At 54.4% G+C, this 57,671-nt stretch carries 47 protein-coding genes and 1 pseudogene (1 of these 48 running past the window's edge); 5 read left to right on the top strand and 43 right to left on the bottom strand.

The window, feature by feature from the left end; genetic code table 11:
* The 17 genes from helD to cymR form a co-directional block, all read right to left on the bottom strand.
* Window positions 1-687 carry the 5' portion of an RNA polymerase recycling motor HelD gene (helD, locus tag PRECH8_RS10970; RefSeq protein WP_200967141.1) on the bottom strand. It extends 1,734 nt beyond the left edge of the window, so only the first 687 of its 2,421 coding nucleotides appear in the window; the start codon lies at window positions 685-687; the stop codon falls past the left edge of the window.
* Between the two features lie 77 nt (window positions 688-764).
* The gene (locus PRECH8_RS10965; RefSeq protein WP_200967140.1) at window positions 765-1,601 is read right to left on the bottom strand and encodes an HAD family hydrolase; all 837 of its coding nucleotides are present in this window, start codon (window positions 1,599-1,601) and stop codon (window positions 765-767) included.
* Between the two features lie 155 nt (window positions 1,602-1,756).
* Window positions 1,757-3,535 carry a peptidoglycan D,D-transpeptidase FtsI family protein gene (locus tag PRECH8_RS10960; protein WP_200967139.1) on the bottom strand — a complete coding sequence of 593 codons (1,779 nt, stop codon included), beginning with the start codon at window positions 3,533-3,535 and terminating at the stop codon, window positions 1,757-1,759.
* Between the two features lie 77 nt (window positions 3,536-3,612).
* Window positions 3,613-5,763, bottom strand: coding sequence for a methyl-accepting chemotaxis protein (locus PRECH8_RS10955; protein ID WP_200967138.1), 2,151 nt, complete (start codon window positions 5,761-5,763; stop codon window positions 3,613-3,615).
* A 257-nt stretch (window positions 5,764-6,020) separates the two neighbouring features.
* Entirely contained in the window at window positions 6,021-7,301 is a 1,281-nt protein-coding gene (locus PRECH8_RS10950; RefSeq protein ID WP_200967137.1) for a peptidase U32 family protein, read from the bottom strand.
* Between the two features lie 47 nt (window positions 7,302-7,348).
* Window positions 7,349-8,305: a peptidase U32 family protein gene (locus PRECH8_RS10945; RefSeq protein ID WP_242457549.1), complete on the bottom strand. Its 957-nt coding sequence runs from the start codon at window positions 8,303-8,305 to the stop codon at window positions 7,349-7,351.
* A gap of 5 nt (window positions 8,306-8,310) precedes the next feature.
* A complete protein-coding gene (locus tag PRECH8_RS10940; RefSeq protein WP_242457548.1) occupies window positions 8,311-8,985 on the bottom strand; it encodes an O-methyltransferase in 675 nt (224 codons plus the stop codon).
* Entirely contained in the window at window positions 8,982-10,325 is a 1,344-nt protein-coding gene (gene mltG / locus PRECH8_RS10935; RefSeq protein WP_242457547.1) for an endolytic transglycosylase MltG, read from the bottom strand. The genes PRECH8_RS10940 and mltG overlap by 4 nt, the downstream gene beginning before the upstream one ends.
* 202 nt (window positions 10,326-10,527) lie before the next feature.
* Complete coding sequence (locus PRECH8_RS10930; protein ID WP_200967136.1) at window positions 10,528-10,842, bottom strand: DUF1292 domain-containing protein; 315 nt, start codon at window positions 10,840-10,842, stop codon at window positions 10,528-10,530.
* A 5-nt stretch (window positions 10,843-10,847) separates the two neighbouring features.
* Window positions 10,848-11,264 (bottom strand): Holliday junction resolvase RuvX, encoded by a 417-nt coding sequence (ruvX, locus tag PRECH8_RS10925; protein ID WP_200967135.1) that lies wholly within the window; start codon window positions 11,262-11,264, stop codon window positions 10,848-10,850.
* Window positions 11,265-11,287: 23 nt separating this feature from the next.
* Complete coding sequence (locus tag PRECH8_RS10920) at window positions 11,288-11,548, bottom strand: IreB family regulatory phosphoprotein (RefSeq protein WP_200967158.1); 261 nt, start codon at window positions 11,546-11,548, stop codon at window positions 11,288-11,290.
* A 158-nt stretch (window positions 11,549-11,706) separates the two neighbouring features.
* Entirely contained in the window at window positions 11,707-14,334 is a 2,628-nt protein-coding gene (gene alaS / locus PRECH8_RS10915) for an alanine--tRNA ligase (RefSeq protein WP_200967134.1), read from the bottom strand.
* 266 nt (window positions 14,335-14,600) lie between these two features.
* On the bottom strand, window positions 14,601-15,674 hold the full coding sequence (locus PRECH8_RS10910; RefSeq protein ID WP_200967133.1) for an AI-2E family transporter: 1,074 nt from the start codon (window positions 15,672-15,674) through the stop codon (window positions 14,601-14,603).
* A gap of 235 nt (window positions 15,675-15,909) precedes the next feature.
* On the bottom strand, window positions 15,910-16,140 hold the full coding sequence (locus PRECH8_RS10905; RefSeq protein ID WP_200967132.1) for a YrzR-like zinc ribbon domain: 231 nt from the start codon (window positions 16,138-16,140) through the stop codon (window positions 15,910-15,912).
* A gap of 46 nt (window positions 16,141-16,186) precedes the next feature.
* Window positions 16,187-16,699, bottom strand: coding sequence for a PRC-barrel domain-containing protein (locus PRECH8_RS10900; protein WP_200967131.1), 513 nt, complete (start codon window positions 16,697-16,699; stop codon window positions 16,187-16,189).
* An 87-nt stretch (window positions 16,700-16,786) separates the two neighbouring features.
* Window positions 16,787-17,956 carry a cysteine desulfurase family protein gene (locus tag PRECH8_RS10895; protein ID WP_200967130.1) on the bottom strand — a complete coding sequence of 390 codons (1,170 nt, stop codon included), beginning with the start codon at window positions 17,954-17,956 and terminating at the stop codon, window positions 16,787-16,789.
* A 21-nt stretch (window positions 17,957-17,977) separates the two neighbouring features.
* Window positions 17,978-18,400 (bottom strand): cysteine metabolism transcriptional regulator CymR, encoded by a 423-nt coding sequence (gene cymR, locus PRECH8_RS10890; protein WP_200967157.1) that lies wholly within the window; start codon window positions 18,398-18,400, stop codon window positions 17,978-17,980.
* Window positions 18,401-18,731: 331 nt separating this feature from the next.
* Between cymR and mnmA the strand changes: the two genes are divergently transcribed.
* Entirely contained in the window at window positions 18,732-19,826 is a 1,095-nt protein-coding gene (gene mnmA, locus PRECH8_RS10885) for a tRNA 2-thiouridine(34) synthase MnmA (protein WP_200967129.1), read from the top strand.
* 375 nt (window positions 19,827-20,201) lie between these two features.
* Here mnmA and PRECH8_RS10880 read toward each other — a convergent pair whose 3' ends face one another.
* From PRECH8_RS10880 to PRECH8_RS10855, 6 genes are all read right to left on the bottom strand, one after another.
* Window positions 20,202-20,813: an ABC transporter ATP-binding protein gene (locus PRECH8_RS10880; protein ID WP_200967128.1), complete on the bottom strand. Its 612-nt coding sequence runs from the start codon at window positions 20,811-20,813 to the stop codon at window positions 20,202-20,204.
* Complete coding sequence (locus PRECH8_RS10875; protein ID WP_200967127.1) at window positions 20,803-21,729, bottom strand: ABC transporter ATP-binding protein; 927 nt, start codon at window positions 21,727-21,729, stop codon at window positions 20,803-20,805. The genes PRECH8_RS10880 and PRECH8_RS10875 overlap by 11 nt, the downstream gene beginning before the upstream one ends.
* 147 nt (window positions 21,730-21,876) lie before the next feature.
* Window positions 21,877-22,701 carry an ABC transporter permease gene (locus PRECH8_RS10870; RefSeq protein WP_242457546.1) on the bottom strand — a complete coding sequence of 275 codons (825 nt, stop codon included), beginning with the start codon at window positions 22,699-22,701 and terminating at the stop codon, window positions 21,877-21,879.
* A gap of 44 nt (window positions 22,702-22,745) precedes the next feature.
* Window positions 22,746-23,708, bottom strand: a complete 963-nt coding sequence (locus tag PRECH8_RS10865) for an ABC transporter permease (protein ID WP_200967156.1) — start codon at window positions 23,706-23,708, stop codon at window positions 22,746-22,748.
* A gap of 95 nt (window positions 23,709-23,803) precedes the next feature.
* Complete coding sequence (locus tag PRECH8_RS10860; RefSeq protein ID WP_371871207.1) at window positions 23,804-25,408, bottom strand: ABC transporter substrate-binding protein; 1,605 nt, start codon at window positions 25,406-25,408, stop codon at window positions 23,804-23,806.
* 163 nt (window positions 25,409-25,571) lie between these two features.
* A complete protein-coding gene (locus PRECH8_RS10855) occupies window positions 25,572-26,309 on the bottom strand; it encodes a hypothetical protein (protein WP_200967125.1) in 738 nt (245 codons plus the stop codon).
* Window positions 26,310-26,604: 295 nt separating this feature from the next.
* On the opposite strand from PRECH8_RS10855, the gene PRECH8_RS10850 reads away from it, so the two are divergent.
* On the top strand, window positions 26,605-27,528 hold the full coding sequence (locus tag PRECH8_RS10850; RefSeq protein WP_242457545.1) for a DUF5808 domain-containing protein: 924 nt from the start codon (window positions 26,605-26,607) through the stop codon (window positions 27,526-27,528).
* A gap of 53 nt (window positions 27,529-27,581) precedes the next feature.
* On the opposite strand, the gene PRECH8_RS10845 is transcribed toward PRECH8_RS10850, so the two are convergent.
* The 5 genes from PRECH8_RS10845 to PRECH8_RS10825 all read right to left on the bottom strand — a co-directional run bounded on the left by PRECH8_RS10845 (window position 27,582) and on the right by PRECH8_RS10825 (window position 35,848).
* Window positions 27,582-28,892 (bottom strand): replication-associated recombination protein A, encoded by a 1,311-nt coding sequence (locus tag PRECH8_RS10845; RefSeq protein ID WP_200967123.1) that lies wholly within the window; start codon window positions 28,890-28,892, stop codon window positions 27,582-27,584.
* A gap of 248 nt (window positions 28,893-29,140) precedes the next feature.
* The gene (locus PRECH8_RS10840) at window positions 29,141-29,908 is read right to left on the bottom strand and encodes a tRNA threonylcarbamoyladenosine dehydratase (protein ID WP_200967122.1); all 768 of its coding nucleotides are present in this window, start codon (window positions 29,906-29,908) and stop codon (window positions 29,141-29,143) included.
* A 105-nt stretch (window positions 29,909-30,013) separates the two neighbouring features.
* On the bottom strand, window positions 30,014-31,792 hold the full coding sequence (aspS, locus tag PRECH8_RS10835) for an aspartate--tRNA ligase (protein WP_200967121.1): 1,779 nt from the start codon (window positions 31,790-31,792) through the stop codon (window positions 30,014-30,016).
* A 215-nt stretch (window positions 31,793-32,007) separates the two neighbouring features.
* Entirely contained in the window at window positions 32,008-33,267 is a 1,260-nt protein-coding gene (gene hisS / locus PRECH8_RS10830) for a histidine--tRNA ligase (RefSeq protein WP_200967120.1), read from the bottom strand.
* 1,039 nt (window positions 33,268-34,306) lie between these two features.
* Window positions 34,307-35,848, bottom strand: a complete 1,542-nt coding sequence (locus PRECH8_RS10825) for a coproporphyrinogen III oxidase (RefSeq protein WP_200967119.1) — start codon at window positions 35,846-35,848, stop codon at window positions 34,307-34,309.
* Between the two features lie 245 nt (window positions 35,849-36,093).
* Between PRECH8_RS10825 and PRECH8_RS10820 the strand changes: the two genes are divergently transcribed.
* A complete protein-coding gene (locus PRECH8_RS10820) occupies window positions 36,094-36,564 on the top strand; it encodes a C40 family peptidase (protein ID WP_200967118.1) in 471 nt (156 codons plus the stop codon).
* 373 nt (window positions 36,565-36,937) lie between these two features.
* Here the strand turns inward: PRECH8_RS10820 and dtd are convergent, their stop codons facing one another.
* The 6 genes from dtd to PRECH8_RS14715 all read right to left on the bottom strand — a co-directional run bounded on the left by dtd (window position 36,938) and on the right by PRECH8_RS14715 (window position 45,975).
* A complete protein-coding gene (gene dtd / locus PRECH8_RS10815; protein WP_200967117.1) occupies window positions 36,938-37,390 on the bottom strand; it encodes a D-aminoacyl-tRNA deacylase in 453 nt (150 codons plus the stop codon).
* Window positions 37,391-37,605: 215 nt separating this feature from the next.
* A complete protein-coding gene (locus tag PRECH8_RS10810) occupies window positions 37,606-39,777 on the bottom strand; it encodes a RelA/SpoT family protein (protein WP_200967153.1) in 2,172 nt (723 codons plus the stop codon).
* 157 nt (window positions 39,778-39,934) lie between these two features.
* Entirely contained in the window at window positions 39,935-40,450 is a 516-nt protein-coding gene (locus PRECH8_RS10805; protein ID WP_200967116.1) for an adenine phosphoribosyltransferase, read from the bottom strand.
* A 99-nt stretch (window positions 40,451-40,549) separates the two neighbouring features.
* Entirely contained in the window at window positions 40,550-42,958 is a 2,409-nt protein-coding gene (gene recJ, locus PRECH8_RS10800) for a single-stranded-DNA-specific exonuclease RecJ (protein ID WP_200967115.1), read from the bottom strand.
* 247 nt (window positions 42,959-43,205) lie between these two features.
* Window positions 43,206-45,398 carry a protein translocase subunit SecD gene (secD, locus tag PRECH8_RS10795; protein ID WP_200967114.1) on the bottom strand — a complete coding sequence of 731 codons (2,193 nt, stop codon included), beginning with the start codon at window positions 45,396-45,398 and terminating at the stop codon, window positions 43,206-43,208.
* Window positions 45,399-45,486: 88 nt separating this feature from the next.
* Window positions 45,487-45,975, bottom strand: a complete 489-nt coding sequence (locus PRECH8_RS14715) for a post-transcriptional regulator (protein WP_308808487.1) — start codon at window positions 45,973-45,975, stop codon at window positions 45,487-45,489.
* A 202-nt stretch (window positions 45,976-46,177) separates the two neighbouring features.
* Here PRECH8_RS14715 and spoVB point away from each other — a divergent pair, with 202 nt between their 5' ends.
* A complete protein-coding gene (gene spoVB, locus PRECH8_RS10785; RefSeq protein WP_242457544.1) occupies window positions 46,178-47,761 on the top strand; it encodes a stage V sporulation protein B in 1,584 nt (527 codons plus the stop codon).
* A 41-nt stretch (window positions 47,762-47,802) separates the two neighbouring features.
* On the opposite strand, the gene PRECH8_RS10780 is transcribed toward spoVB, so the two are convergent.
* On the bottom strand, window positions 47,803-48,495 hold the full coding sequence (locus PRECH8_RS10780; protein WP_200967151.1) for a DUF421 domain-containing protein: 693 nt from the start codon (window positions 48,493-48,495) through the stop codon (window positions 47,803-47,805).
* 238 nt (window positions 48,496-48,733) lie between these two features.
* On the opposite strand from PRECH8_RS10780, the gene PRECH8_RS10775 reads away from it, so the two are divergent.
* Window positions 48,734-49,123: a TIGR04086 family membrane protein gene (locus PRECH8_RS10775; RefSeq protein ID WP_200967112.1), complete on the top strand. Its 390-nt coding sequence runs from the start codon at window positions 48,734-48,736 to the stop codon at window positions 49,121-49,123.
* A gap of 143 nt (window positions 49,124-49,266) precedes the next feature.
* Here the strand turns inward: PRECH8_RS10775 and yajC are convergent, their stop codons facing one another.
* From yajC to PRECH8_RS10735, 8 genes and pseudogenes are all read right to left on the bottom strand, one after another.
* On the bottom strand, window positions 49,267-49,641 hold the full coding sequence (yajC, locus tag PRECH8_RS10770; RefSeq protein WP_200967111.1) for a preprotein translocase subunit YajC: 375 nt from the start codon (window positions 49,639-49,641) through the stop codon (window positions 49,267-49,269).
* A 27-nt stretch (window positions 49,642-49,668) separates the two neighbouring features.
* Window positions 49,669-50,808 carry a tRNA guanosine(34) transglycosylase Tgt gene (gene tgt / locus PRECH8_RS10765; RefSeq protein ID WP_200967110.1) on the bottom strand — a complete coding sequence of 380 codons (1,140 nt, stop codon included), beginning with the start codon at window positions 50,806-50,808 and terminating at the stop codon, window positions 49,669-49,671.
* A gap of 24 nt (window positions 50,809-50,832) precedes the next feature.
* Complete coding sequence (gene queA / locus PRECH8_RS10760) at window positions 50,833-51,879, bottom strand: tRNA preQ1(34) S-adenosylmethionine ribosyltransferase-isomerase QueA (RefSeq protein ID WP_200967109.1); 1,047 nt, start codon at window positions 51,877-51,879, stop codon at window positions 50,833-50,835.
* A gap of 5 nt (window positions 51,880-51,884) precedes the next feature.
* The gene (locus PRECH8_RS10755) at window positions 51,885-53,999 is read right to left on the bottom strand and encodes a SpoIID/LytB domain-containing protein (RefSeq protein WP_200967108.1); all 2,115 of its coding nucleotides are present in this window, start codon (window positions 53,997-53,999) and stop codon (window positions 51,885-51,887) included.
* Window positions 54,000-54,160: 161 nt separating this feature from the next.
* Window positions 54,161-55,169: pseudogene (gene ruvB / locus PRECH8_RS10750) on the bottom strand (Holliday junction branch migration DNA helicase RuvB).
* 211 nt (window positions 55,170-55,380) lie between these two features.
* Window positions 55,381-55,992 carry a Holliday junction branch migration protein RuvA gene (gene ruvA / locus PRECH8_RS10745; RefSeq protein WP_200967107.1) on the bottom strand — a complete coding sequence of 204 codons (612 nt, stop codon included), beginning with the start codon at window positions 55,990-55,992 and terminating at the stop codon, window positions 55,381-55,383.
* Window positions 55,989-56,492, bottom strand: a complete 504-nt coding sequence (gene ruvC / locus PRECH8_RS10740; RefSeq protein ID WP_200967106.1) for a crossover junction endodeoxyribonuclease RuvC — start codon at window positions 56,490-56,492, stop codon at window positions 55,989-55,991. The genes ruvA and ruvC overlap by 4 nt, the downstream gene beginning before the upstream one ends.
* A 99-nt stretch (window positions 56,493-56,591) precedes the next feature.
* Window positions 56,592-57,434, bottom strand: a complete 843-nt coding sequence (locus PRECH8_RS10735) for a BofC C-terminal domain-containing protein (protein ID WP_200967105.1) — start codon at window positions 57,432-57,434, stop codon at window positions 56,592-56,594.
* Window positions 57,435-57,671: the final 237 nt, after the last annotated feature.

Here is a 57,671-nt window from a genome sequence, read left to right as displayed (position 1 = left end):
ATGCTTCTCGTCACGGATGACGCGGTTCTGCTCCCGCTGGATCGTAGCGACGATGCTCTTCATCTGCGCGCTTGCCCCCTGTGACAGCGCTTGCTGCAGCAAGGAGTCGCCGATCGTCACATCGGTATCGAACATGTTGATAAGCTTGCCGTTCTTGATGACGTATTGGCGCTTAAGCGTCATCTCGCCGCTGATCTCGCCCTCGGGCGTTTCATAACCCGCTTTGCCCGGGGCATGATCGTAAAACAGACTGGAGATCGGCGCCCGCCAGTCGTAGATCAAGAAAGTTTCTCCGTCATTCTCCACCAAGGAAGCCAGACCGATGTAGATCGGCTCCGCCTCTCCCTGCCCGTCTTCTCGAAAATCCACACGCCCAAAATAAGGCGAATCGGCTAATCGTGTTAACGTCGCCAGCTGCCGTTCCGCCTCACGTTCACTTCGTTCTTGTTCAGCAAGCACGCGTGCTTCCTGCTGAATACTGGTATAGGTCTCGATCGTTTCGGTTTCATTCGTTAAGTTCACCGTAATGTTGTCCCAGAAGTTGCGCTTAATCTCTTCTGTATCCTGCCGCCGTGCATGCACCAAGGCCTCCACCTGCGTTAACTGCTCGCGAATCCTGTCCGTAACATATTGCAGACGCCTCGTCTCGCGGTTAAGCTCCTCAAGGTTGTGCTCAGGATTGGTCATCTGATCCACACTCCTTCTTCCCGTTATGAGCAGCAGATCTCCTCTGTTGATCCGTTCCTGCTGTGTTCACTGCCTTGTCACTGCAACGTTTTCAAGATCTCCAGTGCTTCCCGCATGCTGCCGACTACAGCATCAGCATCATCTTCTCTGCCGGTTCCGAACCAATCGATAAAGATCGTCTTGCAGCCCAGCTGACGGGGTTCATAGATATCATTCAGCCAATTATCGCCGATGCTGATCATCTCATCATAAGAACAATCGTAACGCTCCGCGAGTCGTCGGAAATGATCCTGCGATTCCATCGGTTTCATTCCCATGAATATCTTAAGATCAAACACCTCGGATAGGCCCAATTTCCCAAGGATTGCTTCTCCGTCGGGCTGCGGGCTGTTCGTGAGCAGGACCAGTTTCCTCTGACGCGACAGCCGCGTCAGTTCCTCAGCTAATCCCGGCACGGGCTGCATGATAAAATCCGGTCCCATCATCCAGCGGCGGACCTCTTCAAATTGTTCATAAGTAAGCTGCGGCGGGATCCCCATATGCCTGGCGATCACAGGGGGAATCCACCATTGGTCGCCGATGCTGACCATATCCGTTAGATCCAGGGTAATCGGCTCGGGATATAACTCCGCGATCGAGTCTTCACTAAGCGGCGTACCGTCCCAATGATAGGCTTCAAGCACTTCGCCGTCCACCTGCACCAGCAAGAGGTCGCGGATCGCATCATAGACGCGTCCGATCTTCACCGCATGCTGGTTATCCAGGGCAGCACGATACTGCGCCGCGAAGAGCGACTGCTGATCAGGCGGCAACAGCTGCTCGATTAACTTGGCATAGTAGTCAAAATGATGGGTGTCCTCATACAGTGTTCCGTCCAGATCAAACACGATCACCTTCGCTGTTTGGAAGTTCATTGGTCGCTGCTCCTCTCCTATTCTCTCTATTCCTGCGCAAATCCGTCCTTATTCCAACCGATCCCATCCATAATCCTTCCATATGCAGAAATTATATCGTGTTCACACACCCGGTGCAAACGCGGCGCTTGCGGCCTCCTCTCAATGATCCTCTGTCATCCATGTTCCCGTACGATATTCATCACTTCAGCGAAGAGAGCGGCGGCTTCATTGCGGCTTGCGGCAGGCTGATCATAGACAACCACCGCCGCGGCAACCTTCGGTGCGTGAACGGGACCATAACCGACGAACCAATGATGGACGCCCTGCTCCTGCCGCCCCAGCTCCGCCGTCCCTGTCTTGCCGGCAAGGCTCCAGGCGTGACCAGCCAGCATCCGCGCAGTGCCTGTGTGTACCGTTTCCTGCATCATTGCCAGCAGCGCCTTCGCCGTGCGCTTCGACAGCGGGGGCGAACCGGCGCGCTGGATGGAGAAGCTCATCATCAGCGAGCCGTCGTTAAACCGCACCTCGCGCACGATACGCGGCGAACTCAAGCGTCCGCCCTGCAGCAGGGTGACGATCATATTCGCAGCCTGCAGCGGCGTAAGACGCACATCCCGCTGGCCGATGGCACTTTGGATCAGGACGCCTTCATCAATGGGGGAAGCTGCGAAGAACTGCCCCGGCTCCTCCCCGTCAAATTGTCGGAACAAACCTGCATAACCGCGCACCTTCCCTTCCCAGCCGATCCTTCTTCCAAGACCCAAGCGTTCGGCAGCCGTCCGGATTCTCTCCGGCGTCAACCGCTTTGCGATGTCAGCGAAGGCGATGTTGCAGGACTGGGCAAAGGCTTCCTGCAAGGTCAATTTCCCGTGTCCGCCGCGTTTCCAGCAGGAGAATCCATACTTCCCATACTCCCCCAGACAGGTGAAGCGCTCATGGGGGCTGACCACCCCATATTCCAAAGCCGCCGCCGCGACCGCGATCTTGAAGATCGATCCGGGGATCTGCTGCTTAAGGGAGGCGTTCTCCCAGTACCCCGCCTCCAGATCGATCTGCTCCGGGTGAAAGCTTGGCCGGTTCGCCATGACCAGCACATCGGCAGTCGAGGGGTCCAGGAGAACGACAGAGGCGCGCTTCACTCCCCGCTCGTCCAGCAGCTGCTCAATCCGCGCCTGCAATTCCAAATCCAAGGTCGTGACAATTCGCACCGGATAGAAGCGGGAATTCGTATTGACGATGCGGAGATTCAGCCCTGCAAGGGGGCGGTTTCGAGCGTCGGTGAAGATGCCGAGACGCGCCGTCCCTCTGCTTCTTAGGACATGTTCGAAGCTGCGTTCCAGCCCGCTCGCACCGATCTTGAGATCCTCGCGCAGCACGCCTGCTGCAATCTCGTCGCCATAAATCTCCCTGGCTCGGGATGGATGCTGGGAGAGATAGCCGATCAGCTGTGAGGCATAGAACGGTTCTACATAACGCCTGACATAGGGCACCGCATAAATCCCCGCCTGCGGACCATAAAACTCCACTTGCTTTGCTTGTTCTGCCGTAAGGGCAACGGGGCGTCTCTCCCTCCGCCACAGGGTGATATGCACGGTTTCTTGGAGCAGGTCATGCCACTCCGCCCTGTGCATTCCCAGCAGTTTTCGCAGGTTCTCCGCTTCCTGGACATGCTGCTTCGACCATGCGGCGGCAAGCCTCGGTTCGACCGCCAACGCGAGGCTGACAAATCCCGTCAGCGGTCGTCCAAAGCGATCCAAGATGCGGCCTCTGCCCTCATCCAAGACAACGCCTTGCATGCGCTGCTCCACGGCAGCAGCTGCTAGATCAGCCCGCTTAGGAACATATCTCCCTATATGGAACAGCTGGAGAAACATCAATTGTAAGATGAGCAGTGCGAAGCCCAGCAAGAACGCCATGAGAATATTGAGGATCCGACGTATTCGCTGCACCATAGACAAGAAGACTCCCTTACTGGATATTCATACGGATAGTATGAACATCCTGGGAGTCTTCCACGCTTACATCACACTTAAAACTTAAATTTCTTCAGGGATTCAGACAATGCCTGTGACAGCTGCTCCAAGTTATTAGCCAAGCGCACAAGCGATTCGCTGGTATGGAGCTGCGATGCACTAGAGGAAGCAACCTCTTCGGAGATGGCCGAGGACTCTTCCGAAACGGCGCTGACGCTGGCCATCGTATCGGAGAGCACTTGCTGTACCTTCTCCAGCTGTTCGATCGCTTCGGTCACCTCATCGGCTTGCTGTACAAGGCCGATCATGCGATCCCTGACATCGTTGAAGATCTTATCGGCATCTATTACTGCGTCGATCTGCTCTTGGAAGAGCGGATACGCTTCTTGCATGACGGTTACTGTTTCGTCGATGCCGGTTTGGATATGTTCGATCATATCGGCGACGACATCGATGGACTTGCGAGATTCATCCGCCAATTTGCGAATCTCGCCTGCGATGACCATGAACCCGCGGCCGGCGGCGCCGGAGCGCGAAGCCTCGATCGACGCATTAAGCGCGAGAATATTCGTCTGCTGCGTGATCTGCGTCAGCATCACGAGGAGGTTGCGGATGGAAGCCGTGCTTTCCTTTAATTGATCTACCTTCTCCACCATTCGGCGGGTCATCTCTTCCGTCGATTGCGTCTTCTCCGTCAACTGTCCCATGTAGCCGGTTCCCTGCTCACTGACGCGGTGTACGTCTGCGGCTACTTCGCTCATCATGCGGTTCGCTTCGACGACCTGCGCCAGCTGTTTGCTCAGGTCGATCACCAGCTCATTGCCGCGCTCTGCTTCCATAGCCAACGTAGAAGCGCCGTTAGCGATCTGTTCCGTCGCCTCCGAGATCTCGCGGGCAGCATGCGCGGTATCCTTCGATGCAACGGTCAGCTCTTGCGCGGTGTTCAGAACTTCTGCAGCGGAGTCGTTCGTCTGGCTGACCAGCTGGCTGATCTGCTCCATCATATCGTTGAAGCTCTCGCCGACTTGTCCAATCTCATCGCGATTTTTGAAGTTCGTACGAACGTTCAGGTTTCCCTTCGCACCTTCGTTCATCAAGCGCTGCAGCCTGCGCAGCGGATTGCCCATCGACCTCGAGACGACGATACTGAGGAGGATAGCAAGGGCTGCCGCGACGATCATGATGATCGTGTTCGCTTGGCTGATCACCTGAGTATCAGCGGTCAATTCCGCAATCGGTGCAGCACCGACTACATACCAGTCTACCATATCGGAATAATGCTTAACGACGATATGGGTCTCTCCGTTCTCAGCTTCCGCTGTGCCCCGATTCTCGCTGGGCAATGGAAGTTCGGCCTCTGAACCGATCACTGCCAGATCATGGCCGTGCAGCAGCTTGTTCTGCCCGTCGGTGATGTACACCTTCGAAGAATCGCTGAGCTTGATGTCATCGACGAGATCATTGATCAAGCTCTGGTCGATCTCTATGAAAACAACATAACGCTGGTTATAGCTGCTTCGGAACATCTTCCCGACCGCGAAGGAAGCTTTGCCGGGGTGAACGCCGAGATAGCCGCCCATCTTCGTATGTAACCATAACGAACCGTCTGCTTCGACGATCTGCTGGAACCATTCCGCTTCTCTATCGAAGTCAGCGGAGTTAAGCGTGGTGTTACCGGTGTTATAAAGCCCATGATCCGGATTCACACCGATGATCGCTATGGTGTTGATCTTCGTATCAGAACCATAAGCAACCTGATTCAAGGCATCACTGATCATGCGCTGCGCATTCAACCTCGCATAGGCTTCACGGTTCCGTTCCGTTGCTTCGAAGAGATACTGATGCAGGTTGAGATTCGTGATGAATTGGTTCATTGTGAACTCATAAGTCGTAAACGTTGCATCGATCTTCTCGCTGGTCTGCTGAATCGTCTCATAGGCCGCTTGGCTGGAGTTCTCCTCGATGATTCGCTTCGTCACGGATAAGGAGATCGAACCCGCAATAAGCACGGGAATCAGCACGCTGCAGAAGATGATCACGAATAATTTTCTGCCGACGGTGAGCTGGAACCCCGTCCTATGCCCGCTGTTTACGTCTTTGCCGTCATTTCCCTTCTTTTCATCCTCATTGGAACTTGCAGGGATCTTTTTGAACAGTGTATCGTGTGACTTTAACTTCGACAACAACTGCTTTTTTTGCGTTGACAATGTTGATGTCACCTACCTGGTTGTAAAATAATAGCAATATAATGAGTTCGGACATCCCATATTATTTGACATTGTTCCCTAATTTCCTCTATCGATATCGGAAATGTAGTCAAATGTTCATAATGTTGACACATTTCACCCAGACTTTTGCCGTGGAACTGCCGCAAATAAAAAAGCCGGCTGCGTCTTATTTGCTAAGACGCTAACCGACTAAAAGAACTATTGAGACGATCTAACCTCATTCATGCAGATCAGGTCTATATTCTCTTGCGCATGATGTCGAAACGATTCACCGGCTGCTCTACCTTCATGCGGATGCGCTGCAGGGGATGGCGGGCAGCATCCAACGGCTGACCCTCTTCATCGAAGATCTCGCCGACGATCTGTTTGAAATGCGTGTGATCCGGACCGAAGAACTCCACTTCCTGTCCCGGCTTGAAGTGGTTGCGCTGCTCGATTAACGCGTAGCCGCTCTCGGCATCATATTCCAGCACCAAACCGGCGAAGTCATAGGCCTGCGGCTTCTCTTCAGGCGTATAGATATGGTCCTCATGATCCGGTTCATCGAAGAAGAATCCGGTATTCAGCGGCCGGTTCGCAGCTTTGCCGATCTCATCCAGCCATTCTTGTTTGAGTTCATAGTTGTAAGGATCGCGCATATAAGCATCGATTGCTTGACGGTAAGCATTGACCACGGTAGCAACATAATGGATGCTCTTCATCCGGCCTTCGATCTTAAAGCTGTCGACCCCTGAGCGGATCAGTTCCGGGATATGTTCGATCATGCATAGATCTTTGGCACTCATCGTGAAGGGGTTCTCCCCCTCCTCGACCAGCCGATCCGAATAAGAGGCCGTCATCAATTCTTCTTCAGAGATGAAGAGATCATACTTCCAACGGCAGGACTGGCAGCAGCCGCCGCGGTTGGAATCCCGGTCGGTAAAATGGTTGGACAACACGCAGCGGCCGGAATATGAGGAGCACATCGCCCCATGGATGAACACCTCGATCTCGATATCCACATGATCCTTGATCGTTTCGATCTCCTGCATGCTCGCTTCACGCCCGAGGACCACACGGTGCACACCCTCGTCCTTCCAGAACTTCACCGCCTGCCAGTTCAACGTGGACTGCTGCGTGCTGAGGTGCAGCTCCACATTCGGCGCTGCGAGTTTCGCCGTCTCGATGATCGCCGGGTCAGCGACGATGATCGCATCGATGCCGATGCGGTCGAGCTCGGACAGGTAATCTTTCAGTCCCGGCAAATCCTCATTATGCGCGAAGATATTCGTCGCGACGAACACCTTGGCGCCGTGTTTCTTCGCATAGGCGACGCCTTCCCGCATCTGCTGGAAGGAGAAGTTGTCCGCATTGGACCTTAAGCCGTACTGCTGACCGCCGATATATACCGCATCAGCGCCGTAACGAATCGCGAATTTTAACTTCTCCAGATTCCCCGCCGGAGCGAGGAGCTCCGGCTCTGCCAGCTTGCGGCGTCTTGTGCCGAGCAATTCTTCCCGGCTAAGTGTGATCGTCAACGGGATCACCCTCCCTTTCTTGTCATGGTAGTCTGCATCATGTCTAATTAATACACCTGCTGTTTGAACAGAAAGCCAAAGGTCAGTTCGCGGCCGGGATCCTGCAATTCATGGATCGCATCCAGCCACTCCTCCTTGAATTCGTAGTTTTCCGGATCAGCAGTATAAGCATCAATGGCTTGCCTGTACATGCGGATGACGGTTTCATTGTACTTCTGGGATTTGAGCAGGGCTTCGATGTAGAAAGCATCGATTCGATGCTCCATGAGTTCATCGAGGCATTCGAGCATGCAATAATCCTCCGAACTCATGATATGCGTCCCGCTCTCCGTCTCGATAATCGGATAGCGCTCATCCGGCCGTTCTTCCTCAATCAGATACAGGATCTTGCCCTCCTCATGCACCGGCAAGAGGCGTTTGCCCTTATGCGCCATATAATGCTGAACCAGCTTGCGCTTGGAGTGGTAGATGTTCGTCATGCCATGCACCTGTATCTGCACCTCATGATCCGCATGGCGCTTGAATTCCGCGATCTCTTCCATATTCAATTCACGCGCCAGGATCGAACGCTTCGCTCCCTTGGCCGACCAGTAATTCGCCGTCTGGTAGTTCGTCGTCGTCATCTCCGCAGACCAGTGCAGCCTCAAGGGCAGCTTAAGTTCCTGTACATTGATCAGGACAGCCGGGTCACCGAAGATGATCGCGTCCACTTCACATTCCGCTAAACGGCGCAAATAGTCGGGAAGACCGGATAAGGTGTCATGGTGGAAGATTTTGTTCACACTGACATACACCTTTGCCTGATGGTCATGGGCAAAGCTGACCGCCTGCGCGATCTCCTCCGCCGTCATCGAGCCCGGCAGGCGCTCCGCAAAGGCCATATCCCCGATCGTTACGGCATCTGCCCCCGCGGCGATATACTTCTCTACATCATCGAGGGAGCCCGCCGATATCACAAGTTCCGGCCGATAGTCGGAACCTGAATGCTTCTCATAATCTTTCAATCCGATCACCTCTTGATACTGACTGCGATGCCGTCGCCGACAGTCAGATATGTTGTCGATAAACCAGGATGCTGCATGAGCAGCTCATTGTATTCGCGAAGTCTGCGCACCGTGCTGCGATACCGGCGGTCCAGCGTTTCGGGCGATCTTGCGACGAGCCCGCGGAATAACACGTTATCCGTCACTATTATACCCCCGGCAGCACACAGCCGGTAAGCCTCTGTAAGGAATTGAGAATATTTTCCTTTGGCCGCATCGATGAAGATCATCTCGAAGGGCCCTTCGAGGAGCGGCAGGTGCTGTAAGGCGTCGCCTTCGATCAACGTAATCCGGCCGCTTAGGCCCGCTTCCTCAAAATTCGCACGCGCCCGCGCTGCCCGCGCCGGATCGATCTCGATCGTCGTGATCCGAGCATCCGCCGCGGCTTCTGCCATATGAATCGCCGAGTAACCGATGGCTGCGCCGATCTCCAATATGGACGCTGGTTGGTGCAAAGCGCACAGCAGGCGGAGCACGGCTGCGGAGACGGGAGCGATATTCGGGATCCCCTCCTGCCGCGCTTCTTCTTCCAAGCGCATCAAGAGGGGGCTGCGCCTAGGCATCAGCCCCTCCAGATATGCTGTCACCTGCTGATCTGTGATCCCCGTCACTCGTCCTTCATCCTCCATCCCGTCGATCATTGTGACTTGCTCAATTCGATGTTGCGCAGATGTTCTTGGTAGGTCTCCGCGAAGAGATGCTCTTGCGAACCATCTTTCTTCGTTACGTAGAACAGATAACTCGTCTCAGCGGGATAAAGGGCTGCACGAATCGATTCCAATCCCGGGCTGGCGATCGGACCCGGGGGCAGGCCTTTTACCTTGTAGGTGTTATATGGGGAATCCACCTCGGTATCGACGATCAGCAGCACTTCTTTATGCTCACCCAAGGCATATTGGACCGTCGCATCGATCTGCAGCAGCATATCCTGCTTCAGCCGGTTATAGATCACGCCGGCGATCAGCGGACGTTCCGCGTCCACTGCCGCTTCCCTTTCGATTAAGGAAGCGATGGTCAGCATCTCATGGAAAGTAAGTCCCAGCTCCTCCAGCCGCAGCGGCCAATCCTCCGGAAGCTGTGCCAACTTGCGGCTGAGCTCGCTGACCATGCGCTGGATGATCTCCTGTTCGGTGCTGCCCGCCCGCATCTCATAGGTTTCAGGGAAGAGATACCCCTCTAACGCATGCACGATGTTCTCATCGGCGGGAATCTCTTTTACGTATTCGGAATCATACAGATCCGTCTTGGCGGCCATTTCCAAGAACACATCGCGGTCGACGATCTTCTCTTCCGCCAGCTTATCCGCGATGCGCTCGATCGTATACCCCTCCGGAATCGTAAACTTAATCGTCGGTTCCTTGACGGTATCGCCGCGGTTCAGCATCGCGATCATCTCATCCAGTTCCATGCCGGGCTTCATGAGGTATTCCCCGGCTTGGAAGCGCGACCCCTCACCCTTCACCTTCAGATAATAACGGAAGACAAATTCACTGCGAATCAGCCCATGTTCTTCCAGAAGATGGGCGATCTTGGCCGAGGTCATGCCGGGCTCGATCTTGATTCGCACTTCACGGTCCTGTGCCTCCACCGGTTGCAGCCCATTGGCAACGAACATGCCGACCCCCAGTGCCGTACCCAGCAGCACCAACATGATGCAGCATGCGACGATCAGGCCGATGCGCCGCACATTGGTCTTCGAGCGTGCTTCGCTGTCCAGCTCCGCCGCGTATTCCTCATCTTCTGCAAACTCCGCATGATCCCTATGATCCGCAGATTCTTCTGATGCTGCGGAGGCCCGTACCTCATGCTCCCGCTCTGCATGTTCTTCTCGATTCACGTCTTCGGCATGCTTCTCTTCATGATGCGCTTTATGGCGCGCTTCCTTCTGTTCTTGTTTCTTCACGTCGTCCCGTGCTTCATCTCTTGCCTCATCCCGTGCTGCATCTCGATGTTCGTCTCGTCTCGGATCCCGCTGATCCATCATCCCTACCTCCCTTACCTCGGCTTGTCCCAAAGGTCGGCTCGTTCCGCCCGCTTCGCTGGACAGGCCTGATTCCATCCTTCACACATACAAAATAGAGCGGACAACCATCCGCTCTATTATACACAATCTATTCATGCAGGGAACAGCCTTCACTCGCTGATCCGATCGAATCGATCGGCACATGACCGCTTCACACGACTTAATCGAATTCAGCGAGCAAGGTATTGAACGTCTCTTCCACCATATCCCACTCTTCTTCTTCTTCGATCGTGTACAGCGTAAGATTATCGCCTTCTTCCTCATAGCGGAAGGCATACACTTCATCGACACCGTCGTCATCCTGATCGTCATCGTCCAGCGGCACGACCATCATGTACTTCTGGGCCATATACTTGGATTCGGGGTCATCCACCTCAAACTTCATGATCACCTCGAAATCCGACTCTTCCCCGTTCTCATCAGCGATGCTGATGATCTCCGCCTCCTCATGATGTTCATCGCGTTCCTTTGCCACCTTGTTCACCTCATTCGTATATAATCCAAGTATCCCTGAAGGATCAAACTCGCCGCGATCTTATCGACGACTTTCTTGCGTTTCCTGCGGCTGGTGTCCGCTTCCAGGAGCATGCGCTCCGCCGCCATCGTCGACAGCCGTTCATCCCACATCGTAACCGGCAGCTGAAACCTTACTTTCAGGAGCTCCGCAAATGCCCGGCACATCTCGCCGCGGGGACCGATCGAGCCGTCCATATTCTTCGGCAAGCCGACGACGATCTTCTGAACGCCGTACTGATCCACCAGCTCTTGCAGCTGCTCGAGATCCGATTCCTCGTCTTGGCGGCGGATGACCGTCACTCCCTGGGCCGTCCATCCAAGCTCATCGCTGACTGCTACACCGATTGTCTTATCCCCTAAGTCCAAGCCTAAGATTCGCATACCATATCCTTTGTTATCTTGGTTTATCTATGATGACTCAGATAGAAGCGGACCAGTTCCTCGATCAACTCGTCGCGCTCCCGTTTGCCGATCAGGCTGCGCGCATTGTTATGCCGCGGGATATATGCGGGGTCTCCGGACAACAGATAGCCGACGATCTGATTGATCGGATTATATCCTTTCTCCTGCAAGGCGTCATAGACGGTCAACAACACTTCTTTACACGTCGTCTCTACTTGATCTCCGCGCACATTGAACTTCATCGTCTTATCCGAAAAGTCCACTCCAAGCACCCCCATCTATAATATTGGCGATATGTACGATATTCCTGCTGGTTCTACTATATTCGAGATCCATATCCAGCAATCCTTTATTCCCAAGCAAAAATCCATCGCCATCCTCAACATCTCCGCGGGCATCCCTATAGCAAGCAGCCGGATCATCAAGAAATCTGCGCGCTCAGCAGCTCCTCTACCTTGCTTAGAGCTTCATCAAGCTTCGAGGCATCCTTGCCCCCTGCTTGTGCCATATCCGGTCTGCCGCCGCCGCCTCCGCCGCAGATCGCAGCGATCTCTTTGATCAGCTTGCCGGCGTGTACGCCCCTTGTCGTCAACTCCTTCGGAACCGCCGTCACGAAGTTGACCTTCTCGCCCATCGCCGCACCGAGGACGATGACCGCTTCGGGCAGCTTCAACTTCATCTCATCTGCCATCGTCCGGAGAGCATCCATATCCGGCGCATCGACCTTAGCCGCCAGATAGCGGATGCCGTTTACCTCCTGGACGCGGTCAGCAAGCGCCCCCGCTTCGATATTCGCCAGTTTTGCCCGCAGGGATTCGATCTCGCGCGCGGCTTCCTTGAGCTGGCTTTGCAGCCCTTCGATGCGTCTGGGCACATCCTGCACCTTCGCCTTCAGCAGATCGGATGCTTGATGCAAGAGCTTCACTTGCTCCTCCAGGTATGCATAGGCATAGCGGCCGGTGACCGCTTCGATGCGGCGAATGCCGGAGCCGATGCCGCTCTCGCTGACGATCTTGAACAGGCCGATCTGCGAGGTCTGCTGCACGTGGCAGCCGCCGCACAGCTCGATGCTGTAGTCGCCGATGCTCACGACGCGTACGATGTCGCCGTACTTCTCGCCGAAGAGCGCCATTGCTCCCATCGCCTTCGCATCCTCGAGCGATTGGTATGTGATCTCAAGGGCGATATTCTTCCAGATCTGCTCATTCACCTTGTCCTCGATTCTCTCCAACTCTTCCTGCGTCACAGCGCCAAAATGAGAGAAGTCGAAGCGCAGGCGTTCGGGAGCAACCAGAGACCCCGCTTGATTCGCATGGTCACCCAGCACTTCCTTAAGCGCCTTATGCAGCAGGTGAGTGGCCGTATGGTTCTTGATGATGTCCTCGCGCATCGAGCGGCTGACCGCCGCTTCAACTTCATCTCCGACACGCAGGGTTCCTTGCACGATCTTCACGGTATGCACATGCTGGCCGTGCGGTGCTTTGGTTACATCCTCCACTTCACCTTGTCCGCTCTTACCGCTGATCGTCCCATGGTCGCTCACCTGACCGCCGCTTTCCGCATAGAACGGCGTGCGGTTCAGGATGATCTGCACGGTCTGACCGGCTGCAGCTAGATCCACCGCTTCGTTCTCCGTGAACATCGCGATGATCTTGCTGCTTGTCACCAGTTCATTATATCCAACGAACTCGCTTTTAGTCGTGAAGTCAGCCAGCGGACCGCCCTGCACCTTCATGCTCTGCGCTTCTTGGCGCGCCTCCCGGGCGCGGTCACGCTGCTGCTGCATCGCAGCCTCAAATCCTTCATGATCCACGGTGAAGCCGTGCTCTTCGGCATAATCCTCTGTCAGATCAAGCGGGAATCCATAGGTGTCATACAGCTTAAATGCCTGCTCACCGGTGATCTCGCGGCGTCCTTCCTTCTCCGCTTGTTCCACCATCTCGGCAAGGATCTGCAGACCATCGGACAAGGTCTCATGGAAGCGCTCCTCTTCCGTACGGATCACGCGTTCCACGAATTCTTGCTTCTCCCTTAGCTCGGCATAGTGATCGCCCATGATGCTGACTACGACCGGTGCGAGACGATACAGGAACGGTTGATCCATGCCCAGCACTTTGCCGTAACGCACCGCTCTGCGCAGCAAGCGGCGGATCACGTAGCCCCGTCCTTCATTGGACGGCATCACCCCGTCGCTGACAGCGAATACGACGGTGCGGATGTGGTCGGCGATCACCTTCATAGCGACATCGAGTTCATTTTTCTCCTTATATTTGGCGCCTGTAATCTCGCACGTCTTCTCGATGATCGGCATGAACAGATCCGTATCGAAGTTCGAATCCACGTCCTGCAGGATCGAGGCCAGGCGTTCCAGCCCTGCTCCCGTATCGATGTTCTTGTTCGGCAGGGGCGTATAAGAACCGTCCTTGTTGTGATTGTACTGGGAGAAAACGAGGTTCCAGACTTCGAGGAAACGCTCATTCTCGCCGCCTGGATAGCATTCCGGATCGCTGAGATCCCCGTATGCTTCACCCCGGTCATAGAAAATCTCGGTACAAGGTCCGCATGGCCCTTCGCCGATATCCCAGAAGTTGTCCTCCAGCTTGATGATCCGTTCCGCCGGAAGCCCGATCTTCTCATGCCACAGGCGGTACGCTTCCTCATCCTCCGGATGAACCGTCACCGACAGGCGCTCCGGATCGAAGCCGATCCAACGCTTGTCCGTCAGGAATTCCCAAGCCCAGGTGATCGCCTCTTCCTTGAAATAATCGCCGATGGAGAAATTCCCCAGCATCTCGAAGAACGTATGGTGGCGGCGCGTCTTGCCGACATTCTCGATATCATTCGTACGGATGCACTTCTGGGCATTGGCGATGCGCGGATTCTCCGGTACGACCCGCCCGTCGAAGTAGGGCTTCAGCGGCGCCATGCCGGCATTGATCCACAGCAGGGATGGATCATTCACCGGCACCAGCGATGCGCTGGGTTCGATGTGATGTCCCTTCTCTGCGAAGAATTCTAGCCATTTGCTGCGAATTTCACTAGCTTTCATGAATGTTTAGCCTCCCTGAATGCGTCGATAAATACAAAAAAAGCTTCTAGCGAAGCCATTCCTTCATAGGATCACTCATATGAGCTGTATATGCTGAATCGTAACCATCCTTATGGTTCTCTCTATCTGAATCACTTAGCTTGCTTTGTCAGCCTGTCTTGCCGACTTCCACTTTATCATGATGATTATAGCTTGAATAATTCAGCAAAGTCAAACATTTCCGTACATCGGCTCGCTGCACTTCTTCACGATTGGCTGCCGATCGACTAGATCGGCGTCTTGCGGCTCGAATAATAGCGCAGCACATGCTGCAGGATAACCTTGATCACCGCCAGGCAAGGAACGGCCAGGATCAGGCCGATGATCCCCGCAAGATATCCTCCGGCCAGAAGGGCGAAGATGATCATCAGCGGGTGGAGATGCAGGGACTTGCCGACGATCTGCGGCGAGATCACATTGCTCTCGACCAGCTGGACGATCCAATTGACGACGATCACGAGAAGAACAAGCCGCATCGACAGCGTTGCGGCCATCAGAATTGCCGGAGCAGCTCCGATGTATGGACCGATATAGGGGATGATGTTAAAAACCGCGGCTACGCTGGCGAAGAGGATCGGATAGGGAAGTCCGATGATCGAATAACCGATATAGGCGAAGACGCCGACGATCAAGCAGACAAGCAGCTGTCCGCGGATATAATTGCCCAGCGCGCGGTCGATATCGACGAACAGCTTCACAACCTGCTTGCGCCGGCCGCTCGGCACGATGGCCAGCGCGGTTTTCTCGATCAGCTGGATGTCTTTTAGCATATAGAAAGCCAGAAACGGCACCGTCAGCAGCATGAAGATCACATTGATCGTCGAATCGATCCGGCTGATGAAAGCGGAGATAGAACCGGCGATCTGGCGTTCGATCTTGCCCAGGGAATCCCTGATTCCCACGCGCACGCTTTCCGGCAGCAGATCGCTGTTGTTGAAGTTCGCGAACCAGTTCTGCGCCTTCATCGTCATTTTCGGCAGATGCTCATTTAATTCATTCAACTGCTTCATGAAGATCGGGATGAAATTCATCATGATCACGATCAGGGAAGTGATGAAAACCGCGTAGATCAAGAGAACAGCAGCGGTGCGCGGCACCTTGCGCCAGTTGAGCATATTGACGACGGGGTTGAGCACATAGGAGACGATCATGGCGATGATGAACGGTGTCAGAACCGCCGATAAGAAACGGTAGACGGCGATCAGGATCGGGTTAATCAGGATCAGCATATAGAGGATAGCCAGCCCCAGCAGAACCAGGACGGCATAAGTAAACCAGCGGTGTTTCCAGAAAGGTTCCATAGCGATCACCCCCGTAAGCCCCTTCCCGTTAGGACGAGTACCTGATCATGAGCTTGCTGCGAAGCGGCAAGCCGATTGACGCCGCTTCAGGCACAGCATCCCTGTCCTGCACATCAGCCTGCTCGTGATCATTATATGTACAACCTCTGGATATTATTGCTCCGTGATCCTCCCAGTATGATGATTCTCGCAACGAAAAATGCCGGCCCAATCCGGACCGGCATCATTCGCGATTTTAATTCGCGTGCATCTGCGTCGCTTCAAGCGATTGCAGTTCTTCTTCGAGCGGAGGCATCTCGTCCTCGAAGAACAGATCATCCAAAGAACTCAGCGTACCGTCTTCCTCCACCTGATAAACGGACATCTTATCGCCATTGATCGTCAGTTCGATAAAACATCCCCAACAATAATACTGGTGGGAACCGATCTTGCCGATATCTTTGGAGTTGCAGTTTGGACAACGCATATTCCTTCACCCTATTCTATTTGAATCAGACGTTTATTCACGCATCCTAGGATGGGACGAGCCGATCAGCATGGACGATCACCGCATCTTCGCCAAGCTGGGATTCCTCGCTGATCATGAACACTTTGCGTCCCTCCGTCAAATCCGAGATAAACCCGTCTGTTAATTCCAACCCTATAATCTGTTTATCCAGATTGTCATCGAAGTAAACATCTTCGATGAAGCCGAGCTGCTGCCCGTTCGGCGTCATCACGGCCATGCCCTGGATCTTCTTCTTGCCGGATAAGAACAAGCGGCCGTGTTCGGCAAAATCACCAAAGGTATAGATCGCTTCCTGATCCGATACCATTACTGCGTCGCTGCCGAAGGATTGAATACCCTCGCAGGCGATCGCCCGGGCTTGTCCGAACCAGAACTTAGGATCCAGCAGCAGCCCTTTTACCTTCCATGCTCCTAACAGTACATCTCGAACCTCGCCGAGCTTGCGTCCATCTCTTACGGAGATGATCGGCAGGCCGATGATATCTCTAGCTTTGAACAACGAACTCACCCTCTGCATCAACTCATAGATCCATTGTGCGCTGAAGGGCAAAGGGTTATTCAATGAATTGGTTGAATTGGTTCATTAAGTAAAGACTGGCGGATCTTATCGGCCGCGCCTCTGGGTTTGCATGACGACATCGGCAACGCGTGCAGCAGCCTCCTCGATCTCGCGGGGCGTATGACCGTAACCCAAGCTGAAGCGGATCGCGGAGCGCAGGCGTTCTTCGGGAAGTCCCATCGCTGCCAGCACATGAGAAGGTTCAAGCGAACCAGCCGAACATGCTGAACCGCTGGAGGCTGCGATGCCGGCCATATCGAGATTCATCAGCAAAGTATCCGAAGACAAACCCGGGAAACTGATATTGATGATATTGGGAAGCACCTGCTGAGGATGACCATTCACCGTGAAGTGTGAAAGGGGCAGGCGTGAGGTCAAACCTTCGATAAACCGGCGCCTTAGATCCCACATCCTCTGATGTTGTTCTTCCCATTTACTCTGGGCAAGTTCCAGCGCCTTCGCAAAGCCGACGATCCCGGCGACGTTCTCTGTGCCGGGGCGGCGGTTTTTCTCTTGGGAGCCGCCGTAGAGAAGCGGTTCGAAGCGCACGGTGCGGCGGCAATACAGCAGACCTACCCCTTTGGGACCGTTGATCTTATGAGCCGAGAAGCTCATCAGGTCCACGGGGAGTGCGCTCAGATCGATGCTGAGCACGCCAAGGGCCTGCACCGCATCGGTGTGGAAGATAATCCCTCGCTCACGGGCCGCTTCTCCGATCTCTACGATCGGCTGCAGCGTGCCCACTTCGTTGTTGCCGTAGATCACGGACGCCAGAAAGGTGTCCGGCCGAATCGCTGCCACAAAATCTTCAACACGTATCCTGCCGTATTCGTCTACGGGCAGGTAAGTCACATCGAAGCCGAGTTCTTCCAGCCTGCGGCATGTATGCAGCACAGCGTGATGTTCTACGGCACTCGTGATGATATGGCCGCGCGTTTGCCGGCCTGCATCGCTCAGGCGCTGCCAAGCTGTTCCGAGCAAAGCGGTGTTATCACTTTCCGTCCCGCCGCTGGTGAAGATGAGTTCGCGCGGATCGCAATTGAGGTGAGAAGCGATGTGATGCCTGGCGGTATCCAGGGCGATCCTGGACTTTCGCCCGAAGGCGTGAAGACTGGAAGGGTTGCCATATGCGTCTGTGAGATAAGGCATCATCGCCTCCCGTACTTCCGGACGCAGCGGAGTCGTGGCAGCGTGATCCATATAGATGTGTTTCATACGTGACACCTGCTTAAGTGACTAGATGTAGAACATGTACCCTTCATTCGGGCCGCCGTCACCTTCGTATTCGATCAGGTTCTTGAGCGTCGTGCTGTCCAAAACGAACGCGATGCTGTCGCGGATGCGCATCCAGAGATCTCGCTTAGCCGGATCTTCCTCTTCGGTGAAGTCAACCGGACTGATCGGTCCTTCTAACACACGGATGACATCGCCTGCTGTGATGCTCTCTGGAGGCTTGGACAGGATGTATCCGCCATACGCACCGCGGATGCTCTTCACATAACCCGCGTTGCGCAGGGGAGCGACCAACTGCTCAAGATAATGCTCAGAGAGCTGATGTTTCTCTGCGATGCTCTTCAGCGACGTTGGACCTTCTCCATAATTCGCCGCCAACTCCATCATGATCGTCAGTCCATAACGGCCTTTCGTTGAAATTTTCAAGATAAGCACCTACTTAATCTCATGATCTCTGTTATTTAAGGGTTGCACCTATAGTATCTTAACATTAGTATGTTAACATATTGAATTAACTTTTGTTAGCATAAAGATGACATCTTTATGAAAAAACGTGCAAACCTTCTAGAATCGAGATAGTCGGATTTTTCTTGTTGTGCGAAAAATGTTATGATACAGTATGGCCAAGTCTCCTTGTATCCTAGTCAACCTTCTCACGCGAACCCTTCGCTGCACGGTCATAATCCGGATATGCGAGGGGATGAACATACAAGCACCATGCGATACACAGACTAAACATTAGGAGGTGCTTCGACCTATGAGCACTCAAGCACGTGTTGTCATCGGCATGTCGGGCGGCGTAGACTCGTCCGTGGCTGCTCTCCTGCTGAAACAGCAAGGCTATGAAGTAATCGGCATCTTCATGAAGAATTGGGATGATACCGACGAATTCGGCCACTGCACCGCCGATCAAGATGCTGAAGACGTCAGACGGGTCTGCGCGCAGATCGGCATCCCGTTCTATACCGTGAACTTCGAACAGGAATATTCGGAGAAAGTCTTCGAATACTTCCTGGATGAATACCGCAAAGGCAGAACGCCGAATCCGGACGTCATGTGCAACCGCGAGATCAAGTTCGGCGAATTCCTGCACAAGGCCCTCGAATTAGGCGCCGATTATCTGGCCACCGGACATTACGCCCGCGTCGAGCAGATCGACGGCACCTACCGCTTGCTGCGCAGCGCGGACAGCAACAAGGATCAAACCTATTTCCTGAACCAGCTCAGCCAAGAGCAGCTGTCCAAAGCGATGTTCCCGATCGGCGGGTTGACGAAGCCGGAGGTGCGCAAGATCGCGATGGAGGCCGGTCTGGCCACCGCCGGCAAGAAGGACAGCACAGGAATCTGCTTCATCGGCGAGCGCAATTTCAAGGAATTCCTCAGCCAGTACTTGCCCGCTCAGCCGGGTGAAATCCGCACCTTGGACGGCGAACTGAAAGGGCGCCATGACGGCCTCATGTATTATACACTTGGACAACGCCAAGGGCTTGGCATCGGCGGTTCGGGAACCGGCGAGCCGTGGTTCGTCGCAGACAAGGATCTTGAGAACAACATCCTGTATGTTGTGCAAGGCGCCAACCATCCCGCGCTGTTCTCCTATGGGCTGATCGCCCAAGACGTGAACTGGATCAGCGGCAGCGAACCCGAAGGAACGATCACCTGCACGGCGAAGTTCCGCTACCGCCAGCCGGATCAAGAAGTCCAAGTCGAGAAGCTGGAGGATGGTTCCTACCGCGTCCGCTTCGCAGAGCCGCAGAAAGCGATCACCCCGGGACAAGCCGTCGTATTCTACGATGGCGAAGAGTGCCTGGGCGGCGGCACGATCGATCAGGTGATTAAGCAGCCGATTTGATGGTGCGGCCGATTGACGGCATAGGTTCATCCAGATCCCGAGAAGCAGCCCGCACACGTGCTGCTGGTAGAGCAGTTCATCTATATTTATACGTTGCATACGGTCATAGGTTTCACCACGATGAGATCTTATGCAGCTAATCCCTTTAGAGAAAAATCCACCGCAGTCCATCGAAGAACAGCTCCTTAAGATCATCCTGCTTGATCAGTTTTATAAGGGAGCCGTTCGAATGATGTGCGGTGGATTTTATGTGTCTGCTCGATTTATTGTGCCTGCTCCATCTCCTCGCACGGTTCACATCCGCATCGTATCTCCTACAGATCTTCATCTCGATGAACAAGACGAGGCTTCGTTCATAGCTGTCCACTATGCCTATCAGCTGCTGCCCCGCTGCGGCCACTCGATGATGCGAGTGCAGATCCGCTCCAGAAGCCGGCGGTCATGGCTGATCGCCAGGATGCCGATGCGGCGCTTCTCCGCCTCATGCAGGATCCCCTGCCACACCTGAGCTTGCAAGATCGCATCGAGCATCGCAGTGATCTCATCTGCGATCAAGAAGCGCGTGCCGGGAGCGAGGGCGCGTGCGATGCAGATGCGCTGCAGCTCACCGCCGGACAATTCATGCGGCCTCCTGTCCAGCCAAGCTGGGGATATGCCAAGGGCTTCGTTCAACGCCTCATCCAGCGGCCCGCTCTCCTGCAGGATTCGGCTGACCGTCCAGCGGGGATTCACCGCCTGTTCAGGATGCTGGAAGACCATCTGCACCGGATGATACCCTGTCTGCGGCAAGGGATCGCCGTCAAGGGTTACCGTACCGGCAAGCGGCCTGATATAGCCGGCTAAGATGCGTCCGAGGGTCGTCTTGCCGCTGCCGCTCGGACCGATCAAGCCGACGACCTCACCGGCGCTTATGGAGATGTCGTATTCCCGGAACAGCCAGCTTTCCCGGCCGTATCGCCAGCCTAAGCCTCGTCCCTCAAGTCGCATGGAAGCATCTCACCCATCCGCCCCGAAGTTCACGGCGATTCGGCCTTGCCGCCGCACATTCTTCCGTCGCCATGGGACACCGCGGTGCGAAGTGACAGCCCTGTGGACGCTCATGGGGCAGGGGCTGTACGCCCGGCAGCGTCTGGAAACCGTTCTGCGGCAAAGCCTGCCACAGCGCGCGGCTGTATGGATGGCGCAGCGCTTCACCCCCGCCGGCAAAATCAGAAGCACGAGCGGCTTCCACAGAGGTGCCGGCATAGAAGACGACGATGCGATCGGCGACGGTTAGAGCCGCTGCGATATCATGGGTGATCAGCAGCACGCCGCTTCCTTCGTCAGCGAGTTCACGCAGATGGTTCAGCGCTTCCTGCACCCCTTCCTGCGGCAAACCGGGGGTTGGCTCATCGGCGATGATCAGCTGCGCCTCACTGATCGTCGCCGCCGCGAGCAGCACCCGTCTCGCCATACCGCCGGAAAGCTCGAAGGGATAGAGCCGCTCTGTTTCCTGCGACAGACCATAGCGGGCAAAGGCTTGCCGCTGCTTCACCCGCTGCTTCTCCTTGTCCAGGTGCACACCGCGTACTTGGCGGCCTACGCGCATCGTCGGATTCAGATAGGACACCGATTGCGGCACCAGAACGATCTCCCGTCCGCGCAATTCCTCCTGCCGCTGCAAGGTGAGCGGCTCTCCTTTGTATAAGAGCTCGCCCTCGAGCTTCGCCTCTTCCGGCAAGATCCCTAAGACGGCGTGGGCAAGCAGGCTCTTCCCTGATCCGCTCGCTCCGACCACCGCCGTGATTCCGGCCGCCTCGACCTGCAGATCCAGCCCGTCGAGCACCTTCACCTCTTGCCGCCGGAATCCGCGCATCGATCGGGTCAGCGTAAGCTCTAGACCGCGCACTTCCAAGATCGCCATCCTCTGAACTCCTCTCGTAGATCGTAGATTCTGACTGCAGTTCATAATTTCTATTTTATGGAATATAGCGTTAATAATTCTGAATCATAGTTTCTTGATTATAGATTCTAAATTATAGATTCTGAATCTCATAGATACTTATGCGCATCATCTTCTCCATACACGATCCGGATCAAACCATTGCCGCAACTTCTCTCCAGCGATGCTGAACAGCCGAACGACGATGACTAGAGCAGCGCCGGGGAAGATCGCCAGCCACCAGGAACCCGTCGACAGGTACTGCATCGACTCATTGAGGATGATGCCGATCGCCGGCTGATGGGGGGACAACCCCAGCCCCAGGAAGGTGATCGAGGCCTCATGCAGGATGGCGTGCGGGAACATCAGCACGAAGCCGATCATGATCTGCGGCATCAGATGAGGAAGGATATGATGGACTGCGATCCAGCGGCGTGAACGGCCCAGCTTGCGGGAGATCTGCACGAACTCCGCCGACTTGAGCTGCCAAGCCTCCGCACGGATGACTCGAGCGAGACTGGGCCAATGAGTGAGGGCGATGCCCAGCACGACACCCTTAAGTCCCCCGCCGCTGATATAAGCGATGAGGATGAGGGTGACAAGATGCGGCACACTTAAGAAAAAATCGATCAACCAAGTGATCATCCGATCCAAGAACCGGCCCCTCAGCGCTGCCAGCATGCCCATCACCGCTGCGATCAGAGTGCTTGCCGCCGCGGCGATGACCCCCGCCTGAATGCTGATGGCCAGGCCCTTCACCGTCCGCAGGAACATATCCCTGCCCAGCCAATCCGTACCGAACCAATGGTCAAGCGAAGGAGCCTGATGGCGCAGCTCAGGCCGGGTTGCCAGCCGGCTGTCATCGATCATATAGCCGGCCAACACAACGATAGACAGAACAAAGGCCGTTAAGAGGAGTACAGCTATCGCCCGCTGCCTTCCGGTCCGGAACATATGCCTCGGAAGTCTATGCCGCCTAAGCGGATGCCGATAATGCCTCATCCCGCTCCTTCCCCCCTTCGCATCCGGGGATCGATGAACCGGTACAAGAGGTCAGCGATCATGTTGCCGCAGGCAACGAAGACCGCGCTGCACAGCACAATGCCGACAAGCAACGGTATATCGCCGCGCAGCCCCGATTGAACCGCGGCTTGTCCCAGGCCGGGATAGGAGAAGACCTGCTCGGCCAGCACCGCGCCTCCGAACAATTCACCGAAGGAGGTGAACTGCAGCGTAACGGCGGGCAGGGCGATATTGCGCAGACCGTGTCTCAGCACAAGCGAGAAGCCCTTCTCACCGCGGGCTCGCGCATAGGTGATATAGTCGCTGGCGAACACATCAAGCAGCTTCTCCCTCGTATGCATAGCGATCGGAGCGAGACCGATTAAGCTGAGGGTAAGTGCAGGCAGGATCATATGATGGATCCGGTCGAGCAGCGACACTTCCGCGGCCAGCCGGCCGGCCGGCACGCTGAGACCGATTGGGAACCAGCCGAGCCAGACGGCGAAGACCACAAGCAGCAGGAGCCCGATCCAGAAGGTCGGCGTGGAAGCGATCGTGTAACAGTACCAAGTGATCAGGCGATCCGGCCAGCGGTTATGATACAATGCCGCCAGGATGCCGAGCAGGAAACCGAACACTCCTGTAAGCAGCCAAGCCGCTGCCATCAAGGCCAAGGAATGCGTGAATTTCTCAGCGATCACCTCCGCCGCCGGCGCCCGGTAGATCATGGAGGTTCCCAGATCGCCGTGCAGGACCGCAGAGAGCCAGCGGATGTAACGCTCTGCCGGCGGATCGTTCAGCCCCCAATATTCGGCGATCGCCTGCCGCTGTTCGGGTCCGACCCGCATCACATCAGCGCCTATGTAAGCCTGTACCGGATCGATCGGCGACAGACTGACCAGCCAGAACACAGCGATGCTGAGCACCAATAGTAACAGAATCAAACGTATAAGCTTCATGCCGAGCCATCTGCTTAAGCTGTACAAGTGTCTCTTCAATGCAACACCTCTCCGTTCCAATCCCGTGCCTGTTCTGACCGATTAACCGATGCATCCTATTCCGCCCAGCGCCAGGAGGCGATATTGTCCGTGATCGGCCAGCCGTGGCCGTGAGGATGGATCCCCTGCCGGCCAATATCCAGCTTCTCATGAACGAGGTAGACATGATCGATATTCACCAGCCATGCCCAAGCCGCATCCCCATGGAAGCTGACGCCCGTCTCGCCGTCCCACTGCGCCTGCCGCCAATATTCATGCGCTTCTTCCTCGCTCACTGCACGAAGCGCCTGCTCCATATAACGATCCACGGTCTCATTGCTGTAATAACCTGGGTTAAAATAGTCCACCCCTTGGTAACGGCTGCTGTACACATAATACATCTCGATGGGATCATGACTTCCCCAGCCGAACATCACGGCGTCGGCATGCATCCGCTTCTTCAATTCATCCCAGCTCTTGCCCTCGACGATGATCTCGATCCCCGCCGGTTTGACCATGTCCGCAACCGTAAGCGCCAGCGATTGTCTCGTTCGATCATTAGATGGATACAGCAGGGTGAAGGAGGCCCGTACGCCTTCCCGCTCCGCGATGCCGTCTCCGTCCTCGTCGATCCAGCCGGCTTCTGCCAAGATCCGCTTCGCTTCCTCGATATCGCCGTCGGGGAATACCGTCTCCGGATTCCACCACGGCAGCTGATCATTGATCGTATAGGCAGGGGTGCCGTAACCTTCCAAGATCCCGTCCACCAAGGCCTCGCGGTCGATGGCGACACTTACTGCGCGGCGAATCGCCAGATCGCTGGTAACATCATTGCCGATGGGGTATCCTTCTTCCGTAACCCTCCCTGAGGGCACATATGGGAACATAATCCCCCGGTTATCCACCGTCTGAATATCGACGATCTTCATCCCTGGAACCGAGGTTCTTGTATAAACCGGCGGAATCGCCGCGATATCCACTTCTCCTGCCCGTGCCGCTGCCAAAGCCGCATCTTCCTGCAAGAACAAGAAGGTAAGTCTGCGGAAGAAAGGCTTCTCCCCGTAGTATTCGGGATTCACTTCCACGATGAGCTGCTGACCGCGGTCCCACTGCACAAGCTGATACGGTCCGGAGCCAATCGGCTGGCCGGCGTAATTCGGCCCGTAAGCATGCTTGGGTACAATGCCCAATGAGATCAGCAGCGTGATGAAGGTAGACTGGGGCTCATGGAGTTCGAATTCAACTTCATACGAACCTTTCGCGCGGACTTGCTTAAGATTGCTCAGATCGATCGTCGATCCATTCGTTGCTGCCGTCTCGAAGGTGAAGACAACGTCCTCTGCAGTGACGGGCCGGCCGTCGGAGAACTTCGCATCCTCCCGTAAGCGCACCGTCCACAATCTGCCGTCATCGCTCAGCGAATAATCAGCGGCCAGATCATAGGTAATCCTCATCTCATGGTCCCGCTTAAGAAGTGTACTCTGAAAGAGCGGAGAGCCGTAGCGCCCCCAACCGAGCGTTGGGTCAAATCCCCCCTCCGGTTCCGTGCCGATCGCCAAGATCAACTCATCCTCCGCCCGCCCCCTTTCCCGTTCCGCCTCGCCCGGGTGCGACGCGCAGCCTGACAGCAGGACGAAGGTGAACAAGATCAAGGCAATGCTGATGTGAATGAGCTTTTTCAAGTCTAGTGCCCCCTTAATACTCTTTGCTTCTTCAGAAGAAGATCCCTAGTCATTGTAACTGTTTCGAAACCGAGTATAAACATGTAAATTCGAAAATTGACATAAAAAATCCGGCCGAAACCGGATCATCATGACGGGATCTTAGCCGAAGGCGAATCATCATTCATTTTGCTTCTCGCTTGGCATCCGACTCCTGATCATCTGACTCCTCAGACGATACTTCTTCCATGGAAACATTCTGCTGGACGATTTTGCAGAATTGCAGCATCTCCTGGGTGATGATTTTCTTCTTGGACTTGCGGCGGATGCGCAGATTTTTATTTAATTTGTACCCGTATACGATATCATTATCAATCTCACAGATATAGTAGTAATCCTGCCAGATATGTTGATGAATGCGTACGATATCCCCTGCGGCAAGATCTTTGGCCGTCAGCGCCTGAGACGAACTATAGATCAAGTCCGTCTGCTCTTCCTCAGCGCTCCCTTGATGATCAATGGTTGCTGCCAGCTCCTTAAGCAGAGAAGCGTATTCGTTCAGCAGAACCCCCGTTTGATAGTACAGCTCGCGCATCCTGGATTCGCTCGTCCGAAGTCTGTAGAGCAGGGATCGCAATGCTTGGGTCTGCTCAGCTTGTCTCTGTTGAGCCTGGTCGGAAGCACGCGGCTTCCTGCCGGCGGAATCACCGGATTTCTTCACGGACAGCAACGGATTCTCCTGGGACCAGTCGAGGTTTTTCAGTTCTTTTTGCCAATAGTTCATGCAGGTTGATCTGGGAGCTTGAAGGATTTCTGCAGCCCGATCGACTGCGTCGTTTAATTTGACGTGCATATCAAGTTGATTCTTGATCAGCATGCCCAATTGCAGTTTGGTTTGCTCATCCCATTTCTTGCGCAACAACCGTCACCCGCTTCCTATTAAACTATGGATTTGAATTTCAATTGAATAACATTATACCATTCTTTCCCTTTAATAGGAATGGGTTTGGGCGCTAACTGCGGTCGCTGTTCAGAAGACCATATTTTTGAAAATTGTACGAAACGGAATCAACTGTCTTTCGTTATATAATAGCAAGCAAAATATCACATGATAGCAATAAAGCATTGCAGGCCTTGGGACGCCTATCCTTGGGACGCCCATTGTGATTCGGGTATATTGGTTATTCGGGTATCTATGAAAGAAGGGGGAGATCATCTTGACGTGGGTCTTACTTTTTAGTGCGGTTATCTTCTATGTCATCTTCTTGGCTGTGTATCTGTCGCAATCGCGATATAAAGACGGGCAGTTATTAGGCATCCTGCTGCCTGCCCATGCAGCCGATATTGAGCCGGTGAGACAAATCCGGGAACGCTATCGCAAACAGCTTCTTGTGATCAGTACGGTGATGGCACTGATCCTGGTCTGGCCTCTCCTCTTGCTGCAGAAGTGGATGGCTTTTCAGACGGTCTATTTTCTGCTGTGGATGAGCACCTTTATCTTGGTCGTCACCGCTTCGTTTCGCCGCTCATTCCGTGAACTGCTCGATCTGAAGCGAAGGCAAGAATGGTATGTAAACCTCGGTCCCGATGGACCGAAAGACGGCGATGATTATTGGGGGAACGGTTTCACCTATCATAATCCTAAGGATCCTAGAGTATTCGTAGACAAGCGAATCGGCACAGGCATGACGCTGAACACCGGAACCGCGGCAGGGAAGATGATCATGGGAGGAACCGCTGTGCTGATTCTCGGGATCATCGTCGGCGTATCCTTTATGTTGATTCGTTCCGAATTAACGTCGCCGGTAATGAACATTACGGAAGAGCAGGTGGAGATTCATTACCCGATGTATAACTATGCCTTTGCGATAGATGAGATCGAAGATCTCTCTTTAGTCGAAGAAATACCTTCCGGCCTCAGGTTGAATGGTGAAGCGACGGATCGTTATGCGCGCGGAATCTTTCGTTTGAGGGAACTTGGCAAAGCCAGGCTGTATATCTTCAAAGCACATCCGCCCTATCTGCAGATTAAACTGCCGGATCTCTATATTTATTACAATGATGAGAATCCACAGCAGACCGAACGATGGTACAACATCTTACAGCAAAAATTCTTAGAAAATCAGCGCGATTCCTCATGAGGAACCGCGCTGACAAAAGCTTAGATCATCCTTCCGACCGCTTATCATTCAGATCAGCGCGAACGCCGCCGATTCTGCTGATTCAAACGAATCTTCGCTTCGCTGCCCAGTTCTCCTGCTTCGTAGAACACCTCATGCTTGATCGGGTCAGGCAGGTATTGTTGTTCCACATAGTGGCCCGGGTAATCATGCGGATACTTATAGCCGACATGACCGAGCTGCTCCGCTCCCTTATAATGGGCATCCCGCAGATGCAAGGGCACCTCCGCCGAGCGGATGCGTTCGATCGTCTCGGAGATCTTGCTGAGCGCCTTGGTGATCGAGTTCGATTTTGGACTTTCAACGGCGAAGAGTATTGCCTGGGCAATATTGTACTTCGCCTCCGGCCAGCCAATCCGATGATAGGCCTCCATCGCGCTCACCGCTTGCACCATTGCCTGCGGATTCGCAAGGCCGATATCCTCGCTGCAGGCAACGATGAGCCTGCGGATGAACACCATCGGATCCATGCCCAGTTTCTCCACGGCATAGATGAACCAGAACAGCGCCGCATCGCTGGAACCGCGGACGCTCTTATGAAATGCTGACAGCACGTCATATTGCGTCGATTCATCCGCCCGCACCAAGGGCCTCCGAATCGATTCCTCAGCGATCCCAAGGGTGATATGAATCGTGCCGTCCGACCGCGGCGGCGTAGTCATCGCTGCCAGTTCCAATGCCGTCAGCGCCCGGCGAATATCCCCGTTCGCAGTACGAGCGATATGCATCAGCGCTTCTTCATCACATTGGATCGGCAGCATCCCCAGCCCCTTCTGCTCATCAGCCAGCGCTCGCCGCAAGGCGATCAAGGCGTGTTCATAATTGAGCGGATACAGCTGGAACAGCGTCGAACGGGAAAGCAGCGCACCATTCACATAGTGAAAGGGATTCTCCGTCGTGGCACCGATGAGGATGATGTCCCCCTTCTCCACCGCCGGCAGCAGCGCATCTTGACGCGAGGTGTTGAAACGGTGTACCTCATCGAGGAACAGGATCGTCTTGCGCCCGTACATCGAGCGGTTCATCTTCGCCTGGTCGATCACATGGCGCACATCTTTGACCGAGGCATCGACGGCATTCAATTGGACGAACTCCGCCTTCGTCTGCTTGGAGATGATATGCGCCAGCGTCGTCTTGCCGCATCCCGGCGGTCCATACAGGATGATGGAGCTCAATTGATCCGCCTCGATCGCACGCCTCAGCAGTTTCCCTTCTCCGACGATATGCTCTTGTCCGATATATTCATCCAGCGTCTCCGGCCGCATACGGTCGGCAAGCAGCTTACCCGCAGGCGACTGTTCCGCTTGATAAGTAAATAAATCCATCTTTATCCGGCTCCTCATATGACCTGATCTTCATGGGTTTCTTCATGAATCCATTGTAACATATGATGCTGTTCGTGAGAACGAATGTTCTGTCTCTCTCTTCACAGGTCGCAGTGTTTACATTTTTTGTCATCATTCCCCGTATACCACAAAAAGCCGCTCCACAGGATGGCAAGCCAGGGTTCATATGGGAACCCGGTCACAAGATCAGCTGTGAAGCGGCTGGAATGATCATCAAGCTGGAATGATCAAGTATGACGTTCAACGACGATGCCGTGCTTAGCCAGAAGATCGTTCACGACGACGCTGACCATAATCAAACCAGCTACCGGCGGCACGAAGGAATTGCTGGCCGGCGGCTGCTGCGCCTTGCGGATCTCTGGTGCATGTTCCGGGACGATGCGCTGCGTGACATCTTCCCGCTGCTTCACCGGCGGCTCTTCGGAATAGACGACTTTCACGCCTTTGGAGATGCCGGCTTTGCGCAGCTTCTGCCGTACGACCCGGGCGATGGGGTCCATGCGCGTCTCAGAGATGTCCGCCACGCGGAACTTGGTAGGATCCATCTTGTTCGCCGCACCCATGCAGGAGATGATCGGGATCTTGCGTTCCAAGCATTGCTTGATGAGATGGATCTTATAAGTGATCGTGTCCGAAGCATCGATGACGTAATCCAAATCATATTCGAACAACTTCTCATAGGTCTCCTCGGTATAAAACATCTTCAAGCTTACGGCGTCGCATTCGGGATTAATCAGCTTCAAGCGTTCCTTCATCACGTCCGTCTTCGGCTGCCCGATCGTCGTCAACAGGGCAGGAATCTGGCGGTTAATGTTCGTGATGTCGACGACATCCTTGTCGATCATGATGATCCGGCCGATCCCGCCGCGGGCCAGGGCTTCTACGGCAATCGAACCGACGCCGCCTACGCCGAGCACGGCGATAGTGCTGTTCTTCATCACTTCGATGCCTTCCGGACCGATCGCTAATTCTGTTCGCGAGAATTGGTGCAACAATGGACCAGAACCTCCTCTATCCTAAGAGGCTGCTCACCCACCCTGCACAGGGAGCGAGCAGCCTTATCTGCATATCGATATGATGTTGAGATGGATGGGCGGTGCTTATTTGCTTGCCGGCGGCCTTAGCGCTACGCGGATCGACAGCTCTTCCAGCTGCTTGTCGGATACCTCGGACGGCGCATCGCAGAGCAGATCTGTCGCGTTGGCCGTCTTCGGGAAGGCGATCGTATCGCGCAGGTTCTTGCGGCCTGCCAGCAGCATGACGAGACGGTCGAAGCCGAAGGCGATGCCGCCGTGCGGCGGTGTACCGTATTCGAAGGCATCCAGCAGGAAGCCGAACTTGTCATAGGCTTCTTCCATCGTAAAGCCGAGCGCCTTGAACATCTTCTCCTGAATCTCGCGCTTATAGATCCGCATCGAACCGCCGCCGACCTCATAACCGTTCAATACAAGGTCATAAGCCTGCGCACGAATCTTGGACGGATCCTCATCGAAGTAGTGGATATCCTCATCCCGCGGACGTGTGAACGGATGGTGTTCGGCGACATACCGCTTCTCTTCTTCATCGTAGCTGAGGAGCGGGAAGTCGACGACCCATGCGAACTTGTACACATTGTCATCGATGAGACCAAGATCGCGGCCGATCTTCAGGCGCAGGTTGCCAAGAACGTCCGCCACGACTTTCTTCGTATCCGCAGAGAACAGGATCAGGTCCCCGTCTTCAGCATTCATACGGGTTTTGAGTTCTGCCAGTTCTTCTTCTGTGAAGAACTTGACGATCGGACCTCTCATCTCGCCGTCCTTCACTTGGATCCATGCCAGGCCCTTCGCCCCGTAGCGTTCAGCGAAAGGCAGCAGATCGTCGATCTCCTTGCGGCTCCAAGTTCCGCATCCCTTGGCATTGATCGCTTTAACCTGACCGCCCTTCTGCGCCACACTCGCGAAGACTTTGACGCCGCAGTTCGCTGCGAGATCCGTCAGATCAACCAGTTCCATTCCGAAGCGCAGATCCGGCTTATCCGAACCGTACTTGCCGATCGCCTCTTCGTAAGTGATGCGCTGGAACGGACGCTCGATCTCCACGCCGATCGTCTCGCGGAAGACGCGGCAGATCAGCTCCTCCATCATCTCCAGCAGCTGGTCCTGGTTCATGAAGGAGACCTCGATATCCACTTGTGTAAACTCCGGCTGACGGTCTGCACGCAGGTCTTCATCGCGGAAGCAGCGTGCGATCTGATAATAGCGCTCGATGCCGCCGACCATGAGCAGCTGTTTGAAGATCTGCGGCGATTGCGGCAGGGCGAAGAACTCGCCTGGATGCACGCGGCTTGGCACCAAATAATCGCGTGCGCCTTCCGGTGTGGACTTCGTCAAGATCGGCGTCTCGATCTCCAAGAATCCTCTTTCGTCCAGGAAGTCGCGGAAGATCTTCGCTGCCTTCGAGCGCAGCATCAGCGTATTCAGCATCTCCGGACGACGAAGGTCCAGATAGCGATATTTCAGACGAATCGCCTCATCGATCTCGATGCCGTCCTCGATGAAGAACGGCGGTGTTTTCGCAGGATTCAGGACTTCGATCTCTTCCACGCGCACCTCGATCTCCCCGGTCTCCAGGTTCGGGTTCACCGTCTCCGGATCGCGCTCTACAACCGTGCCGCGCACGGCCAACACATATTCATTGCGCACGCGGTCTGCGATCGCATGAGCTTCCTCGTTGAACTCCGGGTTGAAGACGATCTGCACGATGCCGCTGCGGTCACGCAGGTCGATGAACAGCACGCCTCCCAGGTCGCGCCGACGTTGAACCCAACCGTTCAACACGACGGTCTGACCGATGTCGGCTTTGGTAATCTTGCCGCATTGATGTGTTCTCTCTAACATTCCTTCAGTTCCCCTTTCACTTATTCGGTTGCGGTTGTTCTCGTATACAGAGCAGATATGCTTGTATGCTCAGCAGATCTGCATGTATGACAGGCAGATAACTCGTATGCTCTGGCAGGTATGTCGTATATTCAACTGACAAGCTTAAATGCTTGCTTGGCAGATGACTCGCCAGACCACTCAGCCCGCTCAGCGGCTCGATCATTAGGGCTCGATTATTCTGCTGGAGCTTCTTTGAGCTTGTCCGCCAGTTGATCCAGCGGCACCGTCTCCTGCTCGCCGGTAGCCAGATTCTTCAGTGTGATCACGCCCTGCGCCAGCTCATCATCGCCCAGGATCCCCGCATATCTCGCTTGCGCCCTGTCCGCGGCTTTCATCTGAGCCTTGATCTTGCGTCCGAGATAATCCCTTTCGGCACGAATCCCTGCAGCACGGAGTTTGAATAACAAGCCCGCCGTTTCCCGCGCGGCTTGTTCCCCTAATCCGATCAGGTAAACATCCAGAGGCTCCTCTCTGGGGATCTCTACGCCCTGCGCCTCCATCACAAGCAGTGCGCGCTCGATCCCCAGCCCCAGACCGACTCCGGGCTGGTCCGGACCGCCGATCTCAGCGACAAGCCCGTTATACCTGCCGCCGCCGCCGATCGTATCGATCGCGCCGATCCCGCCCGCCTTATATTCGAAGGCCGTGTGGGTGTAGTAATCCAATCCGCGCACAAGACGATGGTTGATGCGGTATTCGATCCCCATGTCGGTGAGGAGCTGCTTGACGGCATCGAAATGCTCTTGGCACTCCTCATCCAAGCTGTCCAGTATGGATGGCGCGTCTGCAAACTTCTCCTGGTCTACCTTGCAGTCCAGGACCCGCAGCGGGTTGCGCTCATACCTCGACTGACAATCCTTGCAGAGCTCTGGCAGCATCGGCTTGAGATAGGCTTTGAGAGTCTCGCGATAGGCAGCACGGCTTGGAGCATTGCCGACGGAATTGATCTCGACGATCACATCCCGCAGACCAATCTCTTGATAGAACATGTGTCCAAGCGCGATCACTTCTGCATCGAGCGCTGGATCCACAGATCCGAAGGCCTCGATCCCGAACTGATGCAGTTGTCTGTACCGTCCGGCCTGAGGTTGTTCATAGCGGAACATCGGACCTATGTAAAACAGTTTCGTTACATCCGGTTCTCCGTACAGCTTATTCTCGACATAGGCGCGAACGACGCCTGCCGTTCCTTCCGGGCGCAAGGTCATGCTTCGCTTCCCTTTATCCAGGAACGTGTACATCTCCTTCTCTACGATATCCGTAGTTTCACCGACACCGCGTTGAAACAATTCCGTCTGTTCGAAGATCGGCGTGCGAATCTCCTTATAGTTGAATCTGCGGCAGAGATCCCTCGCCACCGATTCAAGGTATTGCCACTTCTCCACCGTACCCGGCAACAGGTCTTGGGTGCCTTTAGGTTTCTGAAATGCCACTTCGATAACCCCCTTGCTGCAGATATTGTTGCTGCACTTACCCAGCAGTGAATACATGCGAATGCAAGCAAGTGAATGCAAGCACTGTTCATATTGGATATTCCGAGCAGAATATCCCGCCACACAAAAAATCTCCCGTCCCACGACTTCCGCTTACAAAGTCAATACAGGGACGAGAGATTGCAATCAATCACCCGTGGTGCCACCCACATTCGGAATGCCGAAGAAGAGACCGAATAATCGATCTTGATGATCGATCCAGCCGAGGCATTCCCTCATTAAGCGAATAACGCTCGCCGCGCGCCTGGCAACTACTGAAGCCGACGGTTCTAAGGAACCGCTGCCGGCTCGTTCCCTGCAGGTTCTCCGGGATGTCGTTCATCCGTCCGTCTGGGAAGTCTTCCAGCCCAGGACTTCCTCTCTGTTATCAGCGGTTGCGGACTACTCCTTCCCTTCACCGAAGTTGTCCATATCGATTCGACATTATTTATTGATTGTAATATGTAGGCCAGCCAAAGTCAAGCACACAGCTGAGACGATCGTATTTCTGGGTTCTGCATGCCCGGCGCACTTATTCTTTCTGAGACGATAGTATTTGTCGGATCAGCAGACTCCGTTCACCTCTCCAGGCTGAGTCAACACTTTCTGGCGACTCAGCCCACTTCAGTGCACCCCTACAGCCTGAGTCAACACTTTCTGGCGACTCAGCCCACTTCAGTGCACCCCTACAGGCTGAGTCAACACTTTCTGGCGACTCAGCCCACTTCAGTGCACCCCTACAGCCTGAGTCAACACTTTCTGGCGACTCAGCATCCTTCCGCGCGGCGGAAGAATCATTTTTAGATTTCCAGAAGCATCGGCTCAAAAACCCCGTGACCAACATCATCTGATCACGGTGGTTCATTCCTTTTCGAAGAAGAAAAAAGGCCCGCTGCCCGCGAGCCTAGCGAAAATATATCAATTAAAGGGGGTATGCTTTTATTATAGGAGGGCTTTGTTAAATCAGGGTTAATGAAATATTACAGGAGGTTTACAAATTTTAAAGCGCTTTTTCGGCCTTGGTTCCGTAAGCTTCTTCGAGCAAGCGCAGCTTTTTGTCAATATACGCTTGGTACTGGCTGTTGTACGCCATGGGTTCCTTCGGATTCGGCATGCGTTCCACGCGCTGCGGTTCTTCTGCCGATCCGTCGCCGCGCTTCGGCCAGACGATCTTGCTCACCGCACCGCAGCCAAGACCGATCACCGACTGGCGTTCTTCCATCATGATGATGTTATACAGACTTTCCTTCCCGGGCAGCGCATATCCGACATTCTCCATATTGCCGAGAATATTCTTCTGCCGATACAGATAGTAAGGTACATAACCGTGCGCTTCCGTCCATTCGTTCGTCATGCGCACCATCTCCTCGATCTCATGTCGCTCTGCCACCCGATACTGCCCGCGGTTCTTCGTCATCTTGGAAGCCCGCTTAAACGACAGCGTATGCACCGTGAGCGATTCAGGCATCAGCTTCGCTGTTTCCTCCAAAGATCGGGCATAAACGGAGACATCCTCATTGGGCAGGCCGATGATCAGATCCATGTTGATGTTGTTCATCCCCATCTGCCGGGCTAGCTGAAACTTCTCCACCGTCTCCTGCACTGTATGGTGCCGTCCAATCGCATCGAGGGTCGACTGGGTGAAGCTCTGCGGATTGATGCTGATGCGGTCCACACCCCAGCGCTTCATCACTTCGATCTTCTCCGGCGTGATGGTATCCGGTCTGCCCGCCTCCACCGTCAGCTCCCGCACCTCACCCATCTTCGGGAAGCTCTCATGCATCGCTTGGAACAACGCCTCCATCTGTTCGGCGCTGATGCTTGTCGGCGTGCCCCCGCCCCAATAGATCGTCGTAATTCCAAGATCATATTCCTTCAGCCAGGCCCCGATCGCCCTGATCTCTTGGTCCAAGCCGATGAGAAATTCCTCGACAGACCCGTTATTCCCTCGGATATCATAGGCCGGAAACGTGCAATATGCACACTTCGTCGGACAGAACGGAATGCCGATATAGATGCTGACCTCTTGTCCCATATCGTATAGATCCGGCAATACGTCCAGTTGACGCTGTGCCACCTCACTGAGCAGTTTGATCTTAGCGGGGGTCACGAGGTATTCCTCGGCAAGGATTCTCTCCGCCTCGACACGCCCGTGAGCTGCGATCAGGTTGTGCATCAGCTTCATCGGCCGCACACCGGTAAGCACGCCCCACGGCTGCGTAAGCCCCGTCACTCCGCGCAGCAGCTCGAGCACACAGATCTGCACGGATCGCTTTAATGCCTGCCGCTCATCACGGGCTGAGGCCAGCTCTTCCGGTGACAGCCGCACGGTCTCGTGCCGCTCAATGCCCTCATGTATGAAGCTTCCCCGTACTTCGATCTCAGAATCCCAAGAGCCGCCGGCTTCGATCCGCAGCACTGCATCCGGCTCTTCCTGAGCATCCTCATAGATGACATCTACTGAGTCGTAGAATGTCCGCAGCATATGAAAGAGTTCCGCTTGAAAATCTTCAAAACCCATCCGTTCAATCCGAACGATCATATTGACTTAAGACCTCACTTCCTTCTTAGAAAAACCACCATAAACCACCGTCATTGTAACATACATCACCTGCTTCGCCTATACCTTTAACCGATGAACTTCACATCTTCCTCTTCGAAGCGCTTTCACTGATCTCGAAGGGATACACATCCCCGCTCTCCCATAATCTACATAGCCCCATGTGAAGCCGATTATGTTACCCTATGTAAAGGTAATCAATCTATAGGACAAGGAAGGGAGAGAGGATGAAGAAGTTCGCAGCTCTTATGCTCACGGCATTGCTCCTGACCCTGACGATCACGACCACTGCTCATGCAGCACCCAGCAGTTCTAAGGCGGATGCGATTATCGCTACGGCTAAGTCACTGATCGGCCGTGCAGAATATGATTTCGGCACGCGCAATGCACGCCGTCTTATCTTCGATTGTTCATCGTTTACACAGTATGTCTATGCGAAGCATGGGATCGATCTGAAGTGGGGAACTCGTTATCAGAAGAAGGCTGGAACCTTTGTCAAAAAATCCAATCTGCGTAAGGCGGATCTCGTCTTCTTCAGCAGCAGCAGTTCCAGCTCTGCAATCAGTCACGTGGGGATCTACATCGGAAACGGGAAGTTCATCCATATCCTCGATGTGAATGGCAGCGATGTGCATATCTCCAGCCTGACTAGCGGCAAATGGGCAGATCGCTATGTGACGGCTAGAAGAGTGCTCTAAACATGCGCTTATATACGATCGCAGCCAAGCGGTCGAAGCTCTCGCATCACCTGGTGCAAGAGCTTCACCTACATACGTTCCAATGTTATAGGTTCCAATATTCTCCTTATTATGGCCATCGTCTTGGAAATACGCCATGATCAAAAGTTCGCAAAGGTTCTACATAAGCTTCACTCAGCAACGATCGCGGCGCTAATGATGCTTGCTCCGCATGCATCGATTCACGTACATCGTGATGCAGCGCCTGCAACTGTGACTTGGCAGCGAGTCTTTGTTTGGTCGACTGTCTCATACCTTTCGGATACCTCACCTGCGGGATGGTCAGCCTTAGCATACCCCGGTCCCATCAAGTTCAATCACGGTATCCGTCTGCTTAAGCGCCCCGTTGTTCGCTGTCGATTACCAGGGTCACCGGTCCCCAATTGGTCAGCGTGACATCCATCATCGCGCCGAACCGGCCGGTCTGAACCTCTACACCCAATCCTCGCAGCGCTTCATTAAACTGATCATACAACCGCTCCGCCTGCTCCGGGCGGGCTGCCGCCATGAAATTAGGCCTGCGGCCTTTGCGGCAATCTCCGTACAAGGTGAATTGGGAGATGGAGAGGATCTGGCCTCCTGCATCGAGCAGACTAAGGTTCATCTTGCCATCCTCATCCTCGAAGATCCGCAGGTTCACCACCTTCTCCGCCATCCACTTGAGATCCGCTTCGGTGTCCTCATGACGGAATCCTACTAACAACACAAGACCTTGTTTGATCTCGCCCACCGTCTTATCATCTACTTCTACACGCGCTTCCTTGCTGCGCTGTACGACTACTCGCACAATTCATACCTCCCTGATTACCAAAGTTAACGGCGAAGAGCTCATCTTACGCTTGCCGTTTCTTCCTTCATCTCTCCTAAAGCAGCCCATATAATGACAAACTCCCGCTTCGTACTCCGACAGCGGGAACTTCGGTTCGTCTTTCGTCTTGATGAAATGATCCTCGTCATATCACACCAGGTATCGCATGGAACTTTGCACAAGATGTTCCTGAATCAATGCATGAGTCTCTGTACCGAGAAGATATCATTCACGCGCTTGATCTTCTCTACAATCTGATATAGATGATCCTTGTTGCGGATGAGCAGCGACATATGGATATGCGCGATCTTATTTTTGTCAGAACGACCTGATACCGCAGCGATGATCGTCTTGCTTTCGGATACAACTTGCAGCACATCATTCAGCAGTCCGCGCCGATCATGCCCAAGGATCTCGATATCGACGTTATAGGTTGCATCGACATTCGCTTCCCATTCCACTTCGATCAGACGGTTGGACTCGTCCAGATCATCGACGACGGGCAGGTTGTTGCAATCCGCGCGATGCACCGATATACCGCGCCCCCTCGTGATATAACCTAAGATCTCATCCCCCGGAACCGGGTTGCAGCATCGTGCGAAGCGGACCATGATATTGTCCACGCCCTTCACTCGGATGCCGTGTGTAGGACGACTCTTGTGCGCCGTTGACCGGATCTCTTTCACCTCGGAAGTCAGCTCGACCTCGTCATCTTGATCTTTGCGGAAGCGATCGAGCAGGCGCGTGCAGATCTGGGACGGGGTAATGCCGCCTATGCCGGCTGCGGACAGCATATCATCGATATCCTGGAAGGCGAATTTCTTCGCTACTTCCATCAGATTGTCATCTGTCATGACCTCGTGCGGTTCATAACCGAGCCGCTTCAGCTCGCGTTCGATGGCTTGTTCGCCGGCTTTGATGTTTTCCTCGCGTTTTTGCTTCTTGAACCACTGTCTGATCTTGCTGCGCGCATTGGATGACTGGGCGATCTTCAGCCAATCCTGGCTGGGCCCGTAGGAGTGCTTAGAGGTGAGGATCTCGACGATATCACCGGTTTTGAGCTTATGATCGAGGGGAACGATCCGGCCGTTCACCTTAGCGCCGATCGTTCGATTCCCGACTTCGGTATGGATGCGGTAAGCGAAGTCCAGAGGGACAGAACCGGCCGGCAGTTCAATCACTTCGCCTTTCGGCGTGAAGACATAGACGAGATCGGAGAAGAAGTCCACTTTCAGGGATTCCATGAATTCAGAAGCGTCGCGGACTTCATTTTGCAGCTCGAGGATCTCCCGGAACCAGTTGAGCTTCTCTTCGAAACTGCCGCTCGGCACGACGGTGCCTTCCTTATAAGCCCAGTGTGCAGCAACCCCATACTCAGAGGTCTTATGCATTTCATAAGTGCGGATCTGGACTTCCAGCGGCTCACCGTTCGGTCCGATCACCGTCGTGTGCAGGGATTGATACATATTCGGCTTAGGCATCGCGATATAATCCTTGAACCGTCCGGGCATCGGTTTCCACAGGGTATGCACGATGCCAAGCGTCGCATAGCAGTCTTTGATCGTATCGACCAGGATGCGAATCGCCAAGAGGTCGTAGATCTCATTGAACTGTTTGTTCTGCGTCGTCATCTTCTTGTAGATGCTGTAGATATGCTTTGGACGGCCGGACAGTTCGCCGCGGATGCCTGTCTCCGCCAATTTCTCGGAGATCTTCTCGATACACAATTCGATGTACTGTTCCCGTTCCGCCCGCTTCTTCTTCATCAGATTAACGATGCGGTAATATTGCTGGGGATTGAGATAGCGAAGCGAGATGTCCTCCATCTCCCATTTGATCGCTGAGATTCCAAGCCTGTGGGCCAGCGGACAGTAGATCTCCAAGGTTTCTTCGGCGATTTTGCGCTGCCGGTCCTCTGATTGATACTTGAGCGTGCGCATATTGTGCAGTCGATCGGCCAGTTTGATCAGGATGACTCTAAGGTCCTGAGCCATGGCGACGATCATCTTCCGGTAGTTGGCGTTCTGCTGCTCTTCCTTCGTCTTAAATTGGATCTTCTCCAGTTTCGTCAGACTATCGACCAACTTCGCACATGTGGGGCCAAACTGCTCTTCTACCATCTCCAAGGTGACGTTCGTATCCTCGACGACATCATGAAGCAGCGCTGCTTCCAACGTCGTGACATCCAGCTGCATATCGACGAGGATCTCCGCAACGGCCAAGGGATGGAGGATATACGGTTCGCCCGATTTGCGGATTTGTCCGGCATGGGCTTTCTCCGCAAAATCATAAGCTTTGCGTATACGCTCCAGATCATTCGGTTTTAGATATTGCCCGGCTTTAGCAAGCAGTTGATCGATGCCCATCTGAATTCCTTCCTCTGTAGTAAGCATAGCAGTCGCCTCATACCTCAATGTGGGTTTTCTATTCATTATGAATGGTTGCGCCAGTTCCGTCAACTCTTGTCCGAATCGAAAGCACTATTGCGCCCGCTCATTTGGTTATATATGGGGTTCAAAATGATCAATAAGTCACAAGTGTATGAATCGGGATGTCCTTCAGCTTCTCTCTGCCGTGGAGATAGGACAGTTCGATCAAGAAGGAGGCTGCGACCACGCGGCCGCCCAACCGTTCGATGAGCTCAACACAGGCTGAGATCGTGCCGCCCGTCGCCAGCAGATCATCGGCGATCAATACATTCTGACCCGGCTGAATCGCATCCTCGTGAACAGCCAGCTTATCCTTGCCGTATTCTAAGGAATAATCAGCCTCGATCGAGCGATATGGCAGTTTGCCGCTCTTGCGAATCGGCACGAATCCTGTGCCCAGCGCGTAGGCCAGCGGAGCGCCGATGACGAATCCCCGTGCTTCAGGGCCTGCGACCATATCGATCTTCAGATCAGAGAGTTGTTCTTTAAGGGTGTTGATCGCCTCCCGATAGACCTCTCCGTTTTGCAGCAAGGTTGTGATGTCTTTGAAGCGAATGCCCGGTTGCGGAAAATCTTCAACTACGCGGATGTATTCTTTGAAATTAAGCATATAGGTCCCACCTTCATACAATTAAGTATATGGATTAAGCCAGATTAAGCTTGGAGTTCTCAGCTCCATGCTGGATGATCCCGCATCATCCTGCTGGCATCATCCCGCTTGGCTGACTTCCGACTGGATCATCTCATAGATCGTCTCTGTCAGCTGCTGTGTCGTCATAAGCAGGAGTGATTCCGCCAGCGGCTGTCCGCGCTTTCGCATGGTGAACAGCTTGGATTCCGACAGTTCGCGCGGCACTGGTTTGGGGACATAGTTCATGCGGTCGCCTTCCCTGACCACAAACTCCAATTCCTCGAAGACGCGGATGATCCAAGCGACATCGGCATCCGCAAGGCCCGTCCGCTGACTGATGATCCGAAACCAACGGGTGTCAGCCGCAGGCCAGCTCCGCTGCTGCCGCAGATGAGCGTAGACATGTTTGAATCTCTCCCGCGGCGGACAGCCGGCTGCCCAGAGCTCTGCATCAGCGAGCCAGATGCATAAGCGTTCCAGCTGGCTGCCGTACCTCCTTAACATCCGTTTCCAGGTCTCGCTGCTGTGCGGCAGCTGAACAAGAATCAGATCGGTATACGGCTGCGGCGATGGATCGGAATGCAGAGGCCTAAGGTTCCCGTCATCCTGAAGAAGCAAGATACGCTGCTTGCCGAACATCGCTTCGATGACCTGGATCCAGTACGGGCTGCTGTCACAGATGACGAAGGCCGCTTGTTCCCGCAGTCCCGGCATATGACGTACGCCCGCCACGGCCGCTTGCAGCGTCGGTTTCAGACCGCGCCAGTCGAAGACCTGCAGATGATTCACACGGATGTCATGGATCAGAAGCTGCGGTTTGCGCATCCCGTTCCATTCATTCACCTGCAGCTCACCGACGACATCCGCCTTTGCCTGGGCAGCGATATGAGCTTGCAGATGCCCGAAGCCGAAGCCGACCGCATCCAAGACAAGTCCTGTCTGATCGCTCAGCAGCAGCTTGAGGTGCTGTCCTTCCTTGCCGATCTTGCGCATCTCCTTCACCGCTGCCTGCGGGATCAGCAGCTTCGGCGAGCGGTTGCCGATGCCGAAGGGCGCTAATCGCTCGAGCTGCTCGATCAATTCAATCGTACAATCCGCAAGACCGCAGCGAAGATCCACTTCCGTCAGCGGGATATAATCCTCTTCAGTAAGCTGCTCGCGTGCCAAGGCATTCAAGCGTTCTTGAAGCTCCTCCAAGCGCTCCGCGGACAGCGTCATCCCCGCGGCCGCCTGGTGACCGCCGAAGTGATCTAACAGATCCGCGCATTCCGCCAGCGCCCGATAGATATCGAAGCCGTGGATGGAGCGGGCCGACCCCTTCGAGAGTCCCGTCTCAGGATCGGAGGTGAAGACGAGAGTCGGACGGTAGAACCGCTCCAACAAGCGGGCCGCCACGATGCCGATAACGCCGGCATTCCAATGACCGCTAGCGGCGATGATCACCGGCGGGAGGTTCGCCTCATCCCCGTATCGATCCATCAGCATCTGCAGTGCTTCTTCCAACGTTTCATCAACGATGCGCTGCCGGTCGCGGTTCAGTTCATCCAATTCCTTAGCCAGTTCATAAGCTTCTTGTTCATCTTCAGTGATGAGCAGGTTTAAGGCGATGTCCGCGGAAGTTAACCTGCCGCTGGCATTGATGCGCGGTCCGATCGCAAAACCGATATGGCCCGCGGTGATCGCCCTGCCTTCTAATCCGGCAACTTGGAACAGGGCCCGCAGCCCCGCCGAGGAGCTCCGCTGCATGGCAGCTAACCCCTCTCTTACGATGGCGCGATTCTCATCGATCAGGGGCATGAGATCGGCGATGGTACCCACAGCCGCCAGCTCGATGAATCGCGCCGGCACCTCTCCTATGAGGGCTTGCGCCAGCTTGAGCGCCACACCGACTCCCGCCAATTGCTTAAAAGGATATGAGCAATTGGGTTTCTTGGGGTTGATCACCGCAGCTGCTTGCGGCAATCGCTCGGGCGGTTCATGATGGTCTGTGATCACCAGCTCAATGCCCAGCGATTCAGCATACTGCGCTTCCTCATAGGCGCTTATGCCGGTATCCACCGTGATGATCAGATCCACTCCGTCCTGCTTTGCCTTGTCAAGGGCTTCCCGATGAAGCCCATATCCCTCATGTACACGATGCGGGATATAGGTGTCGAACTTCGCCCCGAGTTCCCTCATCAGCCACGTCATCAAAGCCGTACTCGTAATCCCGTCCGCATCATAGTCCCCATAGATGCGGATGTGCTTCTCTTCCTGGAGCGCTCTGCGTATCGTCTCGACCGCTTCCCGCATCCCGTCCAGCAGATAGGGATCATGCCTGCTGCCGCCGTCCTCCTGCAGGAAGGCGCGAATCTGCTCAGGAGTATCATATCCCCTTACCAAGAGAAGCCTGGCAACCAGCGGATGAATTCCGCACAGGTCTGCCAGGCGTTCTGCCTCTTCATATTCAACCGCTGGGATGACCCAGCGCGTTCTGGATGCAAGCACCCTGTTCTGCCCCCTCTCCATGCCTCAACCCCATCCATGGCAACCTCTGCAGCGAGTGAACTTGCTGCGTCCTCAGCTTCATGGATGGGGGTCAGCAGGTCTTTCGTTGACTTGCATCATATCGTCATGAATTCAACGCGATGATCTTTCATGTGATAAGCCGCATGAGAGCATTCCCATGAGAACATCCTTCGAGCGATCATCCCTCGTGCGGTGATCCTTCGAATGAAGCTCATGCAAGCGTTGATCATTCGCTTGCGGTCGGCTTCTGCAGCGACTTGAGTTTCAGCGACATCCAGATCGGGCTGGCGATGAAGATCGAAGAATATCCGCCGAAGGTAATCCCGATCGTGATCGCTAAGGAGAACAGGAAGATCGATTCGCTGCCGAAGATCATGAGCGCCACAGAAGTCATAAGCAGCGTTATCAGCGTATTGATCGTGCGGCCCAAGGTCTGCCACAAGCTGTTGTTCACGATCTCCTTGAGATCCTGCTTGTCCTTTAACTTGGCGAAACGCAGGTTGTCCCGGATACGGTCGAAGATGACGATCGTATCGTTGATCGAATATCCGATGATCGTCAAGATTGCCGCGATGAAGGTCAAGTTCACTTCCAATTGCAAGATCGAGAAGATGCTGATCACGACGAAGGCGTCGTGCAAGAGTGCGATGATCGCAGCCACAGCGAACCGCCATTCGAAGCGGATGAGGATATAGCCCAAGATGAACACACTTGCGGTAAGTACCGCGATCAAGGCCAGATTCCGCATCTCGAAGGCCAATACCGGGTCTACAGTATTCTGTTCATAAGAGGCGCTTCCCTCTCCAAAATGTTCATCGATGACCGCCTCGAGGCGGTCGATTTCCTGTTCTGTGAGCACATGATCGAAGCGAAACGTGATCCGATCGCGATTCGCCCCGCCGAGGTTGCGCGTTGCCGGCGCAAGCTCCGCTTCTGCGACCAATTCATCGATGACTTCCTCGCTTGTGCTTTGATTAAGCGTGATATCAAGGGTAGTCCCCGCTTTGAAGTCAACGCCGTAATTAAATCCAGCGAATGCCATTGACAGCACGCCCGCCAAGGTCAAGAGAATCGAGAAAGCATACGCCTTCTTGCCGTGGCGGATAAAGTCGAACTTGCTGATCGCCTTCTCGTGCAGATCCGTCTTCGACGAGAGGCTCTTGATCTCCTCCGGCTTCACGCCAAAATATCCCGGCTTGTTGAACTTTCCTGTGCGCACAAGCCACAGGATGAGCGCTCTGGACAGAAGAACGTTGGTGAACATCCCCACCGCGATGCTCAGGATCAAGGTCAGGGCGAAACCCTTGATCGCGCCTTGTCCCATGAAGAAGAGCACCGCAGCTGCTACGACCGTCGTCAAGTTGGCATCGATGATCGTCCTGAGCGATGTCTTCGAACCGGAACGCACCGCCGATAAGACGCTCTTGCCGATGCGCAGTTCCTCGCGGAATCGCTCATAGGTGATGATGTTCGCATCGACAGCCATGCCGATCCCCAGGACGAAAGCAGCGATCCCCGGCAAGGTCAGCGTCGCATTCAGCAAATTGAAAACGATGAGCAGAATCCAGACATAGACGATTAACGTAAAGGAAGCCACTGCCCCCGGCAGCCGGTAATAGATCAACATGAACAGCAGGATCAAGATCGAACCGATGATGCCCGCCTGCATCGTCTGATCCAGTGATGCCCGTCCAAGCGAGGCATCGACTTGCTGTATGTACTTCTCTTCCAGTTTAAGCGGCAAAGCGCCGAGATTAATCGTATCGGCCAGTTCCTGGGCTTCCTGCACCGTTCTTTGTCCCGTGATCGTCGCTTTCCCGCCGCTGATCGGATATTGTACTTCCGGCGCCGAGATAATCTCGTCATCCAGCATGATTGCCAGTAAATTGTTAGGCGGGATCTTCCTGGACAGCCTGTCCGTAATCTCATAAAACTTCTGACCGTCTACCAATTCGATATTGACAAGCGGCCGGCGAAGTTCGTCGTAGCCCACTGTCGCGGAGCCTTCAACGAAATCGGTGCCCCGCAGCTCGATCTTACAGAATGGTTCATCCTCGCTGCAGCCGTCATTGCTGCGGAAGGTGAGCACGGCGGGGTCCTTCATCCGTTTCCGCACCTCGTCGATATTCTCCACACCGGCGATGCGTACGCGGATGCGGTTCTCCCCTTCCGGATAGATCTCGGGTTCACCCACACCGCCGACGACGTCGGCTCGTTTCTGCAGGTTCTTCGCGGTGACCACCAGCGCCTCGCGGGTCACCTGCTGCCCTTCTTCCAAAGGCGAAGCTTCATATAAAATTTCAAAACCGCCCTTCAAATCGAGTCCGAGTTTGACGGAATCGAGAATCGTCGGAACGGTTCCAATGATGAGTGCTAGTGTAACTGCTGTAGTTAAGATGAATGCGACTAATCTTTTCATGCAGGATAAACTCCCTTCAACAGCTCAATATTGCTATTATACCTGCCGTAAAACGGAATCGCAAACGAGCCGGCATCTGCCGCGTATCCTATTCGTCGAGTTTAAACCCTTTATACGCGTTCAATGTCAGCCAGTTCATATAGGTCGTCACCTTAAGAGACAAGATATCGTCTACCAAGCGATGCAAGGGCGGAATCCCTGTCTTGGCATAATTCTCGCTCAAGAACTCCCAGATCTCCTTGCCCGTGATGCCATCATAGCCCAGCAGGGCAAACTCTTCTGCCTTGCTCATGCAAAGTTCTTCGATGGCCCGGTTCAAGAATTCCGCATCATCGCTGTCATCCGCTGCCCCTCGAGGAGTCTCTGGTCCCAGCGGATTCTCGATCGCTTCTACTTCTATGGTTTTCTCCGGTGCTTGTGCAGATGCAGATTCTGATTGGTGCGCGCGGTTATGTTCGATGTTTCCTTCGATCAGCACATCCATGCCCGGTTTCTTCGGGGCCTGAACATCTCGCGCTGCCGATTCCTCCTTGTCAATTCCTAGCAGATCTGCATGTTGTTCCTTAATGTGTTTCATGATGACAACCCTCCGTTTCCGCACCGACTATGTGTTCTATACTTTTTCGCCGCGAGCCCGCAAATTCCTGCAAACGTTTTAGCGATCAGCATCTCCGCGCCTGCAGCAGCTTGACCAAAGTTTCAAGCATAGGCTTGGCCCTCTTCCGCATATGCATGAAATATGTAATCCATTTGATCGCCTATTCAAGGAGCAGGGTATAGTGAACAAAATCAAACAATCCTTCATCCATGGTACGATCATCCTCCTGGCCGCAGGAATCATTAACCGCATATTAGGCTTCGTGCCGCGCATCACCTTGCCGCGGGTCATCGGCGCGGAAGGCGTCGGGCTCTACCAGATGGGCTATCCGCTGCTTAATATCTTGATCACCATCATCACAGGGGGGCTGCCGCTTGCCATCGCCAAACTGGTCTCTGAAGCGGAATCATCGGGGGATGAGCAGATGGTGCGGCGCATCCTGCGCGTCTCCCTCACCTTCGTCATCGTCGGCGGCCTATGCTTCTCGCTGTTCTGCCTGTGGATCGCTCCCTACGCCGGGACGCATCTCATGACGGACCGCCGGGTGATCCCGACGATCGCGGTGATGAGCCCGATCATCACCGTCGTCGGCATCTCCTCTGTATTCCGCGGCTATTTTCAAGGAAGGCAGAACATGATTCCAACGGCCGCATCGCAGATCCTTGAAACCATCGTGCGCATCTTCGCTATGCTCCTCTTCGCCTGGTTCCTGCTCCCCTACGGGGTGGAATGGGCAGCCGCCGGTGCCATGGCCGGCGTGCTCTTGGGCGAGATCGGCGGATTGATCGCACTCCTCATGATGTACCGTCGGCACCACCTGCTGAGCACCGCGCCTGCACATGCGGCTGCACATGCTGTTCCTTACTCCAGAGGGAGGCACCGCGCCGCCTTTCGCAAGCTGATGCAGACTTCGATTCCTGTAACCGCGGCAAGGTTCGTCGGTTCCGGTTCCTATCTGCTGGAATCGATCATCACCGTGCACAGCCTCGCCGCCGCAGGCATCGCCACCGCGATGGCCACCGCCCAGTATGGAGCGCTGCAGGGGATGGTGATTCCGATCCTGCTCCTGCCGGGGGTGCTCACTTATTCCTTATCCGTCTCCCTGGTCCCGTCCCTGTCTGAAGCCTCTGCCCGCGGCGACATGAGAACGATTCACAAACGGCTGCATCAATCGATGCGTCTCGCTCTGGTCGCAGGGGCACCCTTTGCCGTGATCATGTATTTGCTGGCGGACCCGCTGACCTATTATCTCTATGCTGATGGTTCAATCGGCCATCTCCTCAGACTGATGGCGCCCGCTGCGATCTTTTTGTATTTTCAGAACCCGCTGCAAGCCGCTCTGCAAGCCCTTGACCATCCGGGCCAAGCCCTGTTCAACTCCTTCGCAGGGGCATGTGTGAAACTGACACTCATCGTACTGTTGGCTGCCAAGCTGAAACTCGGCATCGTCGGCGTCATCCTGGCGATCAATGTGAACATCGTGCTGGTTTCCTTGCTGCACTACATCAGCGTGATGCGGACGATTCGCTTCCGTTTGCGGACCGCCGATGTGTTCATGACGGCGGGCTGTTCTGCCGCCATGGGCATCGTGATGCTGCTTGCCCGCTCCGTGCTGTGGCAGACCTCCGGCTGGCTGAACCTGCTCGCATCGATCGGCATCGGACTTACCGTCTATCTGGCCGCCGTATTCTACTGCGGCTTGATCGACAAGCATGACCTCATCCGCATTCCCTGGCTTGGACCGCGGCTCAGGAGAATAAAATAGACCTGCTGCAGACGGGGCGCTGTTCTCTCCATCTCTTCGTTTTAGGATTCTTTGGTATCTTTTTTGTCAATATACAGCTGTCCTTTATGATCGATCGTCAACAGGAAGATGCTCTTGAAGTCCTTAATTCCGCGCTTCCGGATCTGTTCCCGGAGCCAGAATCGGTTCTGTCCGATCTTCTCTAAGTTCTCGTCCAGCACTTTACCGTCCATGATCAGCGGCAGAGGCAAACCTTCGTAGCGAATATTCACACGCGGCAGCTGCTGGCTGCCTTCCTTCCCCATGCTTTTCTTATCAAAAGCCGTCAGCTTCCCGGTGGTCTCCAGAACCGCGAATTCCACATCGGCAGGGTTGTAAATCTTGTTCTCTCTTAGCTGCAGCAGCAGATCATCCAAGGTATACCGGAGCCTTCGCATCTCTTGATCCCGAATCTCTCCGTTCTCCACAAGCACGCTGGGTAATCCGTCGAAGGTTCGCCGCAGCTTCTCGTTCTTCAAAGAGATGAAGGCGAGGATGATCTGGATGCCGACTAACACCGCCATCGGCAGGATGCCCTTGATGATCTCAGTATTCGTATCTTCAATCGTCAGGACGGCCAGCTCCGCGATCATGATCGAGTTCACCAGATCGAAGACTGACAGCTTGCCGATCTCCCGTTTGCCCATCAAACGCAATGCGAGGAAGACCAGGAAGTACATCAGCAGCGTGCGTAAGAAGATCGTCGTCAGTTCCATTCCGGCATGGCTCCCTCCGCATCGAAGTTGGCACTCCACAAGTCGTACATCCTATTGTGACCGGGTGTGCCTGCGATCATGCGGCCGCACCGCCTTCAATTGTTGGCAGTCAGAATACTCTCGACTTGCATCTCAACCGTTCATACAAACAAACAGCATAGGTTCAAGCAGTTCTAAGCATTCAGGCTTGACCATACAATGTAACAACAGACGATCACTCGATAGGAGGTATAGATAGATGGCGACTGTCGGCAATGTTAATCCGGTTAAAGTAAAACCGCCCCTGATGACGGGACTGGTCTATTCCTTTGTGTTTATGGCCGTATGTACGATCATCCTCTCTCTGATGCTGTGGCTGAGCGACTTTCGCGAACACTCGTTAAGTGCAGCAGCTTACGTCATACATGGAGCTTCGGTATTGACAGGGGGATTTGCGGCTGGTAGGCATTCCCTTCGCAAAGGCTGGATGAACGGAGGATTAGTCGGTCTGTTCTATGCGGGAATTATCATCTTGGTCGGTTTCTTAGGGTTTAATGTCGGCTTCTCGCTCCATACGCTTCTGCTCACCGGCTTATGCATGGTCGCAGCTTCTGCGGGCGGGATTCTCGGCGTAAATACGAGGAAGTAATATTTTATCTTGCCACACAAAAAACAGACTGCCTCTCGCCAACTGCTCTCCTTGAACAACGTAATCCCAGCGGATTCCGCTGTCACGTTCATAGGAGAACAATTCCTAGCGGGCAGTCTGTTCTTGTTTCTTCATGCGGTGTTTTAATCCTTCACTTTGCCATCGGCTTCCTTGCTTGCTTCGTTTTCCTCTTTAGGTTCGGATTTCTTCTCATCGATATTCGGGCTGGACACCACGTTGTTCACTGCGGAACGGTCAAAGGTAAGCCGCACCCCGTCGCTTACTTTCAGCACGATGATATCGTCCGTGATCGAGTCGATCGTTCCGTGCAGTCCGCCGATCGTCACGATCTTATCGCCCTTCTTCAGCGCACTCAGCATCTGATTGCGGAGCTTATTGCGCTTCTGCTGCGGACGGATCAGCAGGAAATAGAACACGAGGAACATCACGACGAAGGGCAGGAGTAAGCCGACAGCGCTGGTGGCTGGATCTGCAGCTGCAGCCTCTTGCAAATACATAGGTTTTCCTCCTTCAAATCATGGGTATTAGAACCCGCTTTCGTTGGCATGCATGCCGTATTTCTCGAAGAACTCGTCGCGAAAATCTAACAGCCGATCTTCCATGATCGCTTGCCGCACCCGGCGCATGAGATTGATCAGAAAGTATAGATTATGATAGGTCGTCAAGCGAATGCCGAAGGTCTCATCGGCCTTGATCAGATGCCTGAGATAAGCGCGGGAATAGTTGCGGCATGTGTAGCAATCGCACTCCGGATCCAGCGGCCCGAAGTCTCTTATGTACTTGGCATTGCGAACGACCACGCGTCCCTGACTCGTCATCGTCGTGCCGTTGCGCGCGATGCGGGTCGGAAGCACGCAGTCGAACATATCCACGCCGCGAATCGAGCCTTCGATCAGTGCGTCGGGAGAACCTACCCCCATCAGATAACGGGGCTTGTCCGCAGGCAGGTATGGCATGGTTGCTTCCAGCATCTCATACATCAGCTGCTTCGGTTCACCCACACTTAATCCTCCAATAGCATACCCTGGGAAATCCATTGAAGTCAACTCCAGGGCGCTTTGTTTGCGCAATTTTTCGTACATACCGCCCTGCACGATGGCGAAGAGCGCCTGATCATGCGGCCGCGCATGTGCCTGCAAACAGCGCTCCGCCCAGCGCGTCGTGCGCTCGAGGGACTGTTTCACATAGCTTTCATCCGCAGGATAGGGCGGACATTCGTCGAAGGCCATGATGATATCGGAGCCCAGTGCATTCTGGATCTCCGTCGCTTTCTCAGGTGACAGGAAGAGCTTGTCCCCGTTCAGATGGGAGCGGAAAGTGACGCCCTCCTCAGAGATCTTCCGCAGGTCGCTTAGGCTGAACACTTGGAAGCCGCCGCTGTCCGTCAGGATCGGCCGCTGCCAATTCATAAACGTATGCAGTCCTCCGGCCTCACGGATGATCTCATGTCCTGGACGCAGGAACAGATGATAGGTATTGCTCAGGATGATCTGCGCATCCATCTCGATCAGCTCTTCCGGGCTCATCGTCTTCACCGTCGCCTGCGTGCCCACAGGCATGAACACCGGTGTATCGATCACGCCGTGCGGCGTGTGAAGGCGTCCGAGTCTGGCGCCGGATTGCTTACAGGTCTTGATCAGTTCATATCTAACAGGATAAGTCAACCGAGTACCCCTTTCTTGCTATCGTTAATAGATAAACATCGAATCCCCGAAGCTGAAGAAGCGATACCGCTCTTTCACCGCTTCGGCATAAGCATGCATCACGTTCTCCCTGCCGGCCATGGCGCTGATCAACATCAGAAGCGTGGACTTCGGCAGATGGAAATTCGTCACAAGGCCATCGACCAAGCGAAATTGATAGCCCGGGTAGATGAAGATATCCGTCCAGCCGCTTGTCTCCTGCAGCGGCTGATCGCCAAACTTCTGTGCCGCCGTCTCCAGCGTGCGGCAGGAAGTCGTGCCGACAGCGATGATGCGCCTTCCCTCTGTTCGCGCCTCCTGGAGCACCTGCGCCGTCTCTGCAGGGATGCTGTAGTACTCCGCATGCATCTTGTGCTGTGTGATATCCTGCACCGACACGGGGCGGAAGGTTCCTAATCCGACATGCAGCGTCACAAAGGCGATCTGCACGCCTTGCGCACGCAGCTGGGAAAGCATCCCCTCCGTGAAGTGCAGCCCCGCCGTAGGTGCTGCAGCCGAGCCCGGATGCTGCGCATACACCGTCTGATAGCGTTCCTTATCCTCCAGCATCTCCCGAATATAAGGAGGAAGCGGCATCTGACCTAGCTTATCAAGGATTTCGAGAAATACTCCCTCATAGTTAAAGCGGACGAGCCGTCCGCCGTCGGGCAACTCCTCCTCCACTTCCGCGCTGAGCAGCGGCTTTCCGGCGGCATCCTCACCGAAATCGATCCATGCGCCCTTCTTCAGCCTGCGGCCGGGCCGCGCCAATGTCTCCCATCGGTCTTCTTCCAATTGCTTCAGCAGCAAGAGTTCTACATGAGCACCGCCGCCCCGCTTCCGCCCGATCAGTCGGGCCGGGATCACGCGTGTATCGTTTAAGACAAGAACATCCCCCGGTTTAACAAAATGAACGAGATCGCGGAACTGATAGTGCCCGATCTCGCCCGTATGTTTATTCAAGGTCATAAGCCTGGAGCTTGACCGGTCGCTCAGGGGGGTCTGCGCGATCAAGCTCTCCGGCAGCTCATAGTCAAATTGTTCGATATCCATGTCGTTCATCCTCTGATCACTTGCACATCTTTGTAATAGTATTGGAGAATCTTCTGGTAATCATACCCAATCTCCGCCAAAGCCTTGGCGCCGTATTGGGACATGCCCAAGCCGTGCCCGTAACCGCGGCCGATGAAGCGGAATCTCGGATCCAAGGTGCCTGTGCGGATCTCTTGTTTGCCGTTCATCGCATACAGATATTCCCCCTGAACCGGCTGCGCTGTAGAGGCCGAATGGCCGGTAAGCACATAGAGTTCCGCTGCAGGATACATATCCTTCACATTGGCCGTCAAGTTACCCGCCGCAAGGATCGTCAGATCATTGGTCTGATCGATGTCAAAACGCGTGCTGCGCAAGCCGCCCATCACCGTGCGGTAGGCATCCGGATAGGAGACCTGAACCTTCTCATGGCCGTTCGCCACCACAGAGATCACCCGGCCGGAGATGCCGCGTTCTGCAACATGGAGGGATCTAAGCTCGCCGGCAATCGGAGCCCGTGCATACTGGTTGATGCGGCTTAGAAGCTGATCGGCCTTCCACGTAACTGAGACCCAGCTGTAAGGATTGGACTCCTTCATCGTCTCCAGGACGATCAACACATCGCCTTGCTTCACTTGCGTGATCGGTGTACCTGATGTATCCGGGCTGGGACGCACGTTCACGCTTGGTTCGATGACCGATACCGTCGTCAACCCCGCAGCCGTCGTTCCCGCCGTGCGCACCAGATCCTGTCTCACATAGCCGACCAAACCGCTCGGCGTGATCACGCGATGCCACGTGTGCCGGCCCTGTTCGGCGACATCATCGGGGCTCGGCACGCTGTGTAGATAGTCCACCGCCGTACCCCATACCTCATCGGTATGGCTGGTGAACCCGCCGGCATTGGAGGAATAGAACGGCGTGATCAAGCTGTGATCCTTTCGGTTCACGACAACTTCGGACTTCGTCGCATCAACCGCCCGTACAGCTGCAGCCGTTTCCGTGCCATATCCGTAATAGGCTTGGTCATAAGTGGTGTCTGAGATGTGTGCGATGCCGTATTTCATCCCTTGCTGCAGGGCATAGGTCCGAGCAGCAACAGCCTGAGCTTTAAGTGCCTCCATCGGAAAGCTTCCGCCCATCTCATTGCTCACAACTGCATACAGATATTGCTCGAAGGGCAGTTCATTGATCAAGGCCAGCCGATCGTTGTACTGCGTGATCTCCATGCTGCCGCGATAGGTGCGGCCATATCGTTCATGAACTTTGATGCCTGGAACCGAAGCGGTGAACCATACTTTCTGGTTCTTAGCATTGAAGTAATAATGCGGTATCGCCCGGTCGTCGGTATGATCCATACGCAGATATAGATACGGTTGGGAATGATCGGCTGCACTAAGGGGGAATTCCGGAACCGCAGCCAGCGCGGTGTTCTTAACTTCCTCCAATTGCTCGCTGGAAGCAGCCTCGCCAATCCAGACGCTGCAGACGAGCATCTGATCTGCATTCTCATGATAGACCAGCGCAGCATCGATGCCCCGCTCCTGATAGATCGATTGCACCGCTTTGGCTTCCTGCTCCGTGGCGAATGTGCCCGCACTCAGATGATAGGGGCCTGTGATCTGAACAGGGAAGCCGTTCAGCAGAGATGATGCTCTGTAATTTGCCAGCAGGCGTTCCTTCGCAGCATTTGCTTCTTGCAAGCTTTGATAGTTGCCTGCCGTCACTTGATAGACAACCGCACCGTTTCGCACGGTGCTTAGCACGAAAGCACGTTCGCGGTTATTCATGATCGCTGCCAATTCCTCAGCAACCGCTTTAGCAGCGCTTAATTCCGTCGATTCATACATGACGATGCGGAATTGGTCGATGCTGAACCGGACTGGTGAACCGTCCTCGATCGAAAGCCAGCTGCGAATGCCTTCCGGAGTACGAAGGCCGATCTGTGCAGGACTTGCGATGGAGAAGGTAACGGCCGGTGCCGTTTCCCGCGTCTGAATGAACAGGGCGACGCGAATGTTGTCCAGCTTAGGGATTGCCGCCTGCGCCGTACCGCTGAATCCCGGCAGGATCAGCGTCCATAGAAGTGCAGCGCAGAACAGCCATGCCAACTTGCTCCATCGTTTCTTCACCATCATCATACCGTTTCCGCCTCTCCTATCTTTACATATGCAGATTAAATAGCTCATACTCATTAGACTTGTCCAATATCAAAAAGTTGCTGCCTCCAGCAGGATTCCTGTCGGATTGCCGCAAGCAAGAACCTTGCTGCTTCGATCCAGATCTTGATGATCCTGATCTCTCAATCCTGCTTCTTCGGATAAGGGATGCCCATATGCCGATATGCCTGCTCTGTTACCATGCGCCCGCGCGGTGTGCGCTGCAGGAAGCCGATCTGCAGCAGATAGGGCTCATAGACATCTTCGATGGTCTGGGATTCCTCGCCGATGGTCGCGGCGATGGTCTCAAGTCCCACGGGACCGCCGCGGAAATTGCGGATAATCGAATCCAGCATCTTATGGTCAATATGGTCGAGTCCCATCGAATCTACCTGGATCATCTCCAGCGCATCACGAGCCGTCTCCAGGGTGATCGTGCCGTCCCCCCCGCACCTGCGCATAATCGCGCACCCGCTTCAGCAGACGATTGGCGATCCGCGGCGTGCCGCGGGAACGTCTCGCGATCTCCTCCGCGGCTTCCCCGACGATCTGTACGCCAAGGATATCCGAGGCGCGGCTGACGATGAACGTCAGTTCTTCTACAGTGTAATATTCCAGCCGCGTCATAACTCCGAAGCGGTCGCGAAGGGGGGCCGACAAGAGCCCCGCCCTGGTCGTGGCTCCAATCAATGTAAAAGGAGGCAGTTCCAAGCGGACCGAACGCGCACTTGGTCCCTTGCCGATGATGATATCCAAGGCGAAATCCTCCATCGCCGGATAGAGGACTTCTTCTACGGAGCGGTGCAGCCGATGAATCTCATCGATGAACAGCACGTCCCCCTCTTGCAGATTCGTTAAGATCGCCGCCAGATCGCCCGGCCGCTCGATCGCCGGTCCCGACGTCGTGCGCAGATTCACGCCGAGCTCGTTGGCGATGATGTGGGACAGCGTCGTCTTGCCGAGTCCAGGCGGACCGTACAACAACACGTGATCAAGCGCCTCCCTGCGCATCTTGGCCGCTTCGATATAGATCTTCAGATTCTCTTTGGCTTTCTGCTGGCCGATATATTCTGCCAGATAACGAGGACGCAGGCTGAGTTCAACCTCTTGATCCTCCATCATCAGGTTGGCAGATATGATGCGGTCCTCCATACCGGCTCCTCCTCATGTTCGAACTGGTTAAGTACTTCTCTAGACTACCTCTCTCTTTGACGCCTTCGCTTTAACTTAAAATACGGAGATAAATGCGGTGATTTGATAACCTGTATCACAACTTTCGATGGATTCCTCCGGATGAATGCTATGCTATTACCTGCTCTCAGCAGCCTGCCGCATCTGCTTGCAACAGCCAAGCATCGCAGCTTTATTTTGCCGTGAACAACACCTGCAGAGCCTTCTTCATCAGCGTCTCGACGGTATCTTCATCGGACACCTTCCCTTGGATCATCTGCCAAGCCCGATCGGCCTCTGCTTCTCGATAACCAAGAGCGAGCAGTGCTTCCTTCGCTTCTTGCCATGGAGAAGCGGTGTCGGTCGCCGGAACTGCAGGCAGCTCTTCTTTCACTATAACATCGCTGAAGCTGTCCAATTTGTCCTTCAGATCAAGGATCATGCGCTGCGCTGTTTTCTTGCCGACACCGGGAAGCCGCGTCAGGTAGGCGATATCCTCCCTCTGAATAGCAACAACCAGCGCTTCCGGCCGTCCTCCGGCTAAGATACCGAGTGCAACCTTAGGTCCGATGCCGCTGACTTCCAGGAGCTTACGGAATAACCGCTGTTCTTCTCTGGTCGGGAAGCCGTACAGCAAGATCGCATCCTCCCGTACATGCTGGTGGGTATATAACACCACATCGGAATCCTGATTCAGAAGGGCGTATGGATTGCTCACATAAACTTGATATCCGATACCATTCACATCAACTACAGCGTAGTCAGATTCTATGTATGCGATCGTCCCGCGCACGTAATCAATCATCGCTTCAATCCCTCTTTTAACTTGGCGTAATAACCGTTAAACTGCGAATGACAGATCGCCACTGCCAGGGCATCTGCCACATCATCCGGCTTAGGGATCTCCGATAACTTAAGCAGGATGCGAACCATCTCTTGAACTTGTTTTTTCTCTGCTTTGCCGTATCCGACGACGGCTTGCTTCACCTGCAGAGGCGTGTATTCTCCGATCTCGAGATCGTGCTGCACGGCAGCCAGCATGATGACGCCCCGCGCTTGTCCGACGGTGAAGGCCGTGGTCACATTGCGGTTAAAATACAATTTCTCCACGGCAATCGCGTCCGGTTTATACCGCTCGATGAGCTGGTTAAGAGATTCATAGATTAATTTCAAACGAACCGCTTGATCCAGATGGGCCTCGGTTGTAATGCTCCCATATTGCACAGGGGTCAATTTGCTCCCTTGTTTGTCGATGAATCCGAACCCGACGATCGCGATCCCGGGATCGATGCCTAGTATTCGCAAGAAGTTTCACCCGCTTAGAACATGCCATAATAATAAAAAAGAAAAGCGAACATACATTCACTTTTCCCATTATAGCACAGGCTGTTATACAGCGTCATGTTATTGTGTGATTTTCATATTGTCAGATGCTTCTGCTTCAGCAGCTTCAGCTTCAAAACCCTCTGTTTCGACTGTTTGATCGCGCTCGCTTTTCTCCACCGCATACTGGCTGAAAGTGGAGATCACGCTGTTATATTGTGCATAATCGCGGATGCGAATCCCGTTATACAAGCTTTCGATCGCCTCCTCTGGCAGACTGGACTTCAAGTGTTCGATATCGATCTGAAAAAAGGTCCGAATCACCTGTTCCTCCGCCGGCGATCCCTCAAACAATGTCAAATGATCCATGGCATCCAGGCCGATATATGCCGATTGTTTGCAGCGTTCAGACAGATCCTCGATGTATTCGTAGAAGATAATGACCTCTTCGCTGGAGCTGCTCATGGACGCAGCTTCGCTTTCATTTCCGGACTTAGCATCGTATTCATTCCCGGACGAAGTACTATAGTTGCTGCCGTACTCATCGACCTGCCAATTTGGATGCTGCTCCAACAGTTCGAGGATTTGCTTGGAGGTCAGCTTGCCGTATGATTGCTTCTCTTCTCCGCACACATAGATCCTATAGACTTCGACGGATTGTTCCACCTCGTGTTCCTGAAGATAGGATATTAATTCAGTGCGCGCCTTGCCTGTCGAATCCGACGCAGCCCATGCTGCAATCGCTTGTTCCCGCAGCCTCTCTGCGGAATTCTGCGCAGTCTGTTCCTCCTCATGGGTGTTCAAGGCGAGAATCGCTGTGCCGGCTGCGACGATCAAGAAGATGAAGCTGAGTCCCAGCTTGCGCCTTCTTCGAAATATCCTCTTCAGTTCTTTCAGCAAACCAGATAAACGTCGAGTATTCACATCGATCCCCTCTTATCCAGTCAGCTCCGCCGTTATCCATGTAAGCCGCGGAAGCCAGTTGTTTCTATCTATTGTGACCAGATCAACGGGGATCTATGCACAGGAAAACCGGTTCGGCGATGATGTGAGAGCTCGGAGGTTTTGTACAATTATTAGGATAAAACATGCTGCCGAGAAACCCAAAATGCCGTTTTATACGATTTTTCGGACAAAACTCGGTTCTGAGACCGTCATCTC

Origin of the sequence: Insulibacter thermoxylanivorax, from assembly GCF_015472005.1 — a bacterium.
Classification (GTDB): domain Bacteria; phylum Bacillota; class Bacilli; order Paenibacillales; family DA-C8; genus Insulibacter; species Insulibacter thermoxylanivorax.
The sequence above is the reverse complement of the archived record's forward strand: the minus strand, read 5'-3'. Positions and strand labels throughout refer to the sequence as shown.

Coding starts and splice junctions, on each gene's coding strand:
- PRECH8_RS10965 (WP_200967140.1), bottom strand. CDS start 1,601: ATGAACTTCCAAACAGCGAAGGTGATCGTGTTTGATCTGGACGGAACA.
- PRECH8_RS10960 (WP_200967139.1), bottom strand. CDS start 3,535: ATGGTGCAGCGAATACGTCGGATCCTCAATATTCTCATGGCGTTCTTG.
- PRECH8_RS10940 (WP_242457548.1), bottom strand. CDS start 8,985: ATGATCGACGGGATGGAGGATGAAGGACGAGTGACGGGGATCACAGAT.
- mltG (WP_242457547.1), bottom strand. CDS start 10,325: ATGGATCAGCGGGATCCGAGACGAGACGAACATCGAGATGCAGCACGG.
- ruvX (WP_200967135.1), bottom strand. CDS start 11,264: ATGCGAATCTTAGGCTTGGACTTAGGGGATAAGACAATCGGTGTAGCA.
- alaS (WP_200967134.1), bottom strand. CDS start 14,334: ATGAAAGCTAGTGAAATTCGCAGCAAATGGCTAGAATTCTTCGCAGAG.
- PRECH8_RS10910 (WP_200967133.1), bottom strand. CDS start 15,674: ATGGAACCTTTCTGGAAACACCGCTGGTTTACTTATGCCGTCCTGGTT.
- PRECH8_RS10905 (WP_200967132.1), bottom strand. CDS start 16,140: ATGCGTTGTCCAAACTGCAACTCCAAAGATATCGGCAAGATCGGTTCC.
- PRECH8_RS10900 (WP_200967131.1), bottom strand. CDS start 16,699: ATGCAGAGGGTGAGTTCGTTGTTCAAAGCTAGAGATATCATCGGCCTG.
- PRECH8_RS10895 (WP_200967130.1), bottom strand. CDS start 17,956: ATGAAACACATCTATATGGATCACGCTGCCACGACTCCGCTGCGTCCG.
- mnmA (WP_200967129.1), top strand. CDS start 18,732: ATGAGCACTCAAGCACGTGTTGTCATCGGCATGTCGGGCGGCGTAGAC.
- PRECH8_RS10880 (WP_200967128.1), bottom strand. CDS start 20,813: ATGCGACTTGAGGGACGAGGCTTAGGCTGGCGATACGGCCGGGAAAGC.
- PRECH8_RS10875 (WP_200967127.1), bottom strand. CDS start 21,729: ATGGCGATCTTGGAAGTGCGCGGTCTAGAGCTTACGCTGACCCGATCG.
- PRECH8_RS10870 (WP_242457546.1), bottom strand. CDS start 22,701: ATGTTCCGGACCGGAAGGCAGCGGGCGATAGCTGTACTCCTCTTAACG.
- PRECH8_RS10865 (WP_200967156.1), bottom strand. CDS start 23,708: ATGAAGCTTATACGTTTGATTCTGTTACTATTGGTGCTCAGCATCGCT.
- PRECH8_RS10845 (WP_200967123.1), bottom strand. CDS start 28,892: ATGGATTTATTTACTTATCAAGCGGAACAGTCGCCTGCGGGTAAGCTG.
- aspS (WP_200967121.1), bottom strand. CDS start 31,792: ATGTTAGAGAGAACACATCAATGCGGCAAGATTACCAAAGCCGACATC.
- PRECH8_RS10825 (WP_200967119.1), bottom strand. CDS start 35,848: ATGATCGTTCGGATTGAACGGATGGGTTTTGAAGATTTTCAAGCGGAA.
- PRECH8_RS10820 (WP_200967118.1), top strand. CDS start 36,094: ATGAAGAAGTTCGCAGCTCTTATGCTCACGGCATTGCTCCTGACCCTG.
- PRECH8_RS10810 (WP_200967153.1), bottom strand. CDS start 39,777: ATGGGCATCGATCAACTGCTTGCTAAAGCCGGGCAATATCTAAAACCG.
- PRECH8_RS10805 (WP_200967116.1), bottom strand. CDS start 40,450: ATGCTTAATTTCAAAGAATACATCCGCGTAGTTGAAGATTTTCCGCAA.
- secD (WP_200967114.1), bottom strand. CDS start 45,398: ATGAAAAGATTAGTCGCATTCATCTTAACTACAGCAGTTACACTAGCA.
- PRECH8_RS14715 (WP_308808487.1), bottom strand. CDS start 45,975: ATGAAACACATTAAGGAACAACATGCAGATCTGCTAGGAATTGACAAG.
- PRECH8_RS10780 (WP_200967151.1), bottom strand. CDS start 48,495: ATGGAACTGACGACGATCTTCTTACGCACGCTGCTGATGTACTTCCTG.
- PRECH8_RS10775 (WP_200967112.1), top strand. CDS start 48,734: ATGGCGACTGTCGGCAATGTTAATCCGGTTAAAGTAAAACCGCCCCTG.
- yajC (WP_200967111.1), bottom strand. CDS start 49,641: ATGTATTTGCAAGAGGCTGCAGCTGCAGATCCAGCCACCAGCGCTGTC.
- queA (WP_200967109.1), bottom strand. CDS start 51,879: ATGGATATCGAACAATTTGACTATGAGCTGCCGGAGAGCTTGATCGCG.
- PRECH8_RS10755 (WP_200967108.1), bottom strand. CDS start 53,999: ATGATGATGGTGAAGAAACGATGGAGCAAGTTGGCATGGCTGTTCTGC.
- ruvA (WP_200967107.1), bottom strand. CDS start 55,992: ATGATTGATTACGTGCGCGGGACGATCGCATACATAGAATCTGACTAC.